Consider the following 55,363-nt stretch of genomic DNA (forward strand, 5'->3'; position numbering starts at 1 on the left):
GTTCGAGCAGGGCTGCTGGGCCGCCGTCGACCCCGACTCCATGGTGATGACCTCCATCACCAACTGGCAGCCGTGGCCGGTGGCCAGCCACCAGTTCGAGGAATATTTCCTGCGCTTTGCCCAGTCCGAGTACACCGGCCGGGAGCCGAACACTTTCGTGGAACTGCTGCGGCGTCCCCGCCCCATCGCCAGGATTTCGGACGCGCCGCACCGGGAGGTGGTGCGCAGTGTCCGGATCAACGATCTGCTCAAGCCCCTGGGCCTGGAACATGAGCTGCGTGCCGCCTTCCGGGTGGACGAGGCGTGCTGGGGAGTGGGCAGCATCTTCCGGGAAGGCGGCCGCGACTTCACCGACCGCGAGGTGGAATTCCTGGGCGCGGTATCCGGCACCCTGGCTGCGGCGACCAGGGCGGCCGTCCGCGTGGCGCACCCCGCCGGGCCTGCCGCCGTCGGGCCCGTCATTGTCCTTGCCGGGCTGCACGGGGACCTGCGTGCAGCCACGCCCGCGGCTGCGTCCTGGCTGGCCGCGGTGGAGGACGCGGCGCCCGGCCGCTTCAGCCAGACGCTCCTTTGGGTGGTGGCGCAGGCGCACGCCGCAGCATCCGGGACGGCGCGGGCGAGGATGCGCGACGCCGGGAACAGCTGGGTGGTGCTGCAGGCCAGCCGCTTGATCACCGGCGATGACCCGGAGCAGATGGTGGTGACCGTGGAACCTGCCACCACCCATGAACTCGCCAGCCTGCTGCTGATGGCGTACGGCGTCACGGCACGGGAGCGGGACGTCTGCCTGGAGGTGCTGTCGGGCGGTTCCACCGCGGAGATTGCCGGGCACCTCTTTATCTCCCCGCATACCGTGCACGACCACCTGAAATCGGTCTTCGAAAAGGTGGGCGTCGGCAGCCGGGGCGAGCTGGTGGCGCGGCTCGTGGCTTGAGGGAAGGGAGGACACATGCATGCGCTGGCGGATTCCATGCGCAGGCACCCGTTGCCGTGGTACTTCGCCGTGACATTCCTCCTGTCCTGGGGAGCCATCGTGACGGCCGTATGGATGGTCACCGGCGGCCTGTCGCCCACACCCGAACAGTTCCAGCGCACCATCCCCGCTACGGTGCCGGCCATGCTGCTGGGGCCCGCGGTGGCAGGCCTGGTCCTGACAGGAATCGTGTCGGGACGGGAAGGGTACCGGGAGCTTTGGGCGCGGCTGCGGATCTGGCGGGTCGAGGGGCGCTGGTACCTCTTCGCCCTGCTGGCCGCTCCCGTGACGCTGGCCGCACCCGTGCTGGTGCTCTGGATATCGTCCCTGGATTATGCGCCGCGGATTGCCACGGAGCCGGACCGGGGCGGGACACTCGTTACGGGAGTGGTGCTGGGGCTGGTGGTCGGGCTTTTCGAGGAGATCGGGTGGACCGGGTTCGCCATTCCGAGGGCCCGGCAGCATTACAGCGTTCTCTGGACGGGGGTCCTGGTGGGGGTGCTGTGGGGCGCCTGGCACTTCTTCGTGAACTACTGGGGCGGTGGCGGGACGAACGGCGGAGTGCCGCTGGCGGTCTTCATGCCGCTGTGGGTTGCCGGTGTCCTGGCCGGCCAGCTGACGGCCTACCGGGTGCTCATGGTCTGGGTCTACGAGCACACGGGGAGCGTGTTCGTGGCGGCCGTGATGCACGCCAGCCTGGCGGCATTCCAGTTCATCCTCAACCCGCTGGCACCGGGAGTTCCCCAACAGGTCTACCCGTGGGGGCAGGCGGCCACCATGTGGCTGCTGGTTGCCGCCGTGGCCCTGACAAGCCGGGGCGAGATGACGGGTTCGCGGCGGTTCCTGCCGATTCACGTCCGGTCCCGGCACCGGCCGCCGCGCCGGCGGAGGTAGCTTACGGGGTCCTGCGGGTGGTGGCGGGAAGATGCTGCGCGGGATCGAACCGGTCGAAGGACGAGGCGCCAATCACGAAGATGCCGCGCTGGGGGATCCAGAAATCACCCAGCCTGGTCTGCACGGTGAGTGGCTGCGGGGTGCCGAGGTCCTCGCCGCTGAGGGTTGCCGTGCTGCGGGAGATGAACCACATGCGCCGGGGTTTGGCCCGGAAGCCCTGTTTGTTGGGAACACTGCCCGTCAGTCCGAGGTGTCCAGCGCTGAGCATGGGGCCCGCGGCGGAACCCATCGACTTCAGGAATGCCTTGTTGGACAAAAGCTTGTTGGGCAGCGCCGTCATCACCGCGCTCATGGCGGCGGTGATGGGCGTCGACCCGAGTTCCACGTTCCAGGTGAGGTTCACGTCCTGGCCGATGGTCACGGTGAAGGACGTGTCGCCGGTCCAGTCGACGCCGACGTCGCACTGGACGGCATCAGTGAGGCCGGCGCTGAAATAGCGGGCGCAGGAAACATCCGGTGCTGCGTTCGCGTAAATGGTCCAGGAACCGGAGGGCCGGCGCAGCCAGACCGAGGTGTAGCCCGGCCCCACGCTGGTCACGGGGAAGCGACGCATGGCCAGGACGTGGCCGGTGCTGAACGTCAGCCCCATCACGCCGTACCCGGAGAACCGTTCGTCGTCGCCGGGACTGAGCGTGGCGTGGTGTTCCGCTTCGAGGGCCCGCGTCCGGATGGTCTTCATGGCTTTTCGCCTCCGCATGGATGGTGGGCTGAGTTTACGCCCGGCCCCGCTCGGCTACAACGGACTGCGCTGACGGGCCGGGGACGCCGCTCAGCCCGCGTTCGCCTCCGCCATGATCTGCTCGCGCAGGATGTCCGCATGGCCGCAGTGCTGCGCCAGTTCGCGAAGCATATGGAGGTAGACCCAGCGCAGCGGCACAGGTCCCCGCCGGTTTCCTGTCACCAGGTCATCCAGGCCAAGAGGGGCGGCAGCGGCCCGGGAGACGGCGCAGGCCTCCCGGTGGGCCGCGCGGACGGAGGCGACGGTATCGTCGTCGTCCAGGATGAATGATTCGTCCGGGGTGGCCGGAATGCCGATCTCCCTGCGCGGACGTCCGGTAAAGGCCTCATCGAACCAGACCTTTTCGACGAAGGTGGCATGCTTCACCAGCCCCAAAAGGGTGGTCCGGGACGGAACCAGCCGGCGCCTGGCCTGCTCCTCGGTCAGCCCGTCCAGGCACTCATCCAGCGCAGCCCGGTGCTCGTCCAGGAAGAACTCGAACTGGACGCGCTCAGGTTCGTAAATGACGTCATCCATGGAATGGGAATGGGGTGCCATACGCAGACCCTACCAAGCAGGGGGGATGCCGCCGTGGCCCGACTAATCCGCGCTTTAGTTGTGCCTCGCCCAGAGCTGCAGCCACACGAGCAGGCGTGTCTCGGGATCATCGAGCTCGATGCCGAAGAGCGTCTTCACCCTGGACAAGCGGTAGCGGACTGTATTGACGTGCACCTTCAGTGCATTGGCCGTATCCATCGCGTTGCCGCCGCAGCTCAGGTAGGCCCGGATGGTCTCCTCAAAGGATTTCCTGTGCTGTTCGTCGTACTCTGCAATCCTCATGGCGTGCACTCCGGGCAGCTGCCCGGCCGCGGTCAACGAGGATACAATCCGGCGCAGCTGCAGGCGCGAGCCCAGCGATTCATCGTCGGCCACCACCTGGTCCGAGTCCGGGTCGATCTGTCCTTCCGCAACGGTGCGGACCAATTCGGACAGGACCGTCTCGGCATTGATCCGGGACTCTGCAAGCCGGTTTACGGTAGCCGCGCTGCCCAGTGCGGCCAGGACGGGGCGGCCGAGGGCCCGCCGCGCATTCCTGACAATGGCCAGGATGGCGCCGCGCTGGAAGTGCCAGTCGGAATCGGTTCCCTGTGGCAGTACGACATACACAATGTTGTCCGAAAGTCCGCAGACCGCAGAGGGCAACCGGATAGCGCAGGCTGTTCGGATGGTGTCGAAGAGGCGGAGGCGTGACTGCAGTGTTTGGGCAGCAACTGCGTCCGCGGGCCACGCCGTGAGCGCCGCCACCCGGATGGAGTCTGCGGAGATACCGAGCCGGATAGCTGCCAGCTCGGCGCGTTTGGGTTCGAACAGCAGCGGCTGCACCATGTCCAACTGCCGCGTGAGGTTCGAAACGTAAGTGGTGCGCTTGTGCAGGATATGGAGTGCAGCCACGTTCGCCGCTTCCCGCAGGATCCGGGCTGCATCCTTATTCTGGTGACCGGCCCGTTCCAGGAGCCAGAGAGATCCCAGTACGCCCGCTCCCGCGCGGATGGATATGGCGGTGCGGCGCAGCTCCGGGTCTTCGGTCTTCACGTCCACCACATCGCTGGCAGCATGGACGCGCCGGTAGTCCCTGTCGGTCTCGGCAGAGCGCGGTACCTGCAGGCGCAGGATGGAACTGCGCCGCGTCTCATCGATGGGCTGGTCCGGGAGTGTTGAATAGGCAAGGATGGTTTGGTCGGGATCCACAATGGCCACGGCACCTCCTGCCTGCGCGGCCACTGTGTTGGCGAGATCGAACAGGTCGCCGGGACGGATGTCCACCAGTGTCCGTCCGGACTGGCGGTGCGGTATGACGGCCGCATCCATGATCTCTGCCAACTGGTTCCATGGCACTGAATCCGAGGCCCGAAAGAGCGCCATTCCGGTTTCGCGGGCGGCCGCCCGGAGCACGGTGTCCGGTTTTCCATTGGTCTTGTAAACGATTCCCACATAGCCGGCGTCGGCGAGGTCCTGGACCTTGGCCCGCAGGCGCTTTCCGGACAACGAGAGGCCGATGGCCAGGGCAAGAGCCCCGGGATACTTCGCGGGCGGGGCCGTGGAGTCGTACAGGACAGAGCCCGCCACCGCCTGCTGGTCATGGTCAGGCATCTCCACCAGGCGCACAATCTCCGAATCCGTGGAGCGTGCCACATCCGAAAGCGTGGGCAGGGAGAGGGGCTCGACGGCGGTCACGCGGCAGCGCCGAAGCAGTCACTTTGGTAGTTTGCGCTAATTCGAAAACTCCTGCCTTGTGGATTTCTCTATAGTCGCACAGCCCGCGGGTTCCTACGCTGAAGTCAACGAACGCAAGCGCAAGCAGTGGAAGGCCGTCATTGAAGATCAGCGAAGCCAAGGAGCTCATCCAGGTCAAAGCACCCGTATTTTCCCGGCGGCGCCGCGTGCTGGCCAACGCGTACAACGTGGAGGAATACCGGAAGTCCGCGCGCAAAGTCCTGCCCGCCGGAATCTTCGACTACCTCGACGGCGGGTCAGAAGACGAGGTGACGCTGCGCCGCAATCGCGCTGTCTTCGACTCCTGGGCCCTCATGCCCAGCTGGGGGCCGGTCGAGGGACCTGATACCAGTACAGCCCTGCTTGGCAGGACCAGCGCCCTGCCACTGACGCTGACCCCCACCGGCGCCACCCGGTTGTTCCACCCCGAGGGGGAGGCAGCCGTCGCGGCGGCAGCCGACCGCGCCCACATCCCTTACGGACTTGCCGGGCTAAGCACAGTGGCTATGGAGACCATTGCCCGGAGCCACCCCGGCTTGGACCGCTGGTTCAACTTCGGGCTGGGCTCGGACCCGCAGGCCGCGAAAGACAAACTGGCACGCTGCGAAGCTGCGGGATTCACCACACTGATTGTCGGCGTCGACACCCGTGCACTCGGTGCACGGGAACGCGACCTCCACAACGGCTTTACCGCTCCGCCCGCCTTGACGCTTTCGACGATTGCTGACATTGCCCGCCGCCCATCCTGGTGGGTCAACTTCCTGAAGTCAGAGGGCATCAGCTTCCCCAATCTGGATCCACACAGTGCCGCTGCCACCTCCATGGTCACCCCCTCCATGTGGCAGCACATCCTGGGCCATTCGGACGCATCCAGCGGCTGGAAGGAACTCGAAGCACTGCGTCAGGCCTGGCAGGGCAAGATCGTACTCAAAGGCTGCGTCAACCCATCCGATGTGGACAAGGCAGCCCGGATCGGGCTGGACGCCGTGCAGTTGAGCAACCACGGCGGCCGCCAGCTGGACCACATGCTGAGCCCCATGGACGTCCTCCAGGAATCGCGGCAGCGGGTGGGTGACTCGCTGGAGATCTACGTGGACTCGGGAATCCGGCGGGGCAGCGACATCCTCAAGGCGCTGGCGCTCGGAGCAGACGCCTGCTCCATCGGCCGGGCCTACCTCTACGGTCTGGTCGCTGCGGGCTCTCCTGGCGTAGGCCGCATCATTGACATCCTCGCGGACGAACTCAGGCGTACCATGACGCTGGTAGGTGTTTCCAGCGTCCCTGAGCTGAAAGCCAGGGGTGGGGAGATCCTCCGGGACCTCCGTTCTTCCGGCGAAATTCTTGAGACAACGAAGTCAGGCAACAACTAAAGAAGATCCCTGAAAGCTAAGGAAGCCATGCGCACCAGATACGTACTCCCCGTCCTTACCGTAGCCTCGGCACTCGCGCTCTCCGGATGCGTGGACAACAGCCAGCCGGCCGCCACCGGGCCCGCCTCGGCGAGCGGCACCGCCGCCGCCGTCGACGTCAAAAAGAACGACTCCATCGCGGCGTCCCTGCCGGACAAAATCAAGAGTGCCGGGGTCCTGAACGTCGGCATGGCCAACAACTACCCGCCCAACGAGTTCAAGGATGACAACGGGGCGCCGGCCGGGTGGTCCGTTGACCTCACCAATGCACTGGGCAAGGTGATGGGCCTGAAGGTCAACTTCGATATCGGCACCTTCGATAACATCCTGCCCGCGGTGCGTGCAGGCAAGGACGACATGGGCATGTCCTCGTTCACGGACACCAAAGAACGGGAAAAGCAGGTGGACTTCCTCAATTACTACTCGGCCGGCATCCAGTGGGCAGCCCCCAAGGGTAAGACCGTGGACCCTAACAACGCCTGCGGACTGAAGGTGGCTGTCCAGGCAACCACTTATGAGGACACCGACGAAGTGCCCAAGAAGTCAAAAGCCTGCACCGACGCAGGCAAGCCTGCAATTCAGATCTTCAAGTTCGACGCGCAGGACCAGGCGACCAATGCACTGGCCGTGGGGCAGGTGGATGCGATGAGCGCTGACTCGCCCGTCACCCTCTATGCGATCTCCAAGACCAAGGACAAGCTGCAGACTGCCGGCGACGCATTTGAAGTGGCTCCATACGGCATCCCCGTCGCCAAGGGCAGCGACTTCACTCCGGTCCTCCAGAAGGCGCTCCAGTCGCTGATCGATGACGGCACCTACACCAAGATCCTGTCCAAGTGGGGAGTGGAAGCCGGTGGAATAAAGACGGCTGCACTCAACGTGGCATCCAAGGGGTAACAGAACATGAGCAGGGCGGAATCCGACGGAATGATTGAGGCGGACCACGGCAGAGGCCCGCGCAGCGGCAGCGGGCGCGCCGCGGACGATGCTCCGCCCGAGGCCATCGTCGCGATTCCGCTCCGCCACCCCTGGCGGATTCTGATTGCCGTTGTCCTGGTGCTCGGGCTGGCGGTGTTTGTGCTGGACGCCGCACAGCGCCCGGACTACGGCTGGCCGGAGGTGGGCAAATACATCTTTGACCGTCGGATCAGCCAGGCTGCGTGGGTGACATTGTCGCTGACCATCTACGCCATGATCGGCGCGATCGTCATCGGCCTGGTGCTGGCCATCATGCGCCTGTCGCCCAATCCGGTGCTGAAGAATATCGCCTGGCTGTACATCTGGATCTTCCGGGGAACCCCGGTGTACGTGCAGCTGGTCTTCTGGGGCCTGGTCTCCCTGATCTACCCGGTGTTCACGCTGGGTATTCCATTCATGGAGCCGTGGGTCACCATCCCGAACGGGATCTTCACCAACCTCTTCATCACCGCCGTCATTGGGCTCGGCCTGAACGAGGCCGCGTACATGTCCGAGATCGTCCGGGCAGGACTCTTGTCCGTGGACCGCGGCCAGGAGGAGGCCGCCACGGCGCTTGCCCTGTCCTGGGGCCAGACCATGAGGTTCGTCGTGGTCCCGCAGGCCATGAAGATCATCATTCCGCCCACCGGCAACGAAGTAATTTCCATGTTGAAGACCACCTCGCTGGTGGCCGCCATCCCCTTGAGCATCGACCTGTATGGCGTGTCCCGCGGGATCTCCGCCGTTACCTTCACCCCGGTCCCGCTGCTGATCGTGGCGTCGCTCTGGTACCTGCTTTTCACGTCAGTCCTGATGGTGGGCCAGCACTTCATCGAGAAGAGGTTTTCCCGCGGCACCGGCCGGGCGGACTCGGGCAGGCGGTCACCGACGTCGGACACGGCACAAGCGGCAGGCCCGACGGCAGCCCCCGGAGCGGTGCTTCCGGGAGAGCCAGGCGCGCCGCTTGGCAATGACTTTGGAGGTAAGGGATGACGGGCGTGCCGATGGTGCTTGCCGAGAAGGTTTCCAAGAATTTCGGTACGAACAAGGTCCTGCGGGGTATAAGCCTGGAGGTGGGCCGCGGCCAGGTGCTGTGCATTGTGGGGCCGAGCGGATCGGGCAAGTCGACGTTCCTGCGCTGCATCAACCATCTGGAAAGGGTCGACGGCGGCCGGCTTTCGATCGACGGCGAGCTGGTGGGCTACCGCCAGAAGGGCGGCAAGCTCTACGAGCTCAAGCTCTCGGAAGCGGCCTTTCAACGCCGTGAAATCGGGATGGTTTTCCAGCGTTTCAATCTCTTTCCCCACCTGACGGCCATGGAGAACATAACTTTGGCCCCCATCCGGGTGAAAGGCCTCTCCAAGGCCAAAGCCACCGCCCGGGCAAAAGAGCTGCTGGAGCGTGTGGGGCTGGGGGACAAGGGGGACGCCTACCCGGCCCACCTGTCCGGCGGGCAGCAGCAACGTGTGGCCATCGCCCGTGCCCTTGCCATGGACCCCAAGCTGATGCTCTTTGACGAGCCCACGAGTGCCCTGGACCCCGAGCTGGTGGGGGAGGTGCTCGAGGTCATGAAGGAACTGGCCAGGAGCGGCATGACCATGGTGGTGGTGACCCACGAGATGGGGTTCGCCCGTGAGGTCGCGGACACGCTGGTCTTCATGGATGAAGGGGTGGTGGTGGAGGCCGGGCCGCCGCGGGAGGTTCTCAATAATCCCCGGCACCAACGGACCCAGGAGTTCCTTTCCAAAGTGCTGTAACTTCTGGCGCTCACGCCCGCGTTTCCGGGGGCCGCCGGTGCCGGTGGTGGAGTTCGTAGTGGTCGAACACGTCGGAGGATGTGTCTCCCACATGGCCGAACTTTCCGCGCAGCACTTCTGCCAGGTCATCCAGGGCCGCGTAGAGCATGCGCCCGGCAAACCGCAGTTCAGGGTTGTCGCTGGCCTGGGCTTCCGAGGCCAACTGGTGGGCGTAGGCAACGGTGGCCGGCAGCGATCCCCGCTGTTCCACCTCGTGGAAGTAGTAGGTCTCGTGGAACGAAAGAAGGTCGATGCTGACGGAGGCCACGTTTTCGGCCATCGCCTCCAGCAGTCCCGCCGCATGACCGGCTTCCAGCGCGGCAATGCCGGAGGTTCCTGCCGCTTCCCGGAACAGGTTGAGCCGGTGGGCAAGGGCACGCCGCCGGCTCAGCGCCGGGTAGGTCTGCAGGATCCAGGAGACCGTGGCGGTCAGCAGGCCAAAACCTGCCACGGCCTGGAACGCCATCACCAGGCGAAGGACCGGATGGATGGCCACGATTTCACCGAACCCCGCCGTGGACAGGGCCACCAGGGAAATGTAAAGCGCTTCGGCGAAGTCCGCCTGCCGGGGGATGTCGTTTGAATAGGAGAAGCCGTCCGGCAGGTGGGGGAGGTACAGGAGCGCCCAGCCCACGGCAGCCAGGGTGGCCCATGCGGCGATGACCGCAGCCATGGCCAGCGGGGCGGCGACCGATGAGGCGCCGCCCCGCAGTTTCCTGGACAGCAGCCAGAACCCGCGCATGATGGTCCGGCCCACGGGACCGGAGCCATGCGGGTAGAGCAGTGTGTGGAAGACGTCGGCGATCATCAGCAGAATCAGCGCCGCGCCAACCGCCGTCAAAAGCACGCCCTCGAAGTCCATGCCTCATCTTAAGTGCCGCGGAGTGCCGGTCCGCTGGCTAGGCTGGCGCCATGGACTTTCGACTTCGCCAGGCCACCCCGGAGGACGCCGAGGCGGTGGTGCTCATGCAGACGCTGGCGCACGAGGAGTGCTACCCGCACCTGCTCTCGCCGGCCTTCTTCGAGCGGCGCCGGGCCGGCATCCCGGAACGGGTGGAGCGGCGGCGGGCGTTCCTGGACACCCATGAGCCGCGGATCCTCGCCTTCGACGCCGACAACCAGCTGGTGGGCTACGCGGACGCCGGACCCGGGCGGGAGGCGGATGCTCCCGGGGCGCTGGAGCTCTACGCGATCTACACCCTCCGGCGCACCTATGGAACCGGCCTGGGGGCAGCACTGGTGCGTGCCGCCGTCGGCTCCGGTCCGACGTACCTGTGGGTGCTGGAAAACAACCCGCGCGCCCTGGCCTTCTACCTGAAACAGGGATTCCGGCCCGACGGGAAACGCAACACCCTGCCGCCCGAATGGGAGGCACTTCCCGAACTGCGGCTGGTCCGGAGGGCCAAGGAAGCAACGGAACGTTGAGGAGGGCCTATGCCTACTTCGCCGCGCTGGTGGGCATCATCTGCGTGGCGTTCATCCTTGCCATGCTCTTCCTCCCGCTGAACCGGACCGTCCGCAGCGATGTGCTGCAGGGCTTTCTGATTGGCTTTGGCCTGGCTTTCGTTACTGCCCAGGTGTACGCGAGGATCAAAGCCGTCCGTGTGAACGGGTGGGTCACCATGCCCGGCCTGGGCGATCCGGGCAACGGCGTGCTGATGCGCGCTGCCTGCGCGCAGTTGTTCCCGGGCCCGGTGAACACACCGGAAGAGGCGGTCTACTGGTGGGCCAACTCGGATGCGACGGGCGCCCAACTGACCGGCCGGCATGAGTACGTCCTCCGGTTCCCGCCGGGCGGTTTGCCGCCCACCAACGCCTTCTGGTCGCTGACGATGGGCGATGCCAGGAACCGCTTCGTGGCCAACCCCCTCCGCCGGTACAGCGTGAGCGACAGGTCCGGATTGGTCCCCGGCCCGGACGGCTCTGTTGAGGTCTGCATCCAGGCCACCCCTCCGGCAGGCCGCGAACGTAACTGGCTGCCCGCCCCGGACGGAAAGTTCATTCTCTGGCTGCGTGTCTACGAGCCCGGCCCGGCAGTCCTGGACGGAAGCTATGTGGTTCCGGCAGTGGCCAGGGCGGGAGGCGGGACGCCATGAGTCTGGAACACCTGCTCATCTTCGGCACGGTCATGGCGGCCACGTGGTTCGCTGCCACCTATTTTTGGCCCCGCATGCTCCTGTCCGTGTTCAAGCGGGCCATCGTGGTCAAGGGCTTCGGCGAAGGTCCCATTCCCGTCAATACCCTGTACACCCAGTCGCAGGCGCTCTTCGCCGACCCCCTTAATGTTCCGGCGGGCACCTCCCGGGTGGCATCGGCCGGCGTCAACCGGGACACCCTCCTGACCTTGGGTTGGCTGGACCTCTCGAAAGGTCCGCTGGTGCTCCACGTGCCGGACATGGGAGGGCGCTACTACAGCGTGCAGTTCACCAACCCCTCCAACAACACCAATTTCGCCTACGTGGGCAAGCGCACCACCGGCACAGGGGCAGGGGATTTCCTCATCACGGGGCCTGGATGGACCGGTGATGTCCCGGGCGGGATGGGACATATCGCTTCGCCGCGCCGCTCGGTGCTCCTCATCGGCCGCGTGCTGGTCTACGACGACGGCGACCTTGCAACCGCACACAGGCTCTCGACGCAGCTGCGACTGGCGCCCCTGCCGTAACTTCAAGAAGGCACAACGGACGACGGCGGCACAGGGCCGGGTGCCACAGCTGACTTTGGCGCGGCCCGGGCCTTGGTGCACCCCGGGCTACAGCGGGGGCTTAGAGTGCGGCGGCGAGCGTGCGGCCCACGGTGAGGCCGGTGAAGATGCACCCGCCCAGGAAAGTGCCTTCGAGCGCGTTGTACCCGTGGGCGCCGCCGCCGCCGAAACCTGCAGCTTCCCCGGCAGCGTAAAGCCCGGGAACGGGAACGCCGTCCCGTCCCATTGCCTGGCCTGTAAGGTCCGTCTGGATTCCGCCCAAGGTCTTCCGGGTGACCACGTGCAGACGCACGGCGATCAGCGGCCCGGCTTTCGGGTCCAGGATCCGGTGCGGCTTCACGGTGCGGAAAAGCCGGTCTCCCAGGTAGCGCCGGCTGTTCCGGATGCCGGCCACCTGGCTGTCCTTGGAATAGGGATTGCGGATCTCGGCGTCGCGCTCCTCGATCTGCCGCCGGAGGTGCCCGTGGTCCAGCAGCGGCTGGTCCGTCAGGGCGTTCATCCCGCTGACCAGCTCCGCCAGGTTGTCCGCCACCACAAAGTCAGCGCCGTGCTCTTTGAACGCCTCAATGGGGCCGGACGCGCCGCGGCCCAGCCGGGTCTTCAGCAGGAGCTTGAGGTCCCGGTTGGTGATGTCCGGATTCTGCTCCGAGCCGGAAAGAGCGAACTCTTTTTCGATGATGCGCTGGTTGAGGATGAACCAGGAATGGTCGTACGGCTGAAGCTCGGGGGTGGTCCGGAGCAGGCGGAGGGTGCCCAAGGTGTCGTAGCCGGGCAGGCCGGGTGCGGGGAGCCGGCGGCCCAGGGCATCGAACCAGAGCGACGACGGCCCGGGCAGGATCCGGATGGCATGGTCCGGCCAGATGGGGTTCCAGTTCCGGATGCCCTCCGTGTAGTGCCACATGCGGTCACGGTTCACCAGCCGGACGCCGGAGTCGTCGGCGATGTCCAGCATCCGCCCGTCCACATGCTGCGGCACCCCGGTGACCATCCTGCCCGGCGGCGTCCCCAGCCGCTCCGGCCACCAGCGGCGCACCTGCCCGTGGTTGCCGCCGATCCCGCCGGACGCAATCACCACCGCCTGCGCCCGCAATTCGAAGTCCCCAACCATGTCCCGGGTGGAGGACACCCCGCGGGGGGAGTCATCAGGCGCCAGCACCGCGCCCCGCACCCCGGTGACCGTGCCGCCGTCGTACGTTAAACCGTCCACCCGGTGCCGGAAGAAAAACCTGACGGCGCCCGCCGCAGCAGCCGCGCGGGCCTTGTCCGCGAACGGTTCCGACACCCCGGTGCCGGTGCCCCAGGGGACGTGGAAGCGGGGGACCGAGTTGCCGTGGCCGCCGGCCCTGCCATCACCGCGCTCGGCCCAGCCCACCAGCGGGGTGAACCGGATGCCCTGCTGCTGCAGCCACGCGCGCTTCTCACCGGCGGCGAACTCCACGTACGCGCGCCCCCACCTGGCCGCCCATTCGTCCTCCGGGCAGGGGCCGGTGAGGCGGTCCCACTGCGCCGAACCCTGCCAGTCCTGCCATGCCAGCTCAGAGGAATCCTTCACGCCCAGCCGGCGCTGCATCGGGGTGTCCACCAGGAAGAGGCCGCCCAGCGACCAGAACGCCTGGCCGCCCAGGTTGGCCGCGTTCTCCTGGTCCACGATGGCCACCCGCCGTCCGGCTCGGACCAGCTCGTTGGCGGCCACGAGCCCGGCCAGCCCGCCGCCGATAATGATGACGTCCGCGTCCATGCGATCCCCGCCCTGCCTGACGATAAGTGAGAGTCCAGCATCAACCTACAGCAGGGCAGCGGCTACGCCCGTCCCGCGAGGACCGTGCCGAGTTTTTGGAACGAATCGCTCCAGCCTGCGGTGTGCAGTGCCAGCCGTTCTTCCGTCAGGAACGGTCCCTGCGAGAGGACCACATGGGTCCCGCTGTCGGCCCGGGCCAGGGAGAGATCGACGACGGTCTCCCGGTCGTCGGGTGCCGGTTCTTCCCACGAGAACGTGTAGACCACGCGCCAGGGCGGGTCGATTTCCAGGAACGTACCGGAGAGATGGAACGGCTCGCCCTCCGGCGGGGCCATGGTGAACCGGTAGCGGCCGCCGGCCACCAGATTGACCTCCACCGCCGGGATGGTAAAGCCGTGCGGGCCCCACCAGGCTGCCAGTTCGTCCGGTTCCGTCAGCAGCCGGAATGTTTCCTCCGGCGTAGCAGGGACCGTGCATTCCAGGTTCAGGACCAGGCCGGACGTGTGCTCGCTCATCGTTTCACTCTGCCACCACCGGTGTCCGGCGAACAGGTGGCAGTGGGACCCGGCAGGAGGCACATTCCGGCTGTGCGAGCCAGGCTTCCTTCGGCCAGTTGGTGGGACAATGGAGCCAGGACTCCTGTCACGGTGCCGGCCCCGGCACCGGCACCTTCCGCTCAACAAACCAGGAGGGGATCCTGATGGACCCCACCACTGTCATCGCGATTATTGTCGTCATCCTGCTGCTCATCGTGGCGAGGATGTCCATCCGGATTGTGCGCCAATACGAGAAGGGCGTGCTCTTCCGGCTCGGCAGGGTCATCGGTGTCAGGGATCCCGGGCTGCGGCTGATCGTCCCGGTCATCGACCGGCTGCCGCTGGTCAGCCTGCGGATCGTCACCATGCCCATCCAGTCCCAGGGCATCATCACCCAGGACAACGTGAGCGTGGACGTCTCAGCCGTGGCCTACTACCGCGTGGTGGACGCCGTGAAGTCCATTGTCGCCATCGAAAACGTTGCCGCGGCCATCGACCAGATCGCCCAGACCACCCTGCGGAAAGTCGTGGGTCAGCACACCCTGGACCAGACCCTGTCCGAGACCGCGCGGATCAACGCTGACATCCGGCAAATCCTCGATGTGCTCAGCGTCGAGTGGAGCGTGGAGGTCACGCTGGTTGAGCTGAAGGACATCCAGCTGCCTGAAAGCATGAAGCGGGCCATGGCCCGCCAGGCTGAAGCTGAACGTGAGAAGAGGGCAAAGATCATCGCCGCCGAAGGCGAGGCCATCGCCGCCACGGCGCTCGGCGACGCATCGGACACCATGATGGCCCACCCGCTGGCCCTGCAGCTCAGGAACCTGCAGTCCCTCGTGGAAATCGGCGTCGACAAGAACACCACGGTTGTTTTCCCGGCGCCGCTTATGAGTACCATCGGCGAACTCTCGGCGTTCCTGGCCCGGGAGGGCCAGGCGGCATCGTCCGGTAAGCCACCCATCAAGGCCGCCTGAACGCCGCTCGCCGTAAAATCCCCGCCGTTCGGCGCGCCAACAGTACGTTTGCTGATGATTTGCATGATGATTGCCCAAGGCAAGGGGCCTGGGCTCATCAAGGTCTTTCGCCTCTGGATCGATCAGACATCGACGTCATCGACAAGTAAAAGGAATCAACCATGGGCTTCCTGGACCGTGACCACTCCATCGCCCCGCCGGGCTTCAACCGCTGGCTGGTCCCGCCCGCGGCGCTCGCCGTCCACTTGTGCATCGGGCAGGCCTACGCCACCAGCGTGTACAAGACGGCGTTGGTCAAGCACTTCGGTGCCAGCCTCACCGAGGTGGGCGTGATCTTCTCCATCGCCATCGTCATGCTGGGCCTTTCCGCCGCGGTCATGGGCACCTGGGTGGACACCAACGGCCCGCGCAAGGCGATGTTCACGTCCGCGATGTTCTGGGCGGGCGGCTTCCTCATCGGCTCGGTGGGCATCTTCACCCGGCAGCTCTGGCTGGTCTACCTGGGCTACGGAGTGGTGGGCGGCATCGGACTGGGCATCGGCTACATCTCGCCGGTGTCCACGCTGATCAAGTGGTTCCCGGACCGGCCGGGCCTGGCCACCGGCATGGCGATCATGGGCTTCGGCGGCGGCGCACTGATCGCCAGCCCGGTATCCCAGGCCCTGCTCAAGGCGTACGATCCCAACTCCGGCGCCCAGGGCTGGGTTGCCAGCGGTGACGCCGTGGGCAAGCTCTTCCTGACCCTCGCCGTCGTCTATCTCGCCTACATGCTGTTCGGCGCGTTTACTGTCCGCGTGCCCGCCGATGGTTGGCGGCCGGCCGGGTTCGATCCCTCCAAGGTCAAGGCGGCCAAGCTGGTGACCACGGAGAATGTCTCTGCCAAGAACGCCATCAAGACGCGCCAGTTCTGGCTGGTGTGGGTGGCGCTGTTCTGCAACGTCACGGCCGGCATCGGCATCCTGGAGCAGGCGGCGCCCATGATCCAGGACTTCTTCCGGCAGTCCGACGGCAAGTCCCTGGTGAGCGCCGGCGTGGCCGCAGGCTTCGTGGGGCTGCTGTCCATCGGCAACATGTCCGGCCGGTTCGCCTGGTCCGCCACCTCCGACGTCACGGGCCGCAAGCGGATCTACATGGTGTACCTGGGCGTGGGTGCCGTGCTGTACACGGTGCTGGCGCTGGCTGGCTCCAGCGCCACGGCCCTCTACGTGGTGCTCGCCTTCGTCATCATCTCGTTCTATGGGGGCGGCTTTGCCACCGTTCCGGCCTACCTGCGGGACCTGTTCGGGACGTACCAGGTGGGCGCCATCCACGGCCGGCTGTTGACCGCGTGGTCCGCCGCCGGTGTGGCCGGGCCACTGATCGTCAACAGCATCCTGGACGCACAGGGCAAACCCGGCCAGTTGAATGCGGTGTCCTACCAGCCGGCGCTGCTGACCATGGTGGCACTGCTGGTGATCGGCTTTGTGGCCAACCTGCTGGTCAAGCCCGTCGATGCACGGTTCCACGAATCCCGCCCCGAGCGGCACGAATCCACCATGGAGGCCTGAAATGAGCAGCACCGCACACACCCACGGCGCACACGAGCCGGTCCGCAAGTCCACCGGCAGGCTGGTCCTGGCCTGGGTCCTGGTGGGGATCCCGCTGGCCTATGGCGTCTTCCAGACGCTGACCCAGGTGGCCGCCCTGTTCGGTTGAGTTCTTGAACCCTGGAGCCGGGCCCGTGGTGTCACACTGGCCCGGTTTTGGCGGCCCAACGGCGGTGGTGGCCCGTTGTTTCCCGCGCTCTGCACTGAAAACTGGGCCAGTCTGTGCGCCGGGCGTCAGGCAAAGCAGGGTTTTGGCGGGACGGACGACGGCGGCCACCGGTTTCCCGGGGTTTCGCCGCCGTCCGTGGGTCTAAAGCGTGCCGTCCGTGACGCGGGTGCTGACGGTCAGGCCGCGGCAGGCTTCATGAGCCGCCGCCGCAGGATGGTGGCCGTCACCCAGGTGACCAGGCTGCAGGCCGCGGCACCCCAGAGGATGTCCGTCACGGCCACCAGCGCGGTGAAGTCCTTCAGCACGGCGAACCCGGTCAGCGCCCAGGTGGCGTAGGTGAAGAACCCGAACAGGGCAGCACCGGTGACGCGCTGCCGCAGCGTAGCCCGCGAGTCGTTGGGCCGGATGCCGTAGTGCACCATTCCCGCTACGAAGATGACATAGAACAGCACCGCGCCCAGCAGGTTGGCCTTGGGCGCCAGGAGGCCGCCGATCTGGTTCTGGTACAGCGGGTTGGCCACCAGCAGGATCCATGCCACATCCAGCACGGCGAAAATCAGGGCGCTGACCACGTAGGCGGTCAACCAGTTCTTGGTGCGGGGGCTCATGGCGGGCTCCTTGGCTCGGGTGCGGTTCAGGAGTGGTTCGCAGCCACAGCCGGGTGTGGACTGCCCGGATCCGCATTCTTGCAGGAGTGAAACCGGCAACCGTGCCGGTTCCAGCCCATACAGAATGGCCGCCGCTCCGAACACTTAGTGGACAAGGCCACCATGCTGAGTTGTTGTTGAATACAGCCGTTCCCGGAGGGGCGCGGATGGGACCGGCCGTGCAGCAGCGCGCGGCGGACCAGGGGAAAGGAATCTGTCCGTGAACGAAAAGAGCCGCAAGGCCCTCATCAGCACCGTTATCGCCGTGGTGGTCGCGGTGCTCATTGCCCTCGCAGGCAGCCAGGGCGGGTCGAGGATCGGCGGGTTCCCGGTGTTTGCACTGGGCGTCGCCATCGCCTTCGTGATCCAGTGGCTGGTGTTCATTCCGTCCTACAAGGCGCAGACGGAGAAGTTCTACGACCTCACCGGCGCCCTGACCTACATCTCCATCACGGTGTTCCTGGTGCTGGCATCCCCGGGCGTTGACGCGCGCGGCATGCTGCTGGCGGCCATGGTGGTGCTGTGGGCCGCGCGGCTGGGCAGTTTCCTGTTCATCCGGATCAGCAAGCACGGCAAGGACGACCGCTTTGACGAGCTCAAGCCGGACTTCTTCCGCTTCCTGAACACCTGGACCATCCAGGGCCTGTGGGTGGTGCTCACCGCGGCGCTCGCGTGGGTTGCCATCACCTCGGACAAGAAGGTGGGCCTGGACGGGTTCTTCTGGGTGGGCCTGCTGGTGTGGCTCGTGGGCATCACCATCGAGACCGCGGCGGACCTGCAGAAGAACCGGTTCAAGGACGATCCCGCCAACAAGGGCCGCTTCATCAGCACCGGCCTGTGGTCCAAGTCCCGCCACCCCAACTACTTCGGCGAGATCACGCTGTGGGTGGGTGTCGCCATCATCGCTCTGCCAGTCCTGCAGGGCTGGCAGTGGGCGGCCCTGGTCTCCCCGGTGTTCGTTGCACTGCTGCTGACCAAGGGCAGCGGCGTGCCGCCCCTGGAGAAGAAGGCGGACAAGAAGTGGGGCGGCCAGGCGGACTACGAGGAGTACAAGAAGAACACGCCTGTGCTGGTGCCCAAGTTGAAGTAGGGCTCTCTCCAGCGGGATTAACGACGGCGGCATCCGGAACCGGGTGCCGCCGTCGCCCGTTGATCAGTTACGATTTAAACCATCAAGGGGAGTACTCCCGTCTGTGAGTGGCCCGTCAATACGGATGCAGCGAAGCATCCCGGGCCACCGGCTCCGGTTCCCACCGGGCGGAGGAGACCTTGGCGTACATGTCAACGCCTACCCTTTGGAGTACCCGCCATGCAGGTGACACCCCTCGTCTGGATCATCACCATTGCTGTGACAATCCTGTTCTTCGTTTACGAGTTTTTCGCCCACGTCCGCAAACCGCACGAACCGTCCATCGGCGAGTCGGCGCGCTGGTCCGCGTTCTACATTGGACTCGCGCTCGTGTTCGGCGCCGGGATTGGAATGGTCTCGGGCTGGACGTACGGCGGCGAGTACTTCGCCGGCTACCTCACCGAAAAAGCCCTGTCCGTGGACAACCTGTTCGTCTTCCTCATCGTGATGACGGGGTTCGCGGTTCCCAAGAAGTACCAGCAGAAGGTGCTGATGGTGGGCATCATCATCGCCCTCATCCTCCGCGGCGGGTTCATCGCCATTGGCGCCACGCTGATTGAAAACTTCTCCTGGGTGTTCTACATCTTCGGTGCCCTGCTGCTGGTCCTCGCTTACCGGCAGGCGTTCGGCGGCCACGAGGCCAACCCGGCCGACGGCAAATTCATGACCCTGGTCCGCCGCATCCTGCCGGTCACTCCGGAATATCACCGGGACAAGCTCACCGTAAAACTGGACGGCAAGCGTTTCGTGACGCCGATGATGCTCACCATCATCGCCATCGGCTTCGTGGACCTGATCTTCGCCGTCGACTCGATCCCCGCGATCTACGGCCTGACCAGCGAGGCGTACATCGTCTTCACCGCCAATGCCTTCGCCCTCATGGGACTTCGGCAGCTGTTCTTCCTCATCGGGGGACTGCTGGAACGCCTCGTGTACCTCGCCCAAGGCCTCGCCGTCATCCTCGCCTTCATCGGCGTGAAGCTGGTCTTCCACGCCCTGCACGTCAACGAGCTCCCCTTCATCAACGGCGGCCAGCCGCTCCTCTGGGTCCCGGAAATCCCCATCTGGCTTTCCCTGCTCTTCATCGGCGCCACCATCCTGGTGGCCACGGTGGCCAGCCTGCTCAAGACCCGCGGCGGCGGTGAGGCCAAAGCCCGGGCAGGTGAGGTCACGGACTCCACAGCAGGCACCCCGCGCTAGGCGGCGGGCTACCGGCGCAGGACGCACGACGGCGGCACCCGGGCTGGGTGCCGCCGTCGGGCAGTCCACTCCATGACATGGGGCACTGACCCCTGTTGAAGAAGCGGGTCCCGTCCTAAACTTAAAGCGCCTGCAGGTAACCATCAGATGACGCCGGGTTGTTCAGGACATGAGAGTGTCCGAGCCGTCTCTTAGCGAGATCGCGAAGGTACCTGCAGGTTCTGCGTCTGAAGACTGCAGTGCTGGAGGGGGCTCCCCTTCTGCCGTCACCGTGCGCCGTACGCGGATGCGTCCCGGATCTTTCCCAGGCGCAGCGTTGGCGCAGGAGTCGGGAAGGATTGCCCGAGTTCCGCTGGAACCGTCAATCCGGGAGATTCCCCGACGCTAAGCTCTTGCGTGGCGTCAGCGGTAATGGGGGCTGACGCACCAAACTTTTCATGCACACAACCTGGGGAATCTGCATGTCCAGAAACGCGTCCTTGCCCGACACCACGCCTGCCTCCGGCGCCCGGTGGACGGCCTCCGTCGTCCTTTCCGCGCTGCTGGCCCTCTTCAGCTCAAACCTGCCGGCGGTGGCTGCTGACACAGGCACCGAGCCGTCAGCAACAGTCCAGGCCGCGGACCTGCTGGATACCCTGCCGGTCAAGGGCCGGGCACCCAAGACCGGGTATGAGCGCTCGCTGTTCGGGGCAACGTGGGCGGACGTGGACCAGAACGGCTGTGACACCCGGAACGACATCCTCAACCGGGACCTGACTGAGATCACGTACGTCACCGGCGTCCCGTGCACGGTCAAGACCGGCGTACTTGCGGACCCCTATACGGGCACTGTCATCAACTTCGTCCGCGGCACCACCACCAGCAGCGCCGTGCAGATCGACCATGTGGTGGCACTCAGTGACGCCTGGCAGAAGGGTGCCCAGCAGCTCACCACGGAGCAGCGGACGGCGTTCGCCAACGACCCGCTGAATCTCCAGTCGACGGACGGGCCCACGAACCAGCAAAAGGGCGACGGCGACGCCGCCACCTGGCTGCCTCCGGCCAAGGGATTCCGGTGTGAGTACGTCGCCCGGCAGGTCTCCGTGAAGGCGCGATACAGCCTGTGGGTCACGCAGGCGGAGCACGACGCCATCGCCGGGATCCTCGCCACCTGCCCCGGGCAGCAGGCACCGGCCACCGTAGCGGCTGCCTCCAGCGCCACGGTCGTCTACTACGCGAACTGCTCCGAGGCGGTGGCTGCCGGGGCTGCCCCCTTGTATGCCGGCACCCCCGGGTATCGTTCCGGATTGGACGGCGACGGCGACGGAGTAGCCTGCGAGGGGTAGCTCCCGCTATGCCGCCTTCGGCCCTGATTGGGGCGGGGCGTCCTTGTTCAGCGCCAGGCCTGCAATGATCGCGCCCGCCAGGAGGAGTATGAACGGCGTTTGGAGAATTGAGCCCAGAAGTGCGAACCCCGAGTCCGCAATAGGTCTTGACGCCGCAATGAGGCAGGCAACGTCCATAGCCAGGGCCACCATGTAGCCGGCGACGAAAATGACCATCACCGCGGGCGGCCGGTAACCCTTGGTGAAGGCCCGCACTGCTGAGTCGTAGGCCACGAATTTCAGGCCGATGAAGATGGGTGTGAAGGTCAGCAGGTCCACAATATGCACATTGTCCGGGAATCTGCGCAGCGGCACGTTCGCGGCGCCTTGGTAGACGCCCTCGGAAAAGAACCACCGGGTGCCCAGGTGGATCCCGATCAACAGGGCCGACAGCAGCCCGTACCGCAGCCATGTTCCGCGCCGTGTCATCCCCATCGTCCAGTATGGCTGTGCGTGCCATGTGGGTTTCAAGGCAGTTGCGGCAAACTTGAGGTGCCGGGGGTGCCGGCCGTTCATGCTCTTCCCCGGACGGCCTGCAGATGGCAGATTGTTCCTTGGCACCGGGGATAACCGGGATAACCGGGGACGAAAAGACACGCTAAGGGGCAGCCATGGCTCACGCCGAGAACCAGATCACCATCAGCCGTTCGCCGGACGAGGTTTACATGTTCCTGGCCGACGGGGTGAACAACACCGCGTGGCGTGCAGGCGTTCAGTCCATCTCGCTGAAGAGCGGTACTGCCGGAATGCTCGGCGCGGTGTACAGGCAGACGCTGAGCGGACCCGGCGGCCGGCCCATTGACGGCGACTACGAGATCACCGCCGCCGAACCAGGCAGGCTCCTCGGCTTCCAGGTGGTGGCCGGTCCTGCCCGCCCGTCCGGCGCCTACCACCTCGCGCCATCCGACGGCGGGACAACGGTCCGCTTCACCCTGGACCTGCAACCCAAGGGACTGATGAAACTCGCTGGGCCGATGGTCCAGCGCACCATGGACCAGGAGGTCGCCCAGCTGGCAAAGCTCAAAACAGTCCTCGAGGCACGGTAGGCACGGGCGGGATTCGCCGGCGGGCCCAAGCCGCGCGGGACTAACACCGGCAGGGATGGACTCCCGCGTCGTGAATCCTGACGGCGGCACGCGGCAGGGTGCCGTCGGCATAGGGTTCGTGCGGCAGACTTGGGGGTGCTCCCCAACGAAAGCAGGACCACGTGATCACTCTCCAGCAGGACGCCGACGGCTTCGTCCGCATGAACCGCCATTACCCGGCCAGTGTCCGGATCCGGATTGCCTTCAACGACGGCAGCAGCGGCGAGTTTTCCGGCCAGACCCTCAACAACGCCTACGATGCCGCGCTCGCCGATTTCCGCGCCCGGAACGGTCTCGATGCGAAGGGGTTCAACCGGACTCCGGCAGGCCGGACCAACTCCGGCAACAAACTGGATTTTGTTCCCGTGCACCCGGGCATGGGGGAGTAGCCGGAGCGGCAAGCCCGCGGGTGGTCACACGGCAAGGGCATCGGCCTCGTACGCAATCCGTGCGGGCCCGGCAAAGGGGGAAAGCGCCGGTGCAGTAACCCGTGGTTACGCCTGCTCGGCGCTGTCCTGGTGGGCCGCCACCACGAAGTGTTCCACCCGCCGGTCCGGAACCAGCCAGATCAGCGCGACGATGGTGAAGACCGCGACTCCCAGCAGCGGCTGCACCAGGGTGAGGGCGATGCCGGTGAGGTAGATCAGCGGCGAGGCCTTGCCCTTCCAGTCCTTGCCTACAGCCTGGGCCAGGGCCCCATCTTTGCCCTGCACTGCGATCAGTCGCCGCTCCAGGATGAAGTAGGCGATCGCGGCGCACAAAAGGTTGACGCCGTACAGCAGCACGGGGACCTGCAGGAAACCGGACTCGTCCATCCACCGGGTGGTGAACGGGAACAGGGACAGCCAGAACAGCAGGTGGAGGTTGGCCCAGAGGATGCCGCCGCTCACCCGGCTGGCGAGGTGGATCATGTGGTGGTGGTTGTTCCAGTAAATCCCCACATACACGAAGCTCAGGAGGTAGGTGAAGATTGTGGGCAGGATGGCGGCGACGCCTGCCCACGTGGGTTCCTCGGGCGTGTGCAGTTCCAGCACCATGATGGTGATGATGATCGCCAGTACGCCGTCACTGAAAGCCTCGAGCCGGTTTTTATTCACCCGAACATCATGCACGCAAAGTCGCGTGGACAGGGGCCTCACACGATGGTGACCGTCCCCGCGTCGCCGTCAACGCTCACCTTCTGTCCACCGGCCAGCCGCTGCGTCGCCACCCCCGTGCCCAGGACGGCCGGGATGCCGTACTCGCGGGCCACGATGGAGCTGTGGCTCAGCGGCCCGCCCACATCGGTGACCACCGCGGAGGCCATCGCGAACAACGGCGTCCAGGCCGGAGTGGTCATGCGGGCCACCAGCACTTCGCCGGGCTGCATCAGGCCGAAGTCCCCGGGACCACGCAGCACGCGGGCAGGCGCAGTTACCCGGCCGGAACTTGCACCCGCGCCCTTGATCACGTCGCCGGACTGGTGCTGCGGTCCCGCCGGCATCATCGAGCCGAAGGCCTTCTCCATCCAAGCTTTTTGCGGCAGCATCTGCGGGGCGTCGGCTTTAGACTGGCCGCGCCACAACATCCTGCGCTCCTCGACGGCGGCGGCACGGACCGGCCGCGACGCACCGGCCAGGGAAACATTGGCCTCCACGTCCGCGAGCCCAAACTCCACCGCACTCTGAAGTTCCTGGAAGCGCAGCCAGAACACGTCGTCCGGTGCGGCGATGACACCCGACAGCACCAGCCGCCGGCCGAGTTCCCGCAGTATCCGCCGCAGCAGCGGCCAGGCGAGTCCGACGTCGGCCAGCGCGTCCTCACGCACCGGCGCGGTCTCCTGCGCCCACTTCAGCACCCGGAGAAAGAGTGCCCGGCGCCGCGGGCCCAGGCGCGAAGCCACCTCCCGGGTCAGTGCCTCCCGGTGCTGGGTCAGCAGCCGCTGCCGCTCATGCGGGTCGGTGCCCTGCCCGCGCAGGTAGAACTTCACCGTTTCCAGCTGCGCGGACGGGTTGTCCGCCGGCACCGGTGTGGCGAAGTCCAGGTTGTAGACCGCGTGCCCGTAGAGGTCCAGATGCTCCTGGAAGGTGAACCGCCATTCCTGCCACAAAACGTCCTCCACGCCCTCCGGTGCGGAACCTGTCCGCAGGCACTCGGCGAGTTCCGGCGTCGGCCGTTCCAGCAACGCCTTCACCAGCGACGGATCGCTGCGCGCCCAGCCCGCGAGGTCGTACAGGGACTTTTCCGCCCGGATGGGCTCGCTGTCGAAACCCAGCAGGAACTCCTGGGCCGGGGGATCGCCTTCACGCCGGACGGCCTTGTAGAACGCGCGGAAGGAGAGTTCGCTCATGTCGGCCATCGGGATGATGGACTGCACGGCGGTGTAGTACACGGTTCCGGCGTCCAGGAGGGCCCGCACGCCCTCGAGCAGCTCCGCTCCGGAAAGTTCTGTTGGTGGTTTCGCCGACCAGTCCTTGATGATGCGTTCGTAGCGCGGATGCGAGTAGTCGCGCCAGCCCGCGACGCCCATATGCGCCTTGCCGCCGAACAGTGCCCCCATGGCCGGCACCGTCCTGCCCGTCATCCGCAGCATGGGCCAGGTGCGGTAGTAGTAATAGGCGTAGCCGTTGACGGTGGGGAAGCGGACGTCGCCTTCGCGGAGGGAGCCCGGCCCCAGCGCCTGGTTCATCAAGGCGGACAGCGATCGGGTCACTGAGCCGTCGACGAGGTCGGCGAAGAGCGGGGTGAGCGGCTCCGGCATCTGCTCCACGATGCTCGCCCGGAAGTAGAGGCCCTTGGGGTAGGGGACGGGCCATTCCGTGGGGACGTCCGCCGCGGGTTCGGGCAGCGCGGTGATGGGCCGGGACTGAAGCAGGAAAAACGTGCCGTCCGCCCTGGCCCACTCGATGTCCTGCGGGGCCCCGAAGTGGTCAGCGATCCGTTGTCCGTGAGCGGCGAGCTCGGCCGCCGCGGCATCGTCCAGGACCGGAGCACGACGGCGGGCTTCCGCCACCTTTTCCTCAGCCGTTCCGTTCTCCGTGGGTACGGTCATGAGTTCCTTGTCGGCTGTCTGCCGCGTGAGGACCTTGCCCGTGGGGGTGTCCACAGTCAGGTCATCGGTGGTGACCTGCCCGCTGACCACGGCCTCGCCCAGGCCCCACGCGGCGCTGATCACCGTCTGGTCGCGGCGGCCGTTCGAGGGGTTGGCCGTGAACATCACCCCGGCTGCCTCGGCCTCCACCATCTGCTGGATGACGACGGCGAGACGCACCTGGCCGGGCAGCACGCCTTCGCGGGCACGGTAGGCCATGGCGCGCGCCGTCCAGAGGGAGGCCCAGCAGTTAATGACGGCCTTGGCCAGGGCGTCCAGGCCGCGGACGTTGAGATAGCTTTCCTGCTGCCCGGCGAAACTGGCGGAGGCGAGGTCCTCGGCCGTGGCGGAGGAGCGGACCGATACGGCGGTGTCTCCGCCGCCGAGGCGTTCATACGCGGACTCGAGTTCGGCCTGGATGGCGGCAGGCATGATGCCTTTGTGGAACAGGGTCCGGATCAGCGCGGACGCATGCTCGTACTCCTGCGGCGACGCATCAGGTGGCAGTGCGGCCAACTCCTGGATGGCTGCCCCGAGGTTGTTCCCGGCGGTGAAATCAGCGTACGCCGCGGTTGTGAGGACCATCCCCGGCGGGACCGGCAGCCCGGCCTGGATGAGGCCGCCGAGGCCCACGGCCTTGCCGCCCGCCCCGGCGATGTCGCTCCGGTCCACGTCGCCCAGGTCCAGGACGTAGGTCATGACGATGCCCCCTTACTGTCGGCCGCCGTCGGCCGTTTCCAAAGCACTGCCGCCAGGACCGCAACCCAGAGCAGGAACGCCCCGATGCTGATGCGCTCGCCGACGCCCAATACGAGGTTCGGTCCCGGGGCTGCCATAAACGCGACCATACCCATGAGGGCTGACATTGCGAGCGAGACGATCGAGTAGGCGCGCATCCGGCCGTGAAATCCTGCCGCGACGAAGCACATGGCGGCGACCATGAGGGCGAGCTGCACGTTGGTGGCCAGGATGTGCGCCGGGATGGACGTGTCATCGCCGAGGCGAAGCGGGAAAAGCGCGCCCATGATGTTCCAGAGCCCGTAGGCGGTGAGCAGCACGGCGCCGATGCGCAGGGCCCGGTGCCCGCGGACCGAGGTCCAGACGCCCAGTCCGAACGCGGTGAACAGGACCGTGTAGAGCCAGGTGAGCGGGGCCACGAGCTGGTAGCCGGGGGAGCCGACGGCCAACAGTTCGCTCACCATTTGTTCGGTGCGCCGGTAGCCGGCCCATTGGGACGCCGCAATGCCGTCGGTGAACACCACGTAGAGCAGTGATGACAGCGGCCCGGCCGCGAGGAGGGCGATGCGCAGGGTTTCCTTGCCGCGGCTTTCGAACGGCACAGCCGGTCTTTGCCCGGGGAGTCGTCCTCCGGCAATTGACATCTTGGAATGTCCTCAGAGCCCGCACTCCAGCAACCGGTAGGCGCAGGGCACGCGGGCGGAAGCCTGCACGCCTACCTGTTCCAGCGTCTGCCCAGCGCGGATGCATGCCTAGGGCCGAACGGCCTTGGGCTTGCAGTGGGTGGCAGGAGCGCTGGGCGGCCCCCTATTCCTGTTATTGGGTATCCGGGAATCTTGACTGCACCCAGCCCCGGGAATACGTTCCGCCTTATCGGCGCCGGTCCCGGAAAACCACGGAATGAGGCGCCGGCGGACAGGCCAGGAGGAAAGACCATGCCGAAGTATCTGTTTGAAGCAACGTACGTGGGCCAGGGCATCAAGGGGCTCATGCAGGAAGGCGGTACCGCGCGGCGTGACGCCCTGACGGAAGCCCTGAAGTCTGTGGGAGGCACGCTGGAAAGCTTCTACTACGCCTTTGGGTACTACGACGTCCTGGGCGTTTTTGAGATCCCGGACGATGCCAGCGCCGCAGCGCTGTCACTGCTGATCAATTCGTCGGGGACCGTCAACGTCCGGCTGAAGCCGCTCCTTACCGTGGAGGACCTCGACGCGGCCGCCAAGAAGACCCCGTCCTACCGGGCGCCGGGACAGTAGGGGAGTGACGCGCCTGCGCCGGGCGCCGCCGTCGGAAATTACGACGGCGGCCCCCTTCAGGTGGTAGCCACGACCGGGCGGCGGGGGAGATCGAATGCACCGCACCACCGGCGCCAGGTCGTGTTGGCTCAATTACTCGACGGGAAAGGACCGCCGTGTTGAACCGGCCGTTGATGCGTCCGCCAATGCTGGAGGACATGTTGTCCTGCGGATTATGAGCCGTGGCGGCACCAGAATGTGCTGGGATTCCTGGCGCCCTTCGATTCTCGAGAGGAGAAGTTCGGCGGCTTGGCGGCCCATCTGTACGCCGGACTGGTCAACCGTGGTCAGGCCGATGGGCGGGAGCGAGGCGGCCGGCACATTGTCGTACCCGACCAGCGACATGTCCCCGGGAATGTCGATTCCGGAGTCGAATAAGCCGGTGAACGCTCCCAAAGCGGCCACATCTGCACCGCCGTGTACGGCGGTCGGGCGTTTGGCGAGCGGCCTCCGTGCCAATGAACGTCCAGCTTCCAGGCCGCTCTCGTATCCCCACCTGCCCGGCACGTGGTCAATCCATTCGTCAAGCCCGTGCTTCTTCATCGCGAGGTCGTACCCCTCTCGGCGGACGGTTTGGGGCATGCCGGGCTCGCTGGACGGCTGGGTGTTGGCGAGCATCGAGATCCGTTGGTGCCCCAACGAGACCAAATGGTCCACGATCAGCGCGCTCCCCGCGATGTCGTCGCTGGCCACCGTGTCGAAATGCGCGGCGGGTCCATGCCGTCCCAAAACCACGACCGGAATGCTGCGCCCCAGCTTCTCCAGTTCTTCGTTGGGGCCGAACGGCGCAATGAGCAGGAGGCCGTCCATCCGGCGGTCCACCATTGCGTCGATCAGCTTCTGCTGCGCATCAAGCCCGTGGCGGGCTTGCCCGATGAGCACCTGGTAGCCCAACTCTTCAGCTACATCCCGGACACCCTCCACAAGGACCGAAAAAAAGGTGTTGGAAAGGTCGACGAGGAATACGCCCAGGGTGTAGCTGTTGCCGCGCATTCCACGGGCAGCGGCCAGGGGCCGGTAGTTGAGGAGCGCCATGGATTTCTCGACTCTGGTCCGCATCGCCGGGCTCACCCCATATGCATTCCGCAGCACCTTGGAGACGGCCGCCCGGGAGACTCCGGCGTGAACGGCAACATCGCTGATGGTTGCCCGCTTCAGCTGTTCCATGGTGGCATTCCCCTCCGAGTTATGGGCTCTCCGGTAATTGTAGATTGATCTACGAAAAACTCTTGGCAACCGATGTGAAATGGCTTACAGTGGACAAACGTAGACCGATCTACACAATCACACGCGGGCTTATAGGTTCGACAGCAGGACCCGCTTTTGAAACGTTCCACGAGCCCTCCGGGTCCGTGGCTTTACGAGGAGGTAAAGATGGCCGTAAGGAGCAAGCAGCGCTGGGCCGCTTTGGCTGGGGGAGTGACAGTGTTGGCGCTGGCCCTGACCGGTTGCAGCGGGGGAGGCAGCAGCAGCGGCGGCGGGGAAAAGACCATCACTTGGCTGGTGGACAACGCCGAGAATACCGTGACAGCAGCTGAAAAGGTGGCTGAAGAATTCACTGCGGCGAACCCCGGCATCAAAGTCGACATCGAGACCCGTCCCCAGGGCGGCGACGGCGACAACATCGTGAAGACCCGGCTGTCCACGGGAGACATGGCCGACGTCTTCAACTACAACACGGGTTCACTGCTCCAGCAGATCAATCCGGAGCAGAACTTGCAGCCCATCACCAATGAGCCCTACCTGTCCAACGTGGCGGACTCCTTCAAGCCAGTGGTGACGTCCGGCGGCCAAGCCTATGGAGTGCCTTTCAGCACCGGCATGGCCGGAGCCGTCCTTTACAACAAGAAGGTTTACGAGAAGCTCGGACTGTCGGTGCCCAAGACGTGGAACGAGTTCATGGCCAACAGCCGGAAGATCAAAGACGCTGGCATCGCGCCGATAATCCAGTCCTACCAGACCACGTGGACGTCCCAGCTCTTCGTCCTGGGCGACTTCGCCAACGTCATGACAGCTGACCCGAACTTTGCCTCGGACTACACCGCCAACAAAGCTAAGTACGCAACGAACCCCGCGGCGGTCAAGGGATTCGAGCACCTGGAAGAGGCAGCGAAGGCGGGATTCTTCAACGATGACTTCGCATCCACCACCTATCAGCAGGCGCAGGACAAGCTGGTCAATAGTGAAGGTGCCCAGTACCCAATCCTCAGCTTCGCGTTGAACAACATCAAGGTGACCCATCCCGACAAATTGAACGACCTGGGCCTGTTCCCGCTTCCGGGCGATGACGCTGCCAAGAACAAGCTGACGGTCTGGATGCCCGGCGGAACGTATATCCCCAAGTCCACAAAGAACCTCGAGGAAGCCAAGAAGTTCCAGGCCTTCATCGCCAGCAAGGCAGGATGCGATGCACAGACGGCAGCAGTCGGCGCGGCAGGACCGTACCTGGTGAAGGACTGCGAGCTGCCCTCGGACGTTGCCGCCGCGGTCAAGGACATGCTCCCGTTCTTCGAAGACCCGGCCAAGAACAGCCCGGCATTGGAATTCCTGTCCCCGGTCAAGGGCCCTGCCCTTGAGCAGATCACCGTCGAGGTCGGTTCGGGCATCCGTTCCGGCAAGGACGGTGCCGCCCTCTATGACGAGGACGTCAAGAAACAGGCCAAGCAGCTGAACCTGCCTGGCTGGAACTAAGCTCCCAAACCCACAAGCCGTCCGGGCCCCCGGGCCCGGACAGCCCTTGGAGAGATGTCATGACACTGAACACCGCACCAACGGCGTCGGCGGTACGCCACCTGGCGCCCGCTGCTCACACCAAGCGCCGCAAGGGCAGCTCGCCCTACCCCTACTGGTTCTACCTGCCTGCCGCGGTCATCTACACCGCCTTGTTCCTGGTCCCAACCTTTGCCTCGTTCTTCTTCAGCTTCACCCGCTGGAACCTTACCGAATTCACCTTCATCGGCCTGGACAACTTCGTCCAGTTCTTCCAGGAGCCGGCATTACTCAAAGGCCTCACCAACACCTTCATCTACGGCCTGGTGACATCCTCGCTCAAAGTGGTCCTGGGCATGCTCCTGGCAGTGCTGCTGACATCCCGGATTATTGCCCGCGGATACCTTCGCTCGGTGATCTTTTTCCCGGTCCTGCTCAGCAGCATCGGGGTCGGTATCGTCTTCACAGTATTGATGGATCCACGCAACGGCATGATCAACGAAGCGCTGGCCACTGTGGGCATCAAAGGACCGGCCTGGCTCACTGATCCGGCGTGGGCGCTGCTTTCCGTCGCCCTGGTGGACGTCTGGAAGGGCGTCGGCCTGGCCACGGTCATCTACATTGCGGGCATCGTGTCCATCCCCCGGGAATACTTTGAAGCAGCCAAAATGGACGGCGCCAGCTCCGTCAAGAGCTTCTTCAACATCACCCTGCCCCTTGCCCGCCCGGCCACCGCAACGGTGATCATCCTCTCCCTGATCGGCGGACTGCGCTCCTTCGACCTGATCTGGGCCATGACCAAGGGCGGCCCGGGCTTCACGTCCGACGTCATCGCCTCGGTCATTTACAAGCAATACCAGGCCGGTTTCTACGGCCTTTCCACAGCCGGCAACGTTGTGCTGTTCCTGATCGTGACGGCCATCATCCTGCCCCTGTCCATGTTTTTGAACCGCAAGGAGGTGGAACAGTGATCACCGCCGTCAGAAGGTACGCCGTGGGCATCCTGGCCATCGCAGTGACCGTCGTCGTCTTCATCGTTCCGCTGCTCTTCATGGTCCTGACGGCGGTCAAGGACCGCAAGGAGGCAGCGAAGCTGGAATTCACCTGGCCCACCAACTTCCAGTTTGTGGAGAACTTCACCCAGGTGCTCTCTGCCCGGAAATTCATGCTGGTGACAGCCTTCATCAACAGCACCATCCTCACGGTGGCCAGTGTGACCATCCTGGTGGTACTCGCGGCGATGGTCGCCTGGGTGCTGCAGCGCCGCAAGTCCCGCTGGAACGCCGTGGCGAACTTCCTGATCCTTTCCGGGCTGATCATTCCGCCCGCGATCGTCCCCACGATCTGGGTGCTTCAAAGCATCGGGCTGTTCAAAACCTTGCCAGGCCTGATCCTCATCGAGGTCGCCTTCGGCCTCTCCTTCTGCGTCATGCTCTTCAGGGCCTTCATCGCGTCCATCCCGAAGGAACTCGACGAAGCGGCCGTGATCGACGGATGCGGGCCCGTCCGCCTGTTCTTCCGGGTCATCTTCCCCTTGCTGCGTTCCGTGATCGTCACCGTCATCGTGGTGCAGTCCGTGGCCATCTTCAACGACTTTCAGCACCCGCTCTACTTCCTTCCCGGCGACGCGAACGCCACGGTGCAGCTGACGCTGTTCAACTTCCAGAGCCAGTTCACCACGAACTACAACCTGCTCTTCATGAACATCCTGCTCATCACCATCCCGCCGTTCGTCATGTATCTGTTCTTCAACCGCCAGATCGTTGCAGGCATGACGGCCGGCGCCGTCAAGGGCTGACCGACCACAAACTGTGCCGGCCGAAGCTGGCCGCATCCACCAAGGAGATTTCCCTATGCCCGCCATAGTGCATCCGGCAACGTTCGAACACCTGCCCCCTTCCCCTGGCGCCGGCACGCTCGGCATCGGCCTGGCAGCCCCCCGCATTTCTTGGAAGACCACGGCAGAGCCGGGCTGGCGACAGGCCGCGTACCAGCTCTCCGTAACCACCCGCGGCCGGACCTGGACCAGCGGCCGGGTCGAGTCCGCCGAATCGGTGCTCGTGCCGTGGGAGGGTACGCCGCTGGATTCAGCGCAGTGCGCCGAGGTGAGCGTCCGGGTCTGGGGCGCCGCGGACGAGGCCGCCAGCGAATGGAGCCAGCCATCCGCCGTCGAGACCGGACTTCTGCACCCTGCGGACTGGACGGCTACGGCCATCACCCCCGCCTGGGACGAAGACCCCACAGCAGTCCGGCGGCCACCGCTGCTCCGGCGCGCGTTCACCCTTGACCGGCCCGTGGCTTCCGCGCGCTTGTACGTGACGGCCCACGGACTCTACGAAGTGGAGATCAACGGAACGCGGGTCGGCGACGATGCCTTATCGCCGGGCTGGACCGTTTACGGCAAGCGGCTGCGCTACTACACCTACGATGTCACCGGCCACCTGTCCGCCGGCGACAACGCCATCGGGGCGCTTCTTGCCGACGGTTGGTACCGTGGCCGGATCGGCTTCCGGGGCGGCCACAGCAACCTCTACGGGGACAAGGTTGCGCTGCTGGCACAGCTCCATGTCACCCACGACGACGGCTCCGTCACCGTAATTGGAACGGACGGGACTTGGACAGCGTCGTTCGGGCCGATCCTGCAGGCAAGCCTGTACAAGGGAGAGACGTACGACGCGCGGCAGCTGCCCGGCGGCTGGAGCACCGCCGCTTTTGACGGCTCAGGTTGGACGCCGGTCACGGGCGTCGATCGCGATCCGCAAACGCTGGTGGCCCCCGAAGGACCGCCGGTCCGCTGCACCGGTGAGATACGCCCAGTCAGCGTATGGACGTCCCCGTCGGGCAAAACACTCATCGACTTCGGCCAAAACCTCGTCGGACGCCTCCGCATCACCGTTGCCGGTGATGCCGGTTCCACCGTCACGCTTCGCCATGCAGAGGTCCTGCAGGACGGCGAGCTGTGCACGCGACCCCTGCGGGGAGCGGACGCGACGGACAGGTACACCCTGGCCGGCGCCGGCGAGGAAACCTGGGAGCCCCGGTTCACTATCCACGGCTTCCGCTACGCGGAGATCAGTGGCTGGACCGGTGGGGACGTTGCGGCGAATGTGGTGGCGAGGGTCTACCACACAGACATGCAGCGGACCGGGTGGTTCGAATGCTCCAACCCAGACCTTAACCGCCTCCATGACAACGTGCTGTGGAGCATGAAGGGCAACTTCGTGGACATCCCCACCGACTGTCCGCAGCGTGATGAGCGCCTCGGCTGGACCGGAGACATCCAGGTCTTCGCCCCGACGGCCAGCTTCCTTTACGACTGCTCCGGCATGCTGTCCTCCTGGCTCAAGGATGTGGCGGCCGAGCAGCTCCCGGACGGCACCGTGCCCTGGTACGTTCCCGTCATCCCCGGTGGCAATTACTGGACTCCGATTCGTCCCGGAGCGGTGTGGGGAGACGTTGCAGTGCTGACTCCGTGGACGCTGTATGAGCGCTTCAACGATCCAGGAATCCTGGCTGCACAGTATGAGAGCGCAAAGGGCTGGGTTGACTTGTTGGACCGTCTCTCCGGTGACAGCCACCTCTGGAACGGCAGCTTCCAGCTCGGCGACTGGCTCGATCCGAGCGCCCCGCCAGAGGACCCGACCCAGGCCATGACGGACGCGCACCTGGTGGCCACCGCATATTTCGCGTGGTCGGCCCGGCACCTCGCCAAGGCCGCTGCCGTGCTGGGCAAGTCCGGCGACGAACTGCGCTACCTCACGTTGTCGCGGGCTGTTGCTGATGCCTTCGCTGGCGAGTACATCCACCCTGACGGGATCATGACCAGCGACGCCCAGACCGCGTACGCGCTCGCCATCGTCTTTGATCTGTTCCCGGATGCGGGTTCGAAGGCCCGCGCGGGCAGCCGGCTTGCTGAGCTTGTGCACCAAAACGGGAACCGCATCGGAACTGGCTTTGCGGGAACGCCGGTGGTCTCTGATGCGCTCACGCTGTCCGGTGAGATTGACGCCGCCTACGATCTCCTACTAGAAGAGGAGTGCCCCTCGTGGCTCTACGCCGTGGGCCAGGGAGGGACCACCATCTGGGAGCGCTGGGATTCCATGCTTCCGGACGGATCGATCAACCCCGGTGAAATGACGTCCTTCAACCATTACGCCTTGGGCGCAGTGGCTGATTGGATGCATCGGGTGGTGGCCGGTTTGGCCCCACTTGAACCCGGTTACCGCAGGATTCTGGTCAAGCCGCAGCCGGGCGGTGGCCTCAGCTGGGTCTCGGCCCGGCATGAAACGCCGTACGGTCTGGCCGCGGTACAGTGGCGGATCGATGGCGGCGACATGTCCGTCGTCGTCGAAATTCCCACCGGTACCACCGGGTTAGTTATGCTCCCGGGGCAGGAACCGGTGGAAGTAGGCTCAGGACGGCACAGCTTTGAAGCGGCAAACGTACTTTCAAGCGCCGGCGGTCAAACACAAGCCTGACAGGTTAAGGCATACCGCCTGGCCGCCTCAGCAGCGGTAACAGAGTCTCCTTCCGGCTGGACCAGTTCAGCGGGACCGACGACCACCACAGGGCCCGGCCGGTTAGCGGTGGAAATCAGGCGCCGTGCGCTGGCCCGTCTTTGGCCGAATTACTGCGGACACTGCCTGGCGGCGAGAAGCGCGAGATCGTAGATCAGCTGCTGGACTTCGCGCTCGCGGCCGCTGACCCTTGGGACCGGCGTCTGGGAGGGCGCGGTTCCTTTGCGCGGTGGTGCCGGAACGGGGCGGTGCGCTGCGGAATTACTTGGGCTGCCGGGTCCCGCGTTGCGGGCTCCGTCAGTGATATTGCCTTGAAATGCGTCCGTCGTGAGCAAGATATTTCCCCCTGGTCGAACCTGTGACCACCTTAGGAAGCGGCATCTGCATTCGGAAGGGCTTTTGTCCATTGAGGGGATTTATTGCCTCAATCTTGATCGAAACCTGTAGTAGGGGAGCGGCAGTCAGGAAAGCCATGTCCTGCTGTTACGCGTTGCCTGCACCTTGCCCGGTGTCCTCCCACAGGACATCCAGGTTGTGGAAAATCACGGGCCCGTCGCACAGCTCGGCCATCCGGGCAGCGAACTCGGACGTCTCCGGCCGGCCGGAATTCTCCATGGCCGAGTCAAAGGAATCGAAGTCCACGATCGTGAAGTAGTGCCCAGGATGGTCCCGGTCAGCGGTGGCAATGATGTGGCGGAAGGTGGGCGGAGTGGTTCCCTCGGTTCGGGAAGGGCGGCCCAGCTCTTCGATCTCCTTGATGCGGGAGGACGTGAATTCGATGATCTGCACAAACCCGGCCATGATGGCTCCTCGACGGCGGTGGACGCTGATGCGCATCACGCTAGACCCGGTGGCGGCCTGCGCACAGGGGGAAAATTACCCTACTTCCCCCGCCGAAAGCGTGCCGCGCGGCAGATCAATCGGCCAGCGACGAGGAGCGGCGGGCCCTGGGCAGGGGACCCGCCGCTGCCCGTCAGCGGTTGGCGCCCAGTGCCGCCCAGGCCTTGTTCCGGCGGTCGGCAAGGTCCCTGCGGGCCGCCAGGGCATCAGCCAGGCTGACAGCGGCAAACCGGGTCGCCGTTCCGGGCGCCGCCCGGGCCACCAGGTCCATGTCAGCGCTGATCACGGTGCCCACCATCGCGTAGCCGCCGCCGGAGACGGCATCGCGGTGCAGGATGATCGGCTGGGTGCCACCGGGAATCTGGATAGATCCCACGGCATACCCCGCATCCACGATGTTGGAAGGGTCCGAGCCGGCGCCGAACGGCTGTTCGCGCTCCTTCCATTTCACCCCCGGTCCCGAGTAGCGCAGACCCATCCGGTCGGCCACGGGCGTCACTTTCCACTCCTCGTTGAGGAGATTGCCCAGGCCTTCCTCGGTCAGGCGGTGGTCGTACAACCCCAGCACAATCCGGACTTCCTGCTCCTTGGCGAAAACAGGCCGGAATTCATCCGGGACGCTTTCGGCCTGGGGGAGTCTTCCCCCGTTGAGGGGAGCGCCCACGGGGACAACGTCGCCCGCTTCAAGCTTGCGGCCCTTGAATCCGCCGATGGCGCCCAGGCTGTACGTGGACCGGCTGCCCAGCACCTCCGGGACGTCGATGCCGCCCTGGACCGCGATGTAGTAGCGGGTGCCGCCCTGGATCACGCCGAAGGAAAGCTGGTCCCCGGCCTTCAGCAGCAGGCGGCTCCACTGCGGCTGCGGCTCCCCGTTGACCTTGACCCCCACAGGGGCTCCGGTGACGGCAATAACGGCGTCGCTGTCGGTGGTCAGCACCGGGCCCAGGTAGGTGCACTCCAGGACCGCTTCGCGTGCGGTGTTTCCCACCAGGGCGTTTCCCAGCTCGGCGGAGTACTGGTCCAGGGAACCGCTTTGCGGGATGCCCACGTTGTAGTGGCCCGTGCGCCCCTGGTCCTGGACCGTGGTGGCCAGGCCCGGGTTTCCAATTTCAAATGCCATTGAGGGCCTCCATGAGTTCACGGTTGTAGCCTTCCGGGTCGGCCAGCGCCCTGGACAGCTCGAACGTCACCGGCGCCTGCCGGTAGCGGAAGGTGCCGGCGGCGATCTCCGCCTGGATGGCGTTGTATTCCGCCTCCGTGACCGGTTTGAACTTCACGATGTCCCCGGGGCGGAAGAACACCATGAAGTCCTTGAAGTCCGCCAGTGCCTGGTCGGGGTCGAAGATGGGGCCGGCGGCCACGCCGAACATCTGGTACCCGCCGGCGCCGCGGACGGAATAGATGCAGCCGAAGCATCCGCCGTGCCCCACGGTCAGCTTGGGGGTGTCAGTCCGCGGGCTCAGGTACTTCGGGACCTCCAGCTGCTTCTCGCGGTCCACCAGCTGGAACAGGAACGGCAGCCCGGCCACGAAGCCAACCATGGATACCAGCCACGGCTGTTCGTGGTGCCGCTGGATGAACTCCGCGGCGTCCTTGAGGTGGTTGACCTTGGCCGCGTAGTCGATGTCGCTGCCTTCGGGCTCCTGGTGGAACCCTTCGCGGAACCGCTGGGCCACTTCCGCGGTGAACGGGTCCTCGTACCAGACCGGGACCTCAACGATCCGGGTCTCCAGTGCCCGTTCCTGGTGGGACGTCAGGTCCCGCTCGATGTCGCGTACAGCAATTTCCAGCTGTTCCGGAGGCAGGACGTCGGGATCGAAGCGCACCAGCAGGGATGCGTTGGCCGGGCAGATGTCCACGATTCCCGGGAGCCCGGCGTCGGATAACCTGCCGGCGATGGACATGACCTTGAAGTTCGCGGGCAGGCTCATCGCTTCGGAGACTTCCACGAACAGGAATTCGTCCCCGCCCCAGGTGTAGCGCGCACCCGGGAGGACGGCGGCTTCGGTGGTCATTTCGCCCCCATGAGGTCGGCTGCGGTTTCAATGAACTTGGAGTGGTGGCTGACCTCGGCAAATTCGGGCCGGGCCAGCAGCGCCAGGTGGACGGGGACCGTGGTCTTGACCCCTTCAATGTGTGTTGCCTCCAAAGCCGCCACGGTGGCCGCGATGGCGGTATCCCGGTCCGGTGCGTGGACTGCCAGTTTGGCCAGGAGGGAGTCGTAGTAGGGGCTCACCACCGAGCCTGCTTCCACCCCGGTGTCCACCCGGATGCCGTCGCCCGATGGCCAGTCCAGGGACCGGATGGTTCCCGGGCTGGGGAAGAAGTGGTGGTTGGGGTCTTCCGCGTTGATGCGGCATTCGATGGCGTGGCCGCTGAAGTGCACGTCGTCCTGGGAAATGGTCATGGCTCCGGTGGAGGCAATCAGGAGCTGCTCGCGGACCAGGTCCACGCCGGTAATCTGCTCGGTGATGGGGTGCTCCACCTGGATGCGCGTGTTCATTTCAATGAATGCGGCCTCGTGGTTGACGGGGTCGTACAGGAACTCCACGGTGCCCGCTCCGTGGTAGCCGCACTGGCGGGCAAGGGCCACGGAGGATTCCCGGATGGTGGCACGGACGGCGTCCGGGAGGTTGGGGGCGGGGGCTTCCTCCAGTACTTTCTGGGATCGGCGCTGCATGGAACAGTCGCGGTCGCCGAGGTGGATGAAGTTGGTCCCGTCGCCCAGGACCTGCACCTCCACGTGGCGGGCATGCTCCACGAACCGTTCCAGGTAGACGGTGGGGTCGCCGAAGACGGCGGCGGCCTCGCCCCTGGCCATCTCTATGGTTTCCAGGAGCCCGCTTTCGTCGTGCACGAACCGGATGCCCCGGCCTCCGCCGCCGGCGGATGCCTTCACCACCAGCGGGTAGCCTATGCCTCGAGCGATGTCGACGGCGTCGGCCTCCGGATCAAGGGGGCCGTCAGACCCCTTGAGCACCGGGACGCCGGCGTTGGCTGCCGCTTCCCGGGCCAGGGATTTGTTGCCCATCATGGCGATGGTGTCCGCATTCGGGCCTACCCAGGTGAGGCCGGCGTCGGCCACCTTCCGGGCGAAGTCGGCGTTCTCGGAGAGGAAGCCGTAGCCCGGGTGCACGGCGTCGCACCCCTGTTCCCGGGCGGCGGTGACCAGGGCGTCCTGGTTCAGGTAGCTGGCGGCGGCCTGGGCCGGGCCCACCACCACGTAGTGGTCGGCTGACCGGGCTGCCAGTGATTCCACGTCGGCCTCGCTGACCCCCAGGACCGTTTCGATGCCCATTTCGCGGGCGGTCCGGGCGATCCGCACGGCGATCTCGCCGCGGTTTGCTATGAACAGTTTCATGGGCTGCCTTTATCCTTCCCGGATGACGACGATGGAGTCGCCCGGGTTGACCATGTCGCCTTCGTTGACTTCAAAGGATTCCAGGGTTCCGGCGACGTCGGACTGGATCTCGGTGAACTGCTTCATGATTTCCACGATGCCGATGGTCTGGCCGACTTCGATGGTGTCGCCTTCGTTGGCGAATGGGGGTTTGCCCGGCCCGGGCTTGCGGTAGAAGACTCCGGGAAGGGGTGAAACTATCGTGGCCATGTGCTGCTCGCTTTCAGGAGTGGGTGGATCGGGATGAGTCGAGTGCCTTGCGGACGGCGGAGGCGACGGCGACGGCGTTGGGTGCATCCGAGTGGACGCAGATGCTCTGGAAGGCGATGTTCAGGGGAGTGCCGTCGACGGCGGGCACGGGCCCGCCTGCCACAGCCCGGCTGACGCGTTCCGCGGCGGCGTCCGGGTCGGTGGGTGCGGGGCGTCGCTGGATGAGGAGCTCGCCGCCGGGGCCGTAGTTGAGGTCCACGTAGAGCTCCGCGACGAAGTCCACGCCCATGGCGCGGCACACGGATTCATGGGCGGTCCCGGCCAGGCCGTAGAACGGAACACCGAACTGTTTGGCGGTTCCGGCCGCTGCCTGCATGAGGTCTTCGTCGCCGGCGAGCATGCCGTAGAGCGCGCCGTGGGGTTTGATGTGGTTCAGGGACAGCCCGTTCTTCGCCAGGAAGGCAGTCAGCGCCCCGGTCTGGTAGAGGATGATGGACTCGACCTCGTCGGGGGTGAGCACCATGCGGCGGCGGCCGAACCCCATGGGATCGGGGAGCCCGGGGTGGGCGCCCACGGCCACACCGTGTTCGGCGGCCATGGCCACCGTCCGGTTCATGACGTCCGGGTCCCCGGCGTGGTAGCCGCAGGCGACGTTGGCGACGTCGATGATTTCCATGAGGGCGGCGTCGTTGCCGAACTCGTGCAAGCCGAAGCCTTCACCCATGTCCGAATTCAGGAGCACCTGGGCAGGCGTGGTTTCCGTCACGTTTTTTTGCATGCAGGCAACGGTACAGAGGCGGGGACCCGGCCGGAATTGGGCGGATCGCCGAATGTGGCCACGCAGATTATGCTTTTTGCACTAACCAGGAGGGCCTGCCATGCGTGTTGCCGATCTCGCCGCGGATTCCGCGCTGAACATCCGCCTTGCCGTGCCCGGAAGTCCGGGACGCCTGGCCCGGCCCATCGCCTGGTGCGCCCCCACGGAGCACATGGACCCCACGCCCTTCCTCAGCGTCAACGCGCTGCTGCTCACCAATGGGATGGGCCTGAACGTCAAGGACTACCGGATCTGGGATGCCTACGTGGAGCGGCTGATGTCCGTGCCCGTCTCGGGACTGGTCTTCGGCCTGGGCGCAGCGCACCGGGAACTGCCGCCGGGGCTGGTGAAGGCCTGCGAAGCGCATGGCCTTCCGCTGCTTGAACTGCCTCCGGAGGTGCCGTTCATTCAGGTGATGCGGCACGTGGATCAACTTATCGCCGCCGAACGCTATGCCGAGCTGCGCGCGGGGTGGGACCTGGCGGATGAGTGCACCAGGCTGGCGGCGGGCGGCCACTCGCTGGCGCAGGTCCTGGAACGGGTGGCCACGACCATCCGGGCGCGGGTGGCGGTCCTTGACCACAACGGGTTTGAACTCATGGCGGTAGGTACGGCCGGGGGCGGAACGGCCCGGACCATCCTGAGCCTGCCCAGCGGCGGAATCCTCCGGTTCAGGCTGGCTATCGAGGGAATCAAGAGCAGCCTGGTGCTGCAGCCGCTGCTGGGGCCGGTGGCTGCGGTGATTGCCATGCAGCTGAGCTACACCCTGGGGTCCCGGTCGCCCCTGCATTCGCGGGAAGCTGCCAGGTTGATCGAGGCGCTCTACGAGGCTCGGGGGACTCCGGCGCCGGCCCTGCGGGGCTACGCGGCGGAGGCCGGGTTCGAGCCGGACAGGGAGTGGGGAGTCGTGCTGATCGGCGGTGCGGGGGATGTTGCGCCGGCCAAGCTGCGGACCATCGCCTGGCGGGTGCGGGTGGGCCTGCAGGCTGAATTCGGGACCGTGCGGTTCATGGAGGAGGCCGGCCTGACGACGGTGCTGGTGCAGCGCGGGGAAGCGGGGATGGAACTCATGGAAGCCGTCCAAAAGTCCTTCCAGGACGGGCCGGAACTGTCCGCCGTCGTCTCCGGGTGCGGGAACCTGGACGAACTGCCGCTGGTGCTCCAGTTGGCCCGCCGCCGTGTGGGCGAGCCGGGGCTCCATCAGGCGCCGGTCGCTGACCTGGCCGGCGTGGTGGAGGGCCTGCCCGGCGCCGGGCTGGTGGCCATGTCCCGGCGGCTCCTGGCCCCGTTGATGTCCGACGGCGGCACGGCCTTGCGTGAAACGCTTGAGGTCTACCTGCGGTACAGCGGGAATACCCGCGAGACTTGCAGGGAGCTCTTCATCCACCGCAACACCCTGACGTACAGGTTGCGCAAGATTGAGGAGCTTCTCCGGGTGGACCTGGACGACGGCGAAGTGCGGGCCACCTGCCTGCTGGCACTGCGGATCGTCGCCGCCGGAACCTAGTTGGCCGCCATTTCCGCGGGCGCCCTGGCGGCACTGCTTTCGCGGACGAACAGGGTGGGTTCCAGCTGTACGGCTTCGGGCTTTTCCCCCCTGAGCACGGCCTGGATGAGCTGCACCGCCGTCCGTCCAATGTCCGCCATGGGGGAGTGGACCGAGGTCAGCGGAATGGGAAGCTCGGCGGCCAGGGAGGTGTCGTTGTAGCCCACCACGGCCACGTCCTGTCCTACGGCGAGGCCGCGGGAGCGCAGGGCTCCCATCGCGCCGATGGCGGCGAAGTCGTTGACCGCGAAGATGGCGGTGGGGCGCGGCTTGCCGCTGGCGAGGATCTTTTCCCCGGCTTCCCGGCCGCCGGCGGTATCGAATTTGGACCACACCACGTCGTCATCGGAAATGGTGCCGCCCAGGGAGCGCCAGCGGTCCAGGAAGCCGGCGGTGCGGTCGACGGCGGTGCTTGCGTAGGGCTCGCCTGCGATCACTGCCACCTGCCGGTGGCCCATTTCCCACAGGTGGCTGGCCACGAGTTCGCCACCGACGACGTCGTCGCAGGTGGCAGACGGGTAGCCCGGCACCCGGCGGTTCATCAGCACGAACGGGACCTTCCGGTCGGTCAGTTCCTGCAGGAGGCCGCCGTCAAGGTGGGCATCGCCAATGATCAGGCCGTCCACCCGCCGGGCCAGCATGAGGTCGATCTTCCGCCGCTGTTCGTCGGGGTCATCGCGCGAGTTCATCACGAACGCGGAGTACCCCACCTCGGCCGAGGCTTCGTCGATGCCCTCGTACATGATGGCCAGGACCAGGTCCGAAAGGCGGGGGACGATGACGCCGAGCAGTTTGGTGCGGCGGGTGCGGAGGCTGGCGGCCTGGGGATCGGGGGAGTAGCCCAGCTTGCGGGCCAGTTCACGGACGCGCTCGGCGGTGGCGGCAGAGGCCGCTCCCTTGGCCACGTCGGAACCGGAATGCAGGACCCTGGAGACGGTGGACGGATGGACGCCCAGCTCCCGAGCCAAATCCTTCAGCGTGACTGTTCCGCCGCCGTCGGCCTTTTCTTTCATGTCCTTCTCCTGCCCACCGGGGCCACTGTAGCCCAGGTCCGCCCGCGCTGCCGGGAAGGGCGCCAAGGCAACCCTTGACGTGACCCGCTTCACATCCTATAGTCGTTCATCAGCGCTACCCAAACGTTTGGGTAGGTGCGTATCCCAGACCTTCCCCGGCGCCCCCACCTCCGGCGCCGCCCCTCGTTTCCATCGCAAATGCCCGTTCTGCGGAAAGTTACCCAATCGATTGGGTTGCGGATTGCGCAGCAAACCACCGGAGCTGAAATGACTGTTACCGACTCCCACGTCGTGCTGCTGGCTACCGGAGGCACCATCTCGTCGCGTTCTTCCCAGGCCGGCGGCGCGGTCGCCTCCGATACGGGCGAGCAGGTGTTCAAAGCCCTCGGCCCGCGGGTGTCCCACCCTGTCCGGGTGCTCGACGTATTCCAGAAGGGGTCCTACCTCCTGACGTTCGACGACATGCTGAGGATCTGCGCCACCATCAAGGAAGTCCTCAAGGACCCCACCGTCCTGGGCGTGGTGGTCACCCACGGCACGGACACCATGGAGGAGACCGCCTACCTCGCCGACCTGACGCACACGGACAAGCGGCCGGTGGTGTTCACCGGCTCGCAGCGGGCAGCAGACTCCGACGCTCCCGACGGGCCGGACAACCTGGCCCGGGCCATCGCCGTCGCCGGTTCGAAGGACGGGCGGGGCAAGGGCGTCATGGTCCACTTTGCCGGCACCATCTTCCCGGCCGCCGGCGTCCGGAAAAGCCAAACTCTTCGGCTGGATGCCTTTGCGAACCCCGATTTCGGGGTACTTGGCCAGGTATCAGCCCAGGGAGAAGTTGCCATGGACGGCAGCGGCGGCAGGCTCCAGGCCCTGCCCCTGCCCCAGCCGGGCGGCGGCTCCCCAAGGGTGGACCTGGTTGCCGCCTATCCCGGCGCCGATTCCACCCTGATGCACGCCGCCCTTGAAGCAGGAGCGGAAGGCATCGTCCTGCAAGGAACCGGAAGCGGCAATGCAAATGCCAGCCTCTGCGCAGAGGTGGCCGCCGCCGTCGCGTCCGGCGCCGTGGTGGTGACCAGCACCCGCGTGGACGCGGGACCGGTGGTGCCCATCTACGGGGCCGGCGGCGGTGGCGAGGACCTGCGCGTTGCCGGTGCCATCAGCTCCGGCCACCTCCGGCCGTCACAGTCGCTGATCCTGCTCAGCCTCCTGCTCAGGATCAATCCTGACCGGGACCGGATCACCGAAATTTTTGCCCAACGAGGGAGGCCTCCTGAACCTTCCGCCTGACACCCAGAACACCCCGGTTTTGAACGAATTGAAAGGAAAATCTCATGGCTAAGGACATTCAAGTCGCCTTCGGCGTGGACGTAGACGCAGTGGCAGGCATGCTCGGCTCCTACGGAGGAGAGGACTCCCCGTGCGACATCAGCCGCGGCCTGTTCAGCGGTGAAGTCGGCGGACCCCGGCTGATCCGGTTGTTCCAGAAATACAACCTCCCGGCCACCTGGTTCGTCCCGGGCCACTCGATCGAAACCTTCCCCGAACTGACCCAGATGATCGTGGATGCCGGGCACGAGATCGGGGTGCATGGGTATTCGCATGAGAACCCCATCGCTATGACCCGGGAGCAGGAGACCGCCATCCTGGACCGGGCGATCGAACTGATTGAAAAGGTGTCCGGCCGCCGGCCCACGGGCTACGTTGCGCCGTGGTGGGAGTTCTCGCCGGTCACCAACGAGATCCTCCTGGAGCGCGGCATCAAGTACGACCACTCCCTGATGCACCGCGACTTCGAGCCGTACTACGTCCGCGTCGGGGACTCCTGGAAGAAGATCGACTACACCAAGGACGCCCAGACCTGGATGGAGCCGTTGAAGCGCGGGCAGGAAACCGACCTAGTGGAAATCCCGGCCAACTGGTACCTCGATGACCTGCCTCCGATGATGTTCATCAAGGCATCCCCGAACTCGCACGGGTTCGTCAACCCCCGCGACATCGAAGAGATGTGGCGGGACCAGTTCGACTGGGTTTACCGCGAAATGGACCAGGCCGTTTTCACCATGACCATCCACCCGGACGTCTCCGGCCGCCCGCAGGTGCTGCTCATGCTCGAGCGGCTCATCGAACACATCAACTCCCATGAGGGCGTCACCTGGTGCACCTTCGACCAGATCGCCGACTCTTTCCTTTCCCGCAGCCCCCGTAAGGACAACAAGTCATGAGCATCCAAGAACCGGTTGTCGACCTGTCGCAGCCCCGCCCGGACGAGAAGCGCCGCTTCCCGGTCTTTTCCAAGCGCCACACCACCACCGCTACCGTCCTTGCCTTGCTGGCCTGGACCGTGGCCGTCTTCGACTACGGCCTGTTCGGCACCCTGCTGCCTGCCATGCAGCAGGAATTCGGCTGGTCTGCCCCCGAGGCCTACGCCATCAACACCTGGATCGCCGTCGGCACCGCCATCGTCTGCTTCGGCATCGGGCCCGTCATTGACCGCCTGGGCCGCCGCAAAGGCATGATGACCACCATTGGTGGGACCGCCGTCGTCTCCGGCCTCACGGCCCTGATCCCCACGGGGATCCCGTTCTTCAGCAACGCCATGCTGGTGGTGGTCCGTTCCTTCGGCGGCCTCGGATTCTCCGAGCAGGCCGTGAACGCCACCTACATGAACGAGGTCTACCAGGTCACCGAAGTCGCGGACAAGCGCAAGCGCCCCGGCTTCCACTACTCCTTCATCCAGGGCGGCTGGCCGCTCGGCTTCCTGCTGGCCAGCGCACTGGCCCTGGCCTTCCTGCCCTCCCTTGGTTGGCGTGCCCTGTACCTGATGGCCACCGTCCCGGCCGCCGTGATCGTCTGGGTCATCGCCCGGAAGCTCAAGGAAACGCCCCAGTTCGAACTGCACCACAAGCTGACCGAGCTGGAAAAGCACGGAAAGACTGAAGACGCGCACTCCCTGGCCCACGCGTACGGCGTCGAGCACTCCTCGGCAGCCCCGCTCAAGCGCATCTGGGAGCCGCACCTGCGCCGGAACACCTTTGTCTTCTCGCTCGCCTGGATCGTGAACTTCTTCGGCATCACCATCTTCAGCGTCCTGGGCAGCTCCGTGCTCAAGAACGCGAAGGGCGTGGAACTCTCGGACGCCTTCTGGATGCTGATCGTCATCAACCTGCTGGCCTACTTCGGCTACGTCTTCCACGGCTGGCTCGGTGACAAGATCGGCCGGAAGCGGACCATCATCGGCGGCTGGATCCTCTCGGGCATCTCCTTCTCCATCATGCTCAGCCCCATCGCCACCAGCCCGTTCATGATCATCCTGACCTACGGCGCCGGCCTGTTCTTCCTGGTGGGTCCGTACGCGGCCATCCAGTACTTCATGGCCGAGTGCTACCCGGTGAGCTGCCGGGCCACCGGAACCGCCTTCATCGGCGCCATGAGCCAGCCCGGAACCATCCTCGGCGGCGCCATCTTCACCGCCATCGCCGCCGGTGCCGGCACCGGCACCGCGGCCCTGTGGGTCGGCGCCCTGGGAACCCTGGTCTCCGGGCTCCTGATGATCGCCGCCAAGCCCCCTGCTGAAGCCCTGATGGAGGACCACCCCCATGACGTCGCCTAACAGAGTCGCCATCATCACCGGTGCCGCCAGCGGCATCGGCCGTGCCCTCGCCGTCCATTACGCCCGCCAGGGGGTGGTGTCCGTCATCGGCACCTTCCCGGGCGATCCCCACGATCCGGAGGAAACCCTCCGGCTGGTCAAGGAGGCCAACGGTGAGGCGGTGATCCACGAGGTGGACGTCCGCACCACCGCCTCGGTGGACGCCCTGGCCCAGCGGGCCGTGGACGAGTACGGGCGGCTGGACTACGCCATCGCCAACGCGGGGATCCTCCGCAACTCCCCGCTGGGCGAGATGACCGATGAGCGCTGGCACGACATGCTCAACGTGGACCTCACCGGCGTGCTGCGCACGCTGCGCGCAGGGGCGGAGAGAATGACCGACGGCGGCGCGCTGGTTGCGGTCTCGTCCATCGCCGGCGGGGTGTACGGGTGGGAGGAACACGCCCACTACGCCGCGGCCAAGGCAGGGGTGCTGGGCCTGGTCCGCAGCGTGGCCGTGGAACTCGGCCCGCGGCAGATCCGCGCCAACGCCGTGATCCCGGGCCTCATCGAAACCCCACAGTCCCTGGACCCGGTGAACTCCCTGGGCCCCGAGGGGCTGCACCGGGCCGGGAACGACATCCCCTGGGGCCGGGTGGGCAAACCGGAGGAAGTGGCCAGCGTGATCGGGTTCCTCACCTCCGACGAGTCCCGCTACATCACGGGCCAGGCGCTGGTGGTTGACGGCGGACTCACCGTGAAGATGCGCGCCTGACGGCGCCCCGACAGCCGCCTCACAACGAAAGGACACCATGAACACATCGACTGCTGACCAAGCTTCCGGTGGTACCCAACCCGGCAACGGCCGCGGGGTGGTGGTCACCGGCGGTTCCAGCGGGATCGGCAAGGCCATTGCCGAGGCCTTCCTGGCCAACGGGGACCGGGTGGCCGTGCTGGACCGGGCCGGAGGGGCTGGCACCATCCGCGTGGACGTTGCCGATGAAGCCAGCGTGCGGGCGGCCTTCGCCGAGGCCCGGGACAGGCTGGGCGGCATCGACGTCCTGGTCAACAGTGCGGGCCTGCTGACGGAGTCCCCGCTGGAGGACATGTCCCTGGCCATGTGGAACGAGACCCTCACGGTGGACCTGACGGGTGTGTTCCTGTGCTGCCGGGAGGTGGTGGGGGAGATGCGGCAGCGGAAGTGGGGCCGCATCATCAACATCGCCTCCCAGCTGGCCATCAAGGGCGGCGTGGGGCTGACGCATTACAGTGCGGCCAAGGCCGGCGTCGTGGGCCTGTCCAAAGCCCTGGCCCTGGAAACGGCGGCGGACAATGTGCTGGTCAACTGCATCGCCCCGGGGCCCATCGAGACGCCCCTGGTGGAGGGCATCTCGGAAAGCTGGAAGGCCGCGAAGCGCGCCGAGCTTCCGCTGGGCCGGTTCGGGACACCGGAGGAAGTGGCGCCTGCCGCCGTGCTGCTGGCCAGCGACCCCGGGGGAAACCTGTTCGTCGGGCAGACGCTGGGGCCCAACTCCGGCGACGTGATGCCGTAAGGAAGGGGAGCGACATGTGCGGTGCCTGCGGAAGGACCACCGTGGCGGACCCTGCCCTGGGGCCGGTGCGGACCATGCGGCAACATCTGATCGTGGCAGCCACGGTCAACGCTGTCTGCACCGGTCTCCCGGGCGCCCCGAAAGTGACCGCGCTTAAGGACGGCTGGCTGATGACCGGTGCGGCCGGGGCCTTCCGGCAGTGCCAGACCGTCGAAGAACTCTGGTCCGCTGTGCTCGGCTGCTTCACTGACGCGTCGGTTGTGGACCGGCTGCGAAGGCGCCGGCAGGCGTACGCAGCGGATCCGGCCAACGCGGGCCTGCCCGCACGGGCGGCCGGGCTGTTGCCGGACCCCGAACACTATCAAGGAGATTGTGAATGACTGATTATTCCCCGCTCTGGTCACCCATCCGGATCGGTGCCACCCAGCTGGACAACAGGGTGGCACTGGCTCCCATGACGCGGATCAGCGCCACCGAGGACGGACATGCCACGGAGAGAATGGCGTCCTACTACCGGAACTTTGCGCGCGGCGGCTTTGGGCTGCTGATTACGGAAGGCATCTACCCGGACACCGCCCACAGCCAGGGCTACCACTTCCAGCCGGGCATCGCGACGGAGGAGCAGGCCAGGTCCTGGGCGAACGTCGTGGACGGCGTTCACGAGGCGGGGTCGAAGATCTTCGCGCAGCTGATGCACGCGGGGGCACAGAGCCAGGGGAACCGGTATGTGACCTCCTCGGTGGGGCCCTCGGCGGTGGCACCGAAGGGGGAGCAGCTGGGGTTTTACCGCGGCGAAGGTCCGTATCCCGTTCCTTCCGCGATCACGTTGTCCCAGATGAAAGAGGTCCGGGACGGGTTCGTCACGGCGGCGCTGCACGCGCAGCAGGCCGGGTTCGACGGCGTGGAGATCCACGGTGCCAACGGGTACCTGCTGGACCAGTTCCTCACGGACTACCTGAACCAGCGCGACGACCGGTACGGCGGCTCACCGGAAAACAGGGTGCGGCTTGCCGCTGAGATTTGCCACGACGTCCGCGAGGCCGTTGGCCCGGATATGACGGTGGGTATCCGCATCTCCCAGGCCAAGGTCAGCGACACCGAGCACAAATGGGGCGGGGGAGTGGCCGAAGCGGAGGTCATTTTCGGCACCCTGGGCGCCACGGGGATCGATTTTTTCCACACCGCCGAATACCGTGCCGCCGAGCCTGCGTTCGCGGATGCGGAGGAGACCCTGGCTGCGCTGGCCAAGCGGTACTCCGGGGTGCCGGTGATCGCCAACGGCAAGCTCGACGATCCGGATACGGCCGCGTCCATGCTGGCCGACGGCTCAGCGGACGTTGTCGCGCTGGGCAAGGGGGCCCTGGCCAACCGGAACTGGCCGCACCTTGTCCGCAACAACCTGGAATTCGGGGAGCTGGACCCCTCCGTCTTCGCCCCGCTGGCGGACGTCAAGGACTGGGAGCTGGAGGACGGGTAGGGCGGGGCAGCCTCGGCTTTCAGGCGGCTTCGATGGCGTCGAGCCACTCCAGGTACGTCTGGCGTCCGACGGCGGATCCCGGCAGCGGGATCAGGGAGCCGTTGCGCATGGCCTTGCCCATGGGGCCGGGAAGGTGCAATGGAACGATCCGTTTCTTCTGCTGCGTCTTGGCGAGGTAGGCCGCGACCAGGCTTTTCAGCTGTTCGGTCCGCGGGCCGCCGAGGTCCGGGATGCGTCCCTGCGGCCCAGCCTCGGCCGCGTCCACCAGGGCCGCGGCCACCTCCCTTGCCGCCACCGGTTGGGTGACCATCGTGGGAACGAAGACCAGCGGGCCCACTGATGCGGCCTTGATGGACATCGGGACGAACTCGTGGAACTGGGTGGACCGGAGGAGGGTCCAGGGAATGCCGCCGTGCCTGACTTCGTCTTCCTGCACCAGCTTCCCGGCGTACAGTCCTGAATTGGCTTTGTCGATGCCCACAATGGACAGCGCCACATGGTGCTTTACACCCGCCTTCTTCCCGGCCGACAGCAGGTTCTGGGTGGCGTTGGTGAAGAAATCCACGGCCTTCTTGGTGGACATGGCCTGGATGCCGGAGACGTCGATGACGGTTTCAACATTTTGGAGTGCCTGATCGAGACCGCGCCCGTTGACCAGGTCCACTCCCTCCGCGCGGCTGAGGCTGGCCACCTCGTGCCCGCGTTCCCTGGCGATGGCCACGACGTGGCGGCCCACTGTACCGGTTCCCCCTGCAACGGCAATCCTCATGGAAGAAATCCTAAGCCGGACCTACGACAAAATACGGCGTTCTTCAGTATCCGTGGCCTGTGGCAGCGGCAATCTGTGGTGTGCGCCCACTGGCGGGTGCGGTTCGGGCTGATGGCCTGCTGCAGGTCGCCCCGGGTGGGGGAGAGCGTGGACTAACCCAGGCCGCGGGGCTGTGGTGCCTCCATGCCCGTCTCACGGGTGTTCTCCGCGTAGTACGAACGCAGGCCGTGCTTCACGCCCAGCCGGATGATCCAGTACAAGAGCTTGGCGGGCTTCTTCGCCAGTGCGCGGTCCGGCAGCGCGATGTACCGGTGAAACTGCCGCCGTGGGCTTAGTCCTTGCGCCAGTGGGCGATTACTTGATCGCCGGGCTGGAACTGCCTGGAGTCGATACCTACCGACTCCACGACGCCTGCCACGTCCCAGCCGGGAATGGCGGGAAACCGCAGGTCCACGAGGGCTTCCAGTCCGCCGGCCATGATCTTTCAGGCCACGGGTTCACTGGGGCTGCTGCAAGCCGACGTTCTGCTCGGGGCCCGAAACGTGATGCTGTACTGCGGGGCCAAGCCCCGGTTAACTGCAGCTCGAATGCCTTAATGGGGCGTACTGTGCGGCCGCTCCGATGGGCGACGCCGCCCATCGTTGCTAGGCGAGGTCCAGCACGTGCACTCTCCACGCGAAGTCATCTGATAAGAGGTCAGATCGCGCAGCCGATTGAGCTAGGAGTTTACCTCGCGTCCGCAATATCATGGGCGGGCTTGCAGGAACATCGGCTTTTCTGCATCAAATACGTAGCTTCCGTGCCCTGTGATGCTGGTGTGGCATATTTGTCTTCGGGCGATGACGGCCCAAATAGACGTACTGGTGCAATCAATAGGGGGATGGTGTGTCGAGCGCACAAGAGTTGGAAGTTGGCATTGAGTCTGAGACGGGCGCGGATGAGAGTTTCGAAGACAGCGAACAGTCGTACGATCCATTCGAAATACACGGTGACGATGAGCGTTCTGTTAGAGCCACAGCTTTCCTCGAATTTTTCGGACGTGAACGGCGGGGGGCTATAGTCAACGGACTCATTGCTGCTGAACTTGCCAGGCGTGGGCTGGAAATGTTTCCTTCGATTGAAGATGCTGACTACTACGGGAACGTCCTAATTCGCCGACTCAAGTCTGCGCCGCCGCAAAGACAGAATGGACTAGAGCAGTCCGAAACGGATCAGTCGCTGACTCAAACGTCCGCTGCCAACCCAATAGGTAGCTTCATTTCCTCTCTGAAGTCCGACGCCGAAGAACTAGATGTCCTCACCTACGGTATGACTGTTGAGCAAGCCGTCGAGTTGATGAAGGCCAAGGGGCGCACCAAGATGCCACTGTTCTTCGATGACGTCGACCGCTCGACTCTTATCGGGACAGTTACACTTACCGATTGCACAATGGACGTCGCTTCGCATGAGACGCGATTGGTCGAACTCGCGCAGACGCAGGTACCTGTGGTGCTCACGAACGAGAAGCTTTCAGACTGGATACCGGCCATATTGCAGCACGGCTTCATATACGGTCGTAATCCAGATGGCTGCGTCGTGCAGATCTATACGACCCACGATTTAGCCGTGCACCTAAACTCGATCGCTCAAATGTTCCTCCGCGTGCATGAAATTGAGGAGCTTATGCGAAACATTCTTGATCAAGTGCCCGACCAAGAACTTCGAGAGGCTATGAACAATGTTGGCAATATCAACAGCATCGCCGCTACTGATGGGTCTGGAAATCTATTCAAGCCCGAAGAAATCCGTCCGGCGGGGCAGGGCGGCAGTGAGCGTTTCGTGGAGTCGCTCATGTTCTCGGACTATATGAAGTGCATAAGTTATCCAGAAGTATGGACTAGCTATTTTGCGAGTGCCCATCCGGGCTTGGCCCTAAATAGGGAAAAATGCCTTCGTAGCTTGAATGATGCCCGCCTGGCTCGAAACCGAGTTATGCATATCAGTCGCCAAGAGGTTTTGGAGACGCTTGCGCCATCCTTGGAGTGCCTCGCCGTGTGGTTGCGTAAAATCCAGCCAAAGGTGCCATCCTAACGTGGGAAGGCGCGGAGTTTTCCTAGCCTAGTCCTTGGTGAGGAAGGGCGGCGACCTGAGCCCTATTAAATTCCAGGCTCAGGCCGTTGCATCTCTAGACCTATTTCGGGCTTACAAGTTCCAACCTCAAACTGGAGCCTGCCTGATCGGGCTACCGCTACCCCGCCACGGCCGCCTTTGCAGCCCGTGTCGCGTTCATCCATTCGGTCAACCATGGCGCCCGGACGGAGGACGTGACCCGGCAGTCGGCCACGAAGGTGCCTTGGGCGCCGGCATCAATCCAGTCCTGCAGTGCAGATAGGTCGCCGAGCGACCGGATCACAGCAGACTCGGCACCCAGAGCCCGGGCAACACCGCTGAAGTCCACCTCGGGGATCCGCATCGGCTTCTCGGTCAGGCCCTGAGAGCCGTACTGGTGGATTTCGGCGCCGTAGGCAGCGTCGTTGTAAATCACAACGATCGCGCTGTGGGCGGCGCCGATCAGTGATTCGAAGTCGGACAGGCCCATCAGGAAACCGCCGTCGCCCGAGGCCAGCACCAGGGTGCGGCCGTCCTCCACAGCACGCGCTGCCCCGACGGCGCTCGCCAGTCCCAGACCGATCGACTGGAACGCGGTCCCCACCATAACCAGGTCCTGCGGCCGCGGGATGTTCCAGTACATGGGCGCCCACCCGATGAAGTGCCCGCCGTCCTGCACCACCGTGCGGTGCTCCGGCAGGACGTGATCGAGCGCGGCGGCCAGGGCGCGGGGATCCAGCCGGCCGTCAGGAGTCTCGGTGGTTCCGGCCTCATGCCCAGGCCCAGCAACCAGGCGCATGGAAGCTTCCTCGCGCCAAGCAACAGCCGCAGCCCCTCCTTCAACCAAAGACAACAGCCGGCCAGCAGCGGCTTTCACGTCCGCCTGGACAAACACATCCACCCGCGGATTCGTCGGCTCCACCGCAGTGTCGATCTGGATGACCGTGGCATCCGGGCCGATCAGGTGTCCGAACCGCATGGTGAACGGGCTCAGGCTGGCCCCGGCCACCAGGACCACGTCGGCGTCGCCCATGAGCCCGGCCGCGGTGTCGGTGCCGAAACCGCCGGCCACGCCCAGGTACCCCTCGCCATTGAGGAGGTTGAGCGCCAGGGCGGTTCCGGCGGTCAGTGCGCCGAGCCGGTCGGCGAGTTCGCGGAGTTCCGGGCCGGCACCGGCGAGGTGTGCACCCCGGCCGGCCAGGATCAGCGGCCGCCGTGCCCCGCCGAGAAGGCGCGCCACCCGCGCAAGGTCCGTGTCGCCGTCGTCCGTCACCTCCAAAGCCGCCGGCTCGGGAAGGTCCTCATCCTCAGCCTCGAGCGCGGCGAGGTCGTAGGGGATGGCAAGCACGACGGCGGTGCGCCGGGTGAGTGCGTACTCCGCCGCCTGCCGAGTGATGGCGCCCGCGGCGTCGCGGGTGACGGTGAATGTGGCCGCGCCGAGGCCGACGGCGATGGCGGCCTGGTCCACGTCCCAGGGCCGGGCGCCGCTGGTGGGGGCGTCGCCGGTGACCAGCACCACGGGGATCTGCGCCTGGACCGCCTCGGCCAGGGCGGTGAGCGCGTTGGTGTAGCCGGGGCCGTAGGTGGTGGTGCCCGCGGCGAGCCGTCCCGAGGCGCGGTAGTAGGCGTCGGCCGCAGCGATGGCGGCGCCCTCATGCCGGACAGGCGTGAAGCGCAGACCCTGCTGCTCCGCGGCGTCCAGGAAGTAGACGTTCCCGTTGCCCATGACGCCGAAGATGTCGCTGACATAGCTGCTGAGAACCTGTGCCACGCGGCCCGAGACGGTAAGTGAAGTCATGCAGGCATCGTGTGGCCTGCATCTCACGTTTGCAATACCGCGGGATTCGGCTGGGACTTTTGGCAGCAGACGAGTTGGAAAGTGACAATACGCCCACCTATGGCGGGTATCACGCCTCCCGCTCAACGAGTGCCCGGAACGTCTCCAGCTCACCCTTGAAGCTGCCCCGGTACGAGCCCGTTGCGAAGATCCAGCCGAAAATCGAGGACACGAACCCGCGGGTCGTGAACACCTGGTCAATACGGGTGCCCGCGCCATCGGGGGTGAAGGTCACGTCCGACTCGCCCTTCAGAATGGCGTTGCCGAAGCGGGTGCGGATGTGGCGGGGCCGCTCGGCCGCGAGGACTTCGGTGCGGCTCATCATCCGCCCGAACTGCACCGTGTAGCGGCTGCCGGCCTCACCGGCCGGCCCGACGCGGTCGGTGACGCCGGTGACTCCGCCGATCCATTCATGGAACCTGTCGGCATCGGTCCAGGTGGCGAAGACACGCTCCGGCGGCGCCGCTGCAAACGTGGACAGCCGGAAGGTTGGCATGCGTTCAGTATGCTCTCACCGGGCATGCGGAGGCGAGGGTAGCGGCGTGCCCTTCCCGCCGGGGAGCCGCAGCGACGTACGCCGCCCGATGCGGTCAGTCCGCCGGGTGGCCTTCCTGCTCGGACAGCCGGCTGATCAGCCCGTCGTAGCGGGGCGGCATGAGTTCCAGGATGGAGATGGCCGTGCTGGTCCGCTCGATGCCTTCGATCTCCAGGATCTCGTTGGTGATGCGGTAGAGGTCGGCGGTGCCGCGGGCCACCACCTTGGCAATGAGGTCCGCGTCGCCGGTGGTGGCGTGCACCTCGATGACCTCCGGGATCGCGGCGAGCCCGTTCTCCACCGATCCGGTCCGCGTCTGGCTGATGGACAGCGAGAGGAAGGCCATCAGCTCGTAGCCCAGCGCGGCGGGGTCCAGCCTGCGGCTGAAGGACCGGAGCGCGCCGCTGCGCTCCAGCCGCGCCAGCCGGGCGTGGACGGTGTTTCGTGCGACGCCGAGGGTCCGGGAGAGTGCCAGGGCGCTGGCTTCGGGGTCGTTGTCCAGGGCAAGGATGATCCTGCCGTCGAGGGAATCGAGGGTGCGAGGGTTTGTGATGGTCATATTTTCACCAGAGGTACTAGAAGTTGAGCAGAAGTCCCAAGCACCGGAGCCTACCTTGCATTGTGGTCCGGGTCACTTCCATCATCGGACTTCATGACCAGTGATCAGCTTGTGGCCGCTCCCGAAACTGCATTGCCCACCCTGCGCGGCGCAGTTGCCGGCCTTCCGTCCTACGTCCCCGGCCGGCGCAGCGCGGGCGCGGACATCGCCGCCCTCGCCAGCAACGAAAGCCACTACGAGCCCCTGCCCGCCGCCACCGCCGCGGTGGCCGAGGCGGCCGGCAGGATGAACCGCTACCCGGACATGGCCGCCGTCGAACTCCGCGAACGGATCGCCCGGCACCTGCGCGTCACCGCTGAGGAGGTGGCGGTGGGGCCCGGCAGCGTGGGCGTCCTGCAGCAGATCATCACCGGACTGTGCGACGCCGGGGACGAGGTGGTTTTCGCGTGGCGCTCCTTCGAGGCGTACCCCATCCTGGTGGAGCTGGCAGGCGCCCGGCCGGTCCGCGTCCCGCTGGACGACGCCGAGGGCCACGACCTCGATGCCATGGCCGCCGCCGTCACCGGCCGCACCAAGGTGATCCTGCTCTGC

Annotated in this window: 56 protein-coding genes (2 of these 56 running past the window's edge); 32 read left to right on the forward strand and 24 right to left on the reverse strand. The window is 65.7% G+C overall.

Annotated features, from left to right (window positions below):
* Together VIK36_RS05420 and VIK36_RS05425 are read left to right on the forward strand one after the other, a co-directional pair.
* Positions 1–934: the 3' portion of a helix-turn-helix transcriptional regulator gene (locus VIK36_RS05420; RefSeq protein ID WP_324644366.1), read on the forward strand. 116 nt of this gene lie to the left of the window's left edge; the window shows 934 of its 1,050 coding nt (coding positions 117–1,050); its start codon lies off the left edge, out of view; it ends in the stop codon at positions 932–934.
* 15 nt (positions 935–949) lie between these two features.
* On the forward strand, positions 950–1,867 hold the full coding sequence (locus tag VIK36_RS05425) for a CPBP family intramembrane glutamic endopeptidase (RefSeq protein WP_324644367.1): 918 nt from the start codon (positions 950–952) through the stop codon (positions 1,865–1,867).
* A gap of 1 nt (position 1,868) precedes the next feature.
* Here VIK36_RS05425 and VIK36_RS05430 read toward each other — a convergent pair whose 3' ends face one another.
* The 3 genes from VIK36_RS05430 to VIK36_RS05440 all read right to left on the reverse strand — a co-directional run bounded on the left by VIK36_RS05430 (position 1,869) and on the right by VIK36_RS05440 (position 4,880).
* Positions 1,869–2,606: a hypothetical protein gene (locus tag VIK36_RS05430; protein WP_324644369.1), complete on the reverse strand. Its 738-nt coding sequence runs from the start codon at positions 2,604–2,606 to the stop codon at positions 1,869–1,871.
* 90 nt (positions 2,607–2,696) lie between these two features.
* The gene (locus VIK36_RS05435; RefSeq protein ID WP_255174660.1) at positions 2,697–3,203 is read right to left on the reverse strand and encodes a DinB family protein; all 507 of its coding nucleotides are present in this window, start codon (positions 3,201–3,203) and stop codon (positions 2,697–2,699) included.
* A gap of 54 nt (positions 3,204–3,257) precedes the next feature.
* Entirely contained in the window at positions 3,258–4,880 is a 1,623-nt protein-coding gene (locus VIK36_RS05440) for a helix-turn-helix domain-containing protein (protein ID WP_324644370.1), read from the reverse strand.
* A gap of 140 nt (positions 4,881–5,020) precedes the next feature.
* On the opposite strand from VIK36_RS05440, the gene VIK36_RS05445 reads away from it, so the two are divergent.
* The 4 genes from VIK36_RS05445 to VIK36_RS05460 are packed head-to-tail and all read left to right on the forward strand — an operon-like array spanning position 5,021 to position 9,042.
* On the forward strand, positions 5,021–6,289 hold the full coding sequence (locus tag VIK36_RS05445; RefSeq protein WP_324644371.1) for an alpha-hydroxy acid oxidase: 1,269 nt from the start codon (positions 5,021–5,023) through the stop codon (positions 6,287–6,289).
* Positions 6,290–6,316: 27 nt separating this feature from the next.
* A complete protein-coding gene (locus VIK36_RS05450; protein WP_324644373.1) occupies positions 6,317–7,225 on the forward strand; it encodes an ABC transporter substrate-binding protein in 909 nt (302 codons plus the stop codon).
* A 6-nt stretch (positions 7,226–7,231) separates the two neighbouring features.
* The gene (locus VIK36_RS05455) at positions 7,232–8,278 is read left to right on the forward strand and encodes an amino acid ABC transporter permease (RefSeq protein ID WP_324644374.1); all 1,047 of its coding nucleotides are present in this window, start codon (positions 7,232–7,234) and stop codon (positions 8,276–8,278) included.
* A complete protein-coding gene (locus VIK36_RS05460; protein WP_303694825.1) occupies positions 8,275–9,042 on the forward strand; it encodes an amino acid ABC transporter ATP-binding protein in 768 nt (255 codons plus the stop codon). Before VIK36_RS05455 ends, VIK36_RS05460 begins: the two co-directional genes overlap by 4 nt.
* 10 nt (positions 9,043–9,052) lie before the next feature.
* Here the strand turns inward: VIK36_RS05460 and VIK36_RS05465 are convergent, their stop codons facing one another.
* On the reverse strand, positions 9,053–9,943 hold the full coding sequence (locus VIK36_RS05465; RefSeq protein ID WP_324644375.1) for a potassium channel family protein: 891 nt from the start codon (positions 9,941–9,943) through the stop codon (positions 9,053–9,055).
* Between the two features lie 50 nt (positions 9,944–9,993).
* Between VIK36_RS05465 and VIK36_RS05470 the strand changes: the two genes are divergently transcribed.
* From VIK36_RS05470 to VIK36_RS05480, 3 genes are read left to right on the forward strand one after another with little or no spacing between them, the layout of a single operon-like run.
* Positions 9,994–10,506 (forward strand): GNAT family N-acetyltransferase, encoded by a 513-nt coding sequence (locus VIK36_RS05470; RefSeq protein ID WP_324644376.1) that lies wholly within the window; start codon positions 9,994–9,996, stop codon positions 10,504–10,506.
* Positions 10,503–11,177, forward strand: coding sequence for a DUF1214 domain-containing protein (locus tag VIK36_RS05475; protein ID WP_255174667.1), 675 nt, complete (start codon positions 10,503–10,505; stop codon positions 11,175–11,177). Before VIK36_RS05470 ends, VIK36_RS05475 begins: the two co-directional genes overlap by 4 nt.
* Complete coding sequence (locus VIK36_RS05480; RefSeq protein ID WP_255174668.1) at positions 11,174–11,746, forward strand: DUF1254 domain-containing protein; 573 nt, start codon at positions 11,174–11,176, stop codon at positions 11,744–11,746. The genes VIK36_RS05475 and VIK36_RS05480 overlap by 4 nt, the downstream gene beginning before the upstream one ends.
* Positions 11,747–11,846: 100 nt before the next feature.
* Here VIK36_RS05480 and VIK36_RS05485 read toward each other — a convergent pair whose 3' ends face one another.
* Both VIK36_RS05485 and VIK36_RS05490 read right to left on the reverse strand, forming a co-directional pair.
* Positions 11,847–13,523 carry an FAD-binding dehydrogenase gene (locus VIK36_RS05485; RefSeq protein ID WP_324644378.1) on the reverse strand — a complete coding sequence of 559 codons (1,677 nt, stop codon included), beginning with the start codon at positions 13,521–13,523 and terminating at the stop codon, positions 11,847–11,849.
* Between the two features lie 62 nt (positions 13,524–13,585).
* The gene (locus VIK36_RS05490) at positions 13,586–14,038 is read right to left on the reverse strand and encodes an SRPBCC domain-containing protein (protein WP_324644379.1); all 453 of its coding nucleotides are present in this window, start codon (positions 14,036–14,038) and stop codon (positions 13,586–13,588) included.
* Between the two features lie 185 nt (positions 14,039–14,223).
* On the opposite strand from VIK36_RS05490, the gene VIK36_RS05495 reads away from it, so the two are divergent.
* The 3 genes from VIK36_RS05495 (at position 14,224) to VIK36_RS05505 (ending at position 16,725) form a co-directional block, all read left to right on the forward strand.
* The gene (locus VIK36_RS05495) at positions 14,224–15,030 is read left to right on the forward strand and encodes an SPFH domain-containing protein (protein ID WP_324644380.1); all 807 of its coding nucleotides are present in this window, start codon (positions 14,224–14,226) and stop codon (positions 15,028–15,030) included.
* A gap of 161 nt (positions 15,031–15,191) precedes the next feature.
* Positions 15,192–16,577 carry an OFA family MFS transporter gene (locus VIK36_RS05500; RefSeq protein ID WP_324644381.1) on the forward strand — a complete coding sequence of 462 codons (1,386 nt, stop codon included), beginning with the start codon at positions 15,192–15,194 and terminating at the stop codon, positions 16,575–16,577.
* A 1-nt stretch (position 16,578) separates the two neighbouring features.
* Positions 16,579–16,725: an MFS transporter small subunit gene (locus VIK36_RS05505; protein ID WP_255174672.1), complete on the forward strand. Its 147-nt coding sequence runs from the start codon at positions 16,579–16,581 to the stop codon at positions 16,723–16,725.
* A gap of 236 nt (positions 16,726–16,961) precedes the next feature.
* On the opposite strand, the gene VIK36_RS05510 is transcribed toward VIK36_RS05505, so the two are convergent.
* Positions 16,962–17,393, reverse strand: a complete 432-nt coding sequence (locus VIK36_RS05510; RefSeq protein ID WP_324644383.1) for a DUF2177 family protein — start codon at positions 17,391–17,393, stop codon at positions 16,962–16,964.
* 259 nt (positions 17,394–17,652) lie between these two features.
* Between VIK36_RS05510 and VIK36_RS05515 the strand changes: the two genes are divergently transcribed.
* The 3 genes from VIK36_RS05515 to VIK36_RS05525 all read left to right on the forward strand — a co-directional run bounded on the left by VIK36_RS05515 (position 17,653) and on the right by VIK36_RS05525 (position 21,086).
* Positions 17,653–18,522, forward strand: coding sequence for a DUF1295 domain-containing protein (locus VIK36_RS05515; protein WP_324644384.1), 870 nt, complete (start codon positions 17,653–17,655; stop codon positions 18,520–18,522).
* A 219-nt stretch (positions 18,523–18,741) separates the two neighbouring features.
* Positions 18,742–19,761 (forward strand): TerC family protein, encoded by a 1,020-nt coding sequence (locus tag VIK36_RS05520; protein ID WP_324644386.1) that lies wholly within the window; start codon positions 18,742–18,744, stop codon positions 19,759–19,761.
* A 461-nt stretch (positions 19,762–20,222) separates the two neighbouring features.
* Positions 20,223–21,086 carry a GmrSD restriction endonuclease domain-containing protein gene (locus VIK36_RS05525; protein WP_324644387.1) on the forward strand — a complete coding sequence of 288 codons (864 nt, stop codon included), beginning with the start codon at positions 20,223–20,225 and terminating at the stop codon, positions 21,084–21,086.
* Between the two features lie 6 nt (positions 21,087–21,092).
* Here VIK36_RS05525 and VIK36_RS05530 read toward each other — a convergent pair whose 3' ends face one another.
* Complete coding sequence (locus VIK36_RS05530) at positions 21,093–21,554, reverse strand: hypothetical protein (RefSeq protein ID WP_324644388.1); 462 nt, start codon at positions 21,552–21,554, stop codon at positions 21,093–21,095.
* A gap of 182 nt (positions 21,555–21,736) precedes the next feature.
* Between VIK36_RS05530 and VIK36_RS05535 the strand changes: the two genes are divergently transcribed.
* Together VIK36_RS05535 and VIK36_RS05540 are read left to right on the forward strand one after the other, a co-directional pair.
* The gene (locus VIK36_RS05535; protein WP_324644390.1) at positions 21,737–22,171 is read left to right on the forward strand and encodes an SRPBCC family protein; all 435 of its coding nucleotides are present in this window, start codon (positions 21,737–21,739) and stop codon (positions 22,169–22,171) included.
* A 161-nt stretch (positions 22,172–22,332) separates the two neighbouring features.
* Positions 22,333–22,599 carry a hypothetical protein gene (locus VIK36_RS05540; RefSeq protein WP_324644391.1) on the forward strand — a complete coding sequence of 89 codons (267 nt, stop codon included), beginning with the start codon at positions 22,333–22,335 and terminating at the stop codon, positions 22,597–22,599.
* 105 nt (positions 22,600–22,704) lie between these two features.
* Here the strand turns inward: VIK36_RS05540 and VIK36_RS05545 are convergent, their stop codons facing one another.
* Genes VIK36_RS05545 through VIK36_RS05555 form a run of 3 tightly spaced genes read right to left on the reverse strand, consistent with a single transcriptional unit; the run spans position 22,705 to position 26,620 of the window.
* Entirely contained in the window at positions 22,705–23,307 is a 603-nt protein-coding gene (locus VIK36_RS05545; RefSeq protein ID WP_255174683.1) for a TMEM175 family protein, read from the reverse strand.
* Between the two features lie 38 nt (positions 23,308–23,345).
* The gene (locus tag VIK36_RS05550; RefSeq protein WP_324644392.1) at positions 23,346–25,979 is read right to left on the reverse strand and encodes a PEP/pyruvate-binding domain-containing protein; all 2,634 of its coding nucleotides are present in this window, start codon (positions 25,977–25,979) and stop codon (positions 23,346–23,348) included.
* The gene (locus VIK36_RS05555; RefSeq protein ID WP_324644393.1) at positions 25,976–26,620 is read right to left on the reverse strand and encodes a DUF998 domain-containing protein; all 645 of its coding nucleotides are present in this window, start codon (positions 26,618–26,620) and stop codon (positions 25,976–25,978) included. Before VIK36_RS05555 ends, VIK36_RS05550 begins: the two co-directional genes overlap by 4 nt.
* 333 nt (positions 26,621–26,953) lie before the next feature.
* On the opposite strand from VIK36_RS05555, the gene VIK36_RS05560 reads away from it, so the two are divergent.
* Positions 26,954–27,274, forward strand: coding sequence for a GYD domain-containing protein (locus VIK36_RS05560; RefSeq protein WP_159632709.1), 321 nt, complete (start codon positions 26,954–26,956; stop codon positions 27,272–27,274).
* A 132-nt stretch (positions 27,275–27,406) separates the two neighbouring features.
* On the opposite strand, the gene VIK36_RS05565 is transcribed toward VIK36_RS05560, so the two are convergent.
* Complete coding sequence (locus VIK36_RS05565) at positions 27,407–28,480, reverse strand: LacI family DNA-binding transcriptional regulator (protein ID WP_324644394.1); 1,074 nt, start codon at positions 28,478–28,480, stop codon at positions 27,407–27,409.
* Between the two features lie 207 nt (positions 28,481–28,687).
* On the opposite strand from VIK36_RS05565, the gene VIK36_RS05570 reads away from it, so the two are divergent.
* Genes VIK36_RS05570 through VIK36_RS05585 form a run of 4 tightly spaced genes read left to right on the forward strand, consistent with a single transcriptional unit; the run spans position 28,688 to position 34,500 of the window.
* Complete coding sequence (locus VIK36_RS05570; RefSeq protein WP_324644395.1) at positions 28,688–30,004, forward strand: ABC transporter substrate-binding protein; 1,317 nt, start codon at positions 28,688–28,690, stop codon at positions 30,002–30,004.
* A gap of 59 nt (positions 30,005–30,063) precedes the next feature.
* Entirely contained in the window at positions 30,064–30,993 is a 930-nt protein-coding gene (locus VIK36_RS05575; RefSeq protein ID WP_324644397.1) for a sugar ABC transporter permease, read from the forward strand.
* Positions 30,990–31,820, forward strand: coding sequence for a carbohydrate ABC transporter permease (locus VIK36_RS05580; protein ID WP_324644398.1), 831 nt, complete (start codon positions 30,990–30,992; stop codon positions 31,818–31,820). Before VIK36_RS05575 ends, VIK36_RS05580 begins: the two co-directional genes overlap by 4 nt.
* Positions 31,821–31,875: 55 nt before the next feature.
* Complete coding sequence (locus VIK36_RS05585; protein ID WP_324644400.1) at positions 31,876–34,500, forward strand: glycoside hydrolase family 78 protein; 2,625 nt, start codon at positions 31,876–31,878, stop codon at positions 34,498–34,500.
* Between the two features lie 522 nt (positions 34,501–35,022).
* Here VIK36_RS05585 and VIK36_RS05590 read toward each other — a convergent pair.
* From VIK36_RS05590 to pxpA, 6 genes are all read right to left on the reverse strand, one after another.
* Positions 35,023–35,340, reverse strand: a complete 318-nt coding sequence (locus VIK36_RS05590; RefSeq protein ID WP_324644402.1) for a hypothetical protein — start codon at positions 35,338–35,340, stop codon at positions 35,023–35,025.
* Positions 35,341–35,512: 172 nt separating this feature from the next.
* The gene (locus VIK36_RS05595) at positions 35,513–36,499 is read right to left on the reverse strand and encodes a biotin-dependent carboxyltransferase family protein (RefSeq protein ID WP_324644403.1); all 987 of its coding nucleotides are present in this window, start codon (positions 36,497–36,499) and stop codon (positions 35,513–35,515) included.
* Entirely contained in the window at positions 36,489–37,394 is a 906-nt protein-coding gene (locus VIK36_RS05600) for an allophanate hydrolase subunit 1 (protein WP_324644404.1), read from the reverse strand. Before VIK36_RS05600 ends, VIK36_RS05595 begins: the two co-directional genes overlap by 11 nt.
* Complete coding sequence (locus VIK36_RS05605; protein WP_324644406.1) at positions 37,391–38,740, reverse strand: acetyl-CoA carboxylase biotin carboxylase subunit; 1,350 nt, start codon at positions 38,738–38,740, stop codon at positions 37,391–37,393. Before VIK36_RS05605 ends, VIK36_RS05600 begins: the two co-directional genes overlap by 4 nt.
* A 9-nt stretch (positions 38,741–38,749) precedes the next feature.
* The gene (locus VIK36_RS05610; RefSeq protein WP_018770516.1) at positions 38,750–38,989 is read right to left on the reverse strand and encodes an acetyl-CoA carboxylase; all 240 of its coding nucleotides are present in this window, start codon (positions 38,987–38,989) and stop codon (positions 38,750–38,752) included.
* A 13-nt stretch (positions 38,990–39,002) separates the two neighbouring features.
* Positions 39,003–39,767 carry a 5-oxoprolinase subunit PxpA gene (pxpA, locus tag VIK36_RS05615; RefSeq protein WP_324644409.1) on the reverse strand — a complete coding sequence of 255 codons (765 nt, stop codon included), beginning with the start codon at positions 39,765–39,767 and terminating at the stop codon, positions 39,003–39,005.
* A gap of 100 nt (positions 39,768–39,867) precedes the next feature.
* Between pxpA and VIK36_RS05620 the strand changes: the two genes are divergently transcribed.
* Positions 39,868–41,313: a PucR family transcriptional regulator gene (locus tag VIK36_RS05620; RefSeq protein WP_324644410.1), complete on the forward strand. Its 1,446-nt coding sequence runs from the start codon at positions 39,868–39,870 to the stop codon at positions 41,311–41,313.
* Here the strand turns inward: VIK36_RS05620 and VIK36_RS05625 are convergent.
* The gene (locus VIK36_RS05625) at positions 41,310–42,365 is read right to left on the reverse strand and encodes a LacI family DNA-binding transcriptional regulator (RefSeq protein WP_324644412.1); all 1,056 of its coding nucleotides are present in this window, start codon (positions 42,363–42,365) and stop codon (positions 41,310–41,312) included. The genes VIK36_RS05620 and VIK36_RS05625 overlap by 4 nt on opposite strands.
* Before the next feature lie 267 nt (positions 42,366–42,632).
* Between VIK36_RS05625 and VIK36_RS05630 the strand changes: the two genes are divergently transcribed.
* Genes VIK36_RS05630 through VIK36_RS05660 form a run of 7 tightly spaced genes read left to right on the forward strand, consistent with a single transcriptional unit; the run spans position 42,633 to position 48,984 of the window.
* Positions 42,633–43,652 carry an asparaginase gene (locus VIK36_RS05630; RefSeq protein ID WP_324644413.1) on the forward strand — a complete coding sequence of 340 codons (1,020 nt, stop codon included), beginning with the start codon at positions 42,633–42,635 and terminating at the stop codon, positions 43,650–43,652.
* Positions 43,653–43,696: 44 nt separating this feature from the next.
* On the forward strand, positions 43,697–44,587 hold the full coding sequence (locus VIK36_RS05635; RefSeq protein ID WP_255174695.1) for a polysaccharide deacetylase family protein: 891 nt from the start codon (positions 43,697–43,699) through the stop codon (positions 44,585–44,587).
* Positions 44,584–45,975, forward strand: a complete 1,392-nt coding sequence (locus VIK36_RS05640) for an MFS transporter (RefSeq protein ID WP_159632693.1) — start codon at positions 44,584–44,586, stop codon at positions 45,973–45,975. The genes VIK36_RS05635 and VIK36_RS05640 overlap by 4 nt, the downstream gene beginning before the upstream one ends.
* Positions 45,962–46,729 carry an SDR family NAD(P)-dependent oxidoreductase gene (locus tag VIK36_RS05645; RefSeq protein ID WP_324644414.1) on the forward strand — a complete coding sequence of 256 codons (768 nt, stop codon included), beginning with the start codon at positions 45,962–45,964 and terminating at the stop codon, positions 46,727–46,729. The genes VIK36_RS05640 and VIK36_RS05645 overlap by 14 nt, the downstream gene beginning before the upstream one ends.
* A gap of 37 nt (positions 46,730–46,766) precedes the next feature.
* On the forward strand, positions 46,767–47,507 hold the full coding sequence (locus VIK36_RS05650) for an SDR family NAD(P)-dependent oxidoreductase (RefSeq protein ID WP_324644416.1): 741 nt from the start codon (positions 46,767–46,769) through the stop codon (positions 47,505–47,507).
* 41 nt (positions 47,508–47,548) lie between these two features.
* Positions 47,549–47,887: a hypothetical protein gene (locus tag VIK36_RS05655; protein ID WP_324644417.1), complete on the forward strand. Its 339-nt coding sequence runs from the start codon at positions 47,549–47,551 to the stop codon at positions 47,885–47,887.
* Entirely contained in the window at positions 47,884–48,984 is a 1,101-nt protein-coding gene (locus VIK36_RS05660) for an NADH:flavin oxidoreductase (RefSeq protein WP_324644418.1), read from the forward strand. The genes VIK36_RS05655 and VIK36_RS05660 overlap by 4 nt, the downstream gene beginning before the upstream one ends.
* Before the next feature lie 19 nt (positions 48,985–49,003).
* Here the strand turns inward: VIK36_RS05660 and VIK36_RS05665 are convergent, their stop codons facing one another.
* Complete coding sequence (locus VIK36_RS05665; protein WP_324644419.1) at positions 49,004–49,753, reverse strand: SDR family oxidoreductase; 750 nt, start codon at positions 49,751–49,753, stop codon at positions 49,004–49,006.
* 331 nt (positions 49,754–50,084) lie between these two features.
* Positions 50,085–50,231, reverse strand: a complete 147-nt coding sequence (locus tag VIK36_RS05670) for an alcohol dehydrogenase catalytic domain-containing protein (RefSeq protein WP_324644420.1) — start codon at positions 50,229–50,231, stop codon at positions 50,085–50,087.
* 407 nt (positions 50,232–50,638) lie between these two features.
* On the opposite strand from VIK36_RS05670, the gene VIK36_RS05675 reads away from it, so the two are divergent.
* On the forward strand, positions 50,639–51,823 hold the full coding sequence (locus VIK36_RS05675) for a hypothetical protein (protein ID WP_324644421.1): 1,185 nt from the start codon (positions 50,639–50,641) through the stop codon (positions 51,821–51,823).
* A 157-nt stretch (positions 51,824–51,980) separates the two neighbouring features.
* On the opposite strand, the gene VIK36_RS05680 is transcribed toward VIK36_RS05675, so the two are convergent.
* The 3 genes from VIK36_RS05680 to VIK36_RS05690 all read right to left on the reverse strand — a co-directional run bounded on the left by VIK36_RS05680 (position 51,981) and on the right by VIK36_RS05690 (position 54,772).
* On the reverse strand, positions 51,981–53,639 hold the full coding sequence (locus tag VIK36_RS05680) for a thiamine pyrophosphate-binding protein (protein ID WP_324644423.1): 1,659 nt from the start codon (positions 53,637–53,639) through the stop codon (positions 51,981–51,983).
* A gap of 109 nt (positions 53,640–53,748) precedes the next feature.
* A complete protein-coding gene (locus VIK36_RS05685; protein WP_324644425.1) occupies positions 53,749–54,174 on the reverse strand; it encodes an SRPBCC domain-containing protein in 426 nt (141 codons plus the stop codon).
* Between the two features lie 94 nt (positions 54,175–54,268).
* A complete protein-coding gene (locus VIK36_RS05690) occupies positions 54,269–54,772 on the reverse strand; it encodes an Lrp/AsnC family transcriptional regulator (protein ID WP_324644426.1) in 504 nt (167 codons plus the stop codon).
* A 93-nt stretch (positions 54,773–54,865) separates the two neighbouring features.
* On the opposite strand from VIK36_RS05690, the gene hisC reads away from it, so the two are divergent.
* Positions 54,866–55,363, forward strand: partial view of a histidinol-phosphate transaminase gene (hisC, locus tag VIK36_RS05695; protein ID WP_324644427.1) — the beginning only. 612 nt of this gene lie beyond the right edge of the window; only the first 498 of its 1,110 coding nucleotides appear in the window; its start codon is at positions 54,866–54,868; its stop codon lies off the right edge, out of view.

This window comes from Pseudarthrobacter sp. LT1 (assembly GCF_035621795.1).
Taxonomy (GTDB): Bacteria; Actinomycetota; Actinomycetes; order Actinomycetales; family Micrococcaceae; genus Arthrobacter.

Excerpts from the sequence above, each read along its gene's own strand:
- VIK36_RS05425 (WP_324644367.1), top strand. The coding sequence starts at position 950 with ATGCATGCGCTGGCGGATTCCATGCGCAGGCACCCGTTGCCGTGGTAC.
- VIK36_RS05430 (WP_324644369.1), bottom strand. The coding sequence starts at position 2,606 with ATGAAGACCATCCGGACGCGGGCCCTCGAAGCGGAACACCACGCCACG.
- VIK36_RS05435 (WP_255174660.1), bottom strand. The coding sequence starts at position 3,203 with ATGGCACCCCATTCCCATTCCATGGATGACGTCATTTACGAACCTGAG.
- VIK36_RS05450 (WP_324644373.1), top strand. The coding sequence starts at position 6,317 with ATGCGCACCAGATACGTACTCCCCGTCCTTACCGTAGCCTCGGCACTC.
- VIK36_RS05455 (WP_324644374.1), top strand. The coding sequence starts at position 7,232 with ATGAGCAGGGCGGAATCCGACGGAATGATTGAGGCGGACCACGGCAGA.
- VIK36_RS05460 (WP_303694825.1), top strand. The coding sequence starts at position 8,275 with ATGACGGGCGTGCCGATGGTGCTTGCCGAGAAGGTTTCCAAGAATTTC.
- VIK36_RS05465 (WP_324644375.1), bottom strand. The coding sequence starts at position 9,943 with ATGGACTTCGAGGGCGTGCTTTTGACGGCGGTTGGCGCGGCGCTGATT.
- VIK36_RS05470 (WP_324644376.1), top strand. The coding sequence starts at position 9,994 with ATGGACTTTCGACTTCGCCAGGCCACCCCGGAGGACGCCGAGGCGGTG.
- VIK36_RS05480 (WP_255174668.1), top strand. The coding sequence starts at position 11,174 with ATGAGTCTGGAACACCTGCTCATCTTCGGCACGGTCATGGCGGCCACG.
- VIK36_RS05485 (WP_324644378.1), bottom strand. The coding sequence starts at position 13,523 with ATGGACGCGGACGTCATCATTATCGGCGGCGGGCTGGCCGGGCTCGTG.
- VIK36_RS05490 (WP_324644379.1), bottom strand. The coding sequence starts at position 14,038 with ATGAGCGAGCACACGTCCGGCCTGGTCCTGAACCTGGAATGCACGGTC.
- VIK36_RS05495 (WP_324644380.1), top strand. The coding sequence starts at position 14,224 with ATGGACCCCACCACTGTCATCGCGATTATTGTCGTCATCCTGCTGCTC.
- VIK36_RS05500 (WP_324644381.1), top strand. The coding sequence starts at position 15,192 with ATGGGCTTCCTGGACCGTGACCACTCCATCGCCCCGCCGGGCTTCAAC.
- VIK36_RS05505 (WP_255174672.1), top strand. The coding sequence starts at position 16,579 with ATGAGCAGCACCGCACACACCCACGGCGCACACGAGCCGGTCCGCAAG.
- VIK36_RS05510 (WP_324644383.1), bottom strand. The coding sequence starts at position 17,393 with ATGAGCCCCCGCACCAAGAACTGGTTGACCGCCTACGTGGTCAGCGCC.
- VIK36_RS05520 (WP_324644386.1), top strand. The coding sequence starts at position 18,742 with ATGCAGGTGACACCCCTCGTCTGGATCATCACCATTGCTGTGACAATC.
- VIK36_RS05525 (WP_324644387.1), top strand. The coding sequence starts at position 20,223 with ATGTCCAGAAACGCGTCCTTGCCCGACACCACGCCTGCCTCCGGCGCC.
- VIK36_RS05530 (WP_324644388.1), bottom strand. The coding sequence starts at position 21,554 with ATGACACGGCGCGGAACATGGCTGCGGTACGGGCTGCTGTCGGCCCTG.
- VIK36_RS05535 (WP_324644390.1), top strand. The coding sequence starts at position 21,737 with ATGGCTCACGCCGAGAACCAGATCACCATCAGCCGTTCGCCGGACGAG.
- VIK36_RS05550 (WP_324644392.1), bottom strand. The coding sequence starts at position 25,979 with ATGACCTACGTCCTGGACCTGGGCGACGTGGACCGGAGCGACATCGCC.
- VIK36_RS05560 (WP_159632709.1), top strand. The coding sequence starts at position 26,954 with ATGCCGAAGTATCTGTTTGAAGCAACGTACGTGGGCCAGGGCATCAAG.
- VIK36_RS05565 (WP_324644394.1), bottom strand. The coding sequence starts at position 28,480 with ATGGAACAGCTGAAGCGGGCAACCATCAGCGATGTTGCCGTTCACGCC.
- VIK36_RS05570 (WP_324644395.1), top strand. The coding sequence starts at position 28,688 with ATGGCCGTAAGGAGCAAGCAGCGCTGGGCCGCTTTGGCTGGGGGAGTG.
- VIK36_RS05575 (WP_324644397.1), top strand. The coding sequence starts at position 30,064 with ATGACACTGAACACCGCACCAACGGCGTCGGCGGTACGCCACCTGGCG.
- VIK36_RS05585 (WP_324644400.1), top strand. The coding sequence starts at position 31,876 with ATGCCCGCCATAGTGCATCCGGCAACGTTCGAACACCTGCCCCCTTCC.
- VIK36_RS05590 (WP_324644402.1), bottom strand. The coding sequence starts at position 35,340 with ATGGCCGGGTTTGTGCAGATCATCGAATTCACGTCCTCCCGCATCAAG.
- VIK36_RS05595 (WP_324644403.1), bottom strand. The coding sequence starts at position 36,499 with ATGGCATTTGAAATTGGAAACCCGGGCCTGGCCACCACGGTCCAGGAC.
- VIK36_RS05600 (WP_324644404.1), bottom strand. The coding sequence starts at position 37,394 with ATGACCACCGAAGCCGCCGTCCTCCCGGGTGCGCGCTACACCTGGGGC.
- VIK36_RS05605 (WP_324644406.1), bottom strand. The coding sequence starts at position 38,740 with ATGAAACTGTTCATAGCAAACCGCGGCGAGATCGCCGTGCGGATCGCC.
- VIK36_RS05610 (WP_018770516.1), bottom strand. The coding sequence starts at position 38,989 with ATGGCCACGATAGTTTCACCCCTTCCCGGAGTCTTCTACCGCAAGCCC.
- pxpA (WP_324644409.1), bottom strand. The coding sequence starts at position 39,767 with ATGCAAAAAAACGTGACGGAAACCACGCCTGCCCAGGTGCTCCTGAAT.
- VIK36_RS05620 (WP_324644410.1), top strand. The coding sequence starts at position 39,868 with ATGCGTGTTGCCGATCTCGCCGCGGATTCCGCGCTGAACATCCGCCTT.
- VIK36_RS05625 (WP_324644412.1), bottom strand. The coding sequence starts at position 42,365 with ATGAAAGAAAAGGCCGACGGCGGCGGAACAGTCACGCTGAAGGATTTG.
- VIK36_RS05630 (WP_324644413.1), top strand. The coding sequence starts at position 42,633 with ATGACTGTTACCGACTCCCACGTCGTGCTGCTGGCTACCGGAGGCACC.
- VIK36_RS05635 (WP_255174695.1), top strand. The coding sequence starts at position 43,697 with ATGGCTAAGGACATTCAAGTCGCCTTCGGCGTGGACGTAGACGCAGTG.
- VIK36_RS05640 (WP_159632693.1), top strand. The coding sequence starts at position 44,584 with ATGAGCATCCAAGAACCGGTTGTCGACCTGTCGCAGCCCCGCCCGGAC.
- VIK36_RS05645 (WP_324644414.1), top strand. The coding sequence starts at position 45,962 with ATGACGTCGCCTAACAGAGTCGCCATCATCACCGGTGCCGCCAGCGGC.
- VIK36_RS05650 (WP_324644416.1), top strand. The coding sequence starts at position 46,767 with ATGAACACATCGACTGCTGACCAAGCTTCCGGTGGTACCCAACCCGGC.
- VIK36_RS05660 (WP_324644418.1), top strand. The coding sequence starts at position 47,884 with ATGACTGATTATTCCCCGCTCTGGTCACCCATCCGGATCGGTGCCACC.
- VIK36_RS05665 (WP_324644419.1), bottom strand. The coding sequence starts at position 49,753 with ATGAGGATTGCCGTTGCAGGGGGAACCGGTACAGTGGGCCGCCACGTC.
- VIK36_RS05670 (WP_324644420.1), bottom strand. The coding sequence starts at position 50,231 with ATGGCCGGCGGACTGGAAGCCCTCGTGGACCTGCGGTTTCCCGCCATT.
- VIK36_RS05680 (WP_324644423.1), bottom strand. The coding sequence starts at position 53,639 with ATGACTTCACTTACCGTCTCGGGCCGCGTGGCACAGGTTCTCAGCAGC.
- VIK36_RS05685 (WP_324644425.1), bottom strand. The coding sequence starts at position 54,174 with ATGCCAACCTTCCGGCTGTCCACGTTTGCAGCGGCGCCGCCGGAGCGT.
- VIK36_RS05690 (WP_324644426.1), bottom strand. The coding sequence starts at position 54,772 with ATGACCATCACAAACCCTCGCACCCTCGATTCCCTCGACGGCAGGATC.